A 57,671-nucleotide genomic window follows, 5' to 3' on the forward strand; every position below is an offset into this window, starting at 1 on the left:
TATAACAGTACCGACTTTCAATTAATTGTAGGCTATTCACGGTATGGGATTTATATAATAATATGAATTTATAAGTATTTGAAGTCTACATGTGTTTCAATTCTTCCTGACTTATTAAGGTGAGTTAATATCAAGAATAAGCTTTCTTACTTAATATTTACGTTTATTCTTAATTCACCCTTTATTCTTGTTGATTTATCTTTTATTTAAGGCTAGGTTAAACGCTCATATGTTTTTTGCAGATTTTTACTCTGCTCTAAATACCAAAAAATAATTAAAAAGACATAATGGAAGAGGGAAATATGAAAAATATACTTAGTGTAGTAGCATCTTGTGTTGTTTTAGTAGGTTGTAATGCAACGGATGATGACGCCGATAAACAGGCCAGAAATACTAATGGATATAAGTGTGAGCAAATTAGAGTTTTAGGATCAAGTATCCCTAAAAAGGTGTGTTCTACTCGGGAGCAACGTAAGCAAGCTGAGATCCGCTCAAAAGAAGCGACAAGAGACGCGCAGCGCCCTGTTACATTAAATGGTATTGAATAACCGTTATGCGGTTCTAGGGCCTCAAGCAGTGCCCTAGGGCTTTTTCAAATTGATGAGTTCTTTCCTCAGTAATTTTCAATTTACGTAAGACTTAACTCGATACCGAATCGAGCACGAATGAGTCAATACGTTTTCTATACCTGTGATGTAACTGTTAAAGCGCTTCTTTAATAGCATATTTTAGATTGTTTTTTATCTCATGATTTTAACTTTTATTTTACACTTAATATTTTATATAAAACTGAATGTTATTATCGGTATGTTGTTTATAAGTAAGTAAAGGTAGTGCTGGTTTCTAATGTGAAAATTAGCATGTGGTGTTAAATAATAGTTAATATTATTTTTTAACGATTTGTTAATTTATATTTCTCTTTGTTTGTTATACTTGTAACATTAAATTCTCTCTTATTAACTTTATGTTTTTTCTGATCATCATGAATTGTGAGTTATTTATAGTCTCCTAGTTGTAACCTAATAGTCGCGGCGTAATCCCCCCCGAAAGTATAAACATCGTGGTTAAAAGGTTTTTTTAAGCATTGCCATGATATCAGTTACCGATAGTTTACTTACAGAGTCACTACCAGAGAGTAATGTTTGCGCGAGATCTCGTTTATGTTGATGCAGTGCTACGATTTTTTCTTCTATGGTGTTTATCGCAATCAATCGATAAACGGTCACCGGGCGCAGTTGGCCCATGCGATGTGCACGGTCACTGGCTTGTTCTTCTACAGCAGGATTCCACCATGGGTCCATATGAATAACGTAGTCGGCGGCAGTGAGGTTTAACCCTGAACCTCCCGCTTTGAGGCTAATTAGAAATACTTGACCTTCACCTTGTTGAAAGGCATTGACGCGATGTTGTCTGTCTCTTTGTGGTGTACTGCCATCTAGGTATTGATAGTCCACGCCCTTGCTATCTAAGTGCTGTTTGATTAGTTGTAAATGTCCTACAAATTGGCTAAAAATGAGGGCTTTGTGATTATTTTCTTGGAGTTCATTTAATAGTTTATCAAGAGCGATAAGCTTCGCACTGGGGAGCGCATTGTCTGAAAGTACCAGCGATGGATGACAGCATGCTTGGCGAAGTTTAGTTAATTCTGCGAGCATTTTGATTCTTTGTGCGCCAGCTTGGTCTTGTTGAGATGTCGCGGTGAGGTTTTCTATCGCAGTTAGCCGTAGAGCTTCGTAAAGTGCCATTTCTTCTTCACTAAGTTGCACTTTAACATTAATATCCGTTCTGGCTGGTAGTTCGGTGAGTACCTGATCTTTCATGCGACGCAGTATAAATGGTTGGATCAGGTTTTTTAATTGAGAACGGGCTTTTTTAGCGGCAATTGGATCATCTTTAACATTGTCAATAGGCGTTGAGAAACGTGCACTGAAGCGTTTTAAGTTACCAAGCAGGCCGGGGTTAACAAAACGAAACAAGCTCCACAATTCGGTCAAATTATTTTCAATAGGTGTACCAGTGGTTATAAGCTTAAAATCGCCTTTTAATGCACATGCTGCAATCGAACGCTGTGCTAAAGGGTTTTTTAATGCCTGAGCCTCGTCAGCGACAATCGTTGACCATGTGCACGCTTGCAGTAATGCGCTCTCTCGTTGCAGTAACCCGTAGCTTATAATTAAGCAATCAAGACTGTTGAGCTGTTTTAAGGCATCAGCTCGTTTGGCTGAAGTTTTAATATCAGACAACAGTTTTATATTTAATGTAGGGGCAAATTTAGTTGCCTCTTGTTGCCAGTTGAAACAGACTGAAGTAGGCGCTATCACTAAGCTGGGACCTAAGTGTGCTCGAGAGACGAGCAGCGCAAGTGCTTGTAGTGTTTTGCCAAGCCCCATATCATCAGCTAAACACGCCCCAGCCCCCCAATGGGCAAGTCTCGATGCCCAATCAAATCCTTCAATTTGATAATCACGGAGTGTGGCACGTAATGTTGTGGGAACTTTGCATTCAAGGAGGTTAGCTTGCGTCATTTTAACATGTTGTTCATCCCAAGCATGTAATGTTTTCATTCTCATTCCTGTTGTTGCCTGTGATACATGTAAGCTGGCAAGTGGATGAAATTGTCCATTATCTGTTGCGATATTAAGTTGGTCTAAGCGTTGCTTTAATTCATCAGATAGGGCGAGTATTTGATGGTTATCCAGTTCTATAAATCGGCCATGAGCTTGAGAGGTTAACGAGAGTAACCTCTTAAGCTCAATTACATGAGAATCGTCAACGACCAAATGGCCCGATAAATCAAACCATTGATGTTTTTTGCTCAGAGCCAATTGCAAATGATGACTGTGCAGTGGTTTTGTCAAAGTCATTGTTTTACCTTTCGGCCAACGAAGGGTCAAAGGAATAGGGCAGGGATCTAACGCCGTGGTATGGTCTAGCTGCTGAAGTGTCTCCAAAGCAGTTTGTAAATCGTTAAGTTGGAGACGATTGTCTTGCATCGATAGAAATGCAGGGCAATGCGTATCTAATATATCAAGGTACTGCTCTTCTTGGATGAGGTTGCGACTAGTCGCAACGCGTTTGCCATTAAGTTCTGTGGTTATTTTGGCATTGCCAATACCAGGTTTGAACGTTGGCCCTTGCTCACCAAATGGCATCACAAAACAGGTAAACTCAAGTCCATCATGAAATGGTTGAATATTGATGACTAATCGAGCATCAGCAGGGTGGGTTTCAAGCCCTGTATCTAGTTCAGCAATGCTTGATTGAATGTTGAGTAAAGGCGCAATCGCACTGACGCTTTCTAGCACCTTTTCTTTAGCTGATATAGGAATTGTTAACCCTTCTTCACCAATGATCTGCGCGACTTTTAAGTGTTCTGGTGCAAAGACTGTAAGTCGATATTGCTCTGGGGCATATTCAGTTAACGAGTAATTCAATGGTATGCCATTCAAAGTTGCGGGAATCTCAGCGATACTCAGTACTAAATGATCATTTTGTTGCGTGATAAGTAACTCGGGCTGCGCCTTGTTCAATTCAATGGGTGTAAATACATCATCGACTAAAAATAAGTTCGGTGCACCGCATGCGGCGGTGAGTGCCCTTGCGCCTTCCAAAGTATAATGGGTTTTATCTTGCCATTGATTTGCTCTATTAATATGTGAACAAATATTAATGTCTTGCTCAGACATAAAAGTAAACTCGTGCGATTGTTCGTATAGACGTTGTAATGATACAGGGCGACCTTTACTCCATCCCGATGTCGTTTTTTTTTGCGCGCGTGCAGACAGTGAAATGCAAAACGGTGCTATGGTTATCTCCCATATTAGCCTTGAGGCTGTGTCCGAAAGGTGAGTGTCAGCTGATGTGTCTTCAGGAGCGAGCGAAATGAGTTTATCAAGTGCGAGATCCCAGCTTACTTTATGTGAAATAGCCTGTGTTAAATCAAAAAGGTTATGAGTGCTAGGGAGCTCTACGTCAACGCTGTTATTAACATTAAAGTGTGGCGCCAATTGTTCAATTAATAGGGAAAATAAGCGGTAATCAGTTGCTTCAAAAAAAAGATATGCACGGTGAAGGGCTTGCGAACTGAGCTGCTGTTCATTCGATAATGGTTGACACCACTTTACGGCCAGAGCATCAAAATAATGTATTAGATGAGCATAAAATACGTGATGACTATGTAGAAACGTGAAGTCAGGTAGCAAAGATATATACGGTGTTGCTGTTGATAAGCTCTCAATAAGAGGGAGCATAAATTGACCTACGTAATGGCTGTGATCCTGACTATTTTTGTCGTGGCTTTGGGCATGTACATGTTTTTCTGCAAGTGAAAAGTAAGTCGCGTCTAGTTTGTTTGCCGCAATTAATAAAGTTAACTGATAAAACAGGCTATACAGTCCATCCAAGTGTTGAAATTTCTTTTTTCCATATTTATTTTTAGCCGTAAGTGCTTTACTGAACAAATTAAGCGCACTGTCTACGTCACCTGCCAACAATGCAAGGGTTGCCTTGAGTTGCAAGCTATAACAGCTATTGTCGCTCGGTACCATTAATAGGCGCACTTTGTTTATTTTACCTTGTAATAAATACTGTTCGGCTAAAAGAAGACTGAGGGAGCGTTCACTATTATTAGTGTCGTGTACCTGCTCTAGCAATGTTAATGCATAGGCATTTGAAGCGCCTCGCTGGCGAAGTACATAAAACCAGCATGCAAAAGATTGATATTGAAGCGTGTCTGGTAAGGTCACAAAATGTGTTAGCTGAAATGGGACAAAATTCAGCTCAATTAATATTTGACTACGCTGATAGTCGATTTGCTGTGGATTTTTATGTATTTTTAGATGTTGGACCATCTTGTTGTGATCATTTAAGAAATAAAAATCCCGAATTAATCGTTGTTCATCATCAAGCGTTTGCTCCCAATCATACAATTGTATAACAGGAACAACCGTTTCACCGGCCTTTAAAATGGTAAAAAACACGTCACGAGTGATGGCTTTATGCGTAAGCTGATGAGTGAGTAAATGGGTGAGTTTTAGCTCATCATTATGTATGCGAATAAATCCCAATTGTTGCCAAGCTTTAATCGCGTTTGATGTAATACGCTCATAGGCGTAGTGTTTGGAATCAAATGCTTGTTTATCTAATTGTTTAAGGAGTTTGTTTAAATTCCCTAAAGAAATGGGTTTATAAATCACGGCCATGACCGTGAATATCCATTGCTCAGCATGTGATAGAGATAAAAACTGGTGATAACAGGCATCAATTTCTTGCGGCAATAGAGCTGTGATTTTCATAGCGTTAAGTGTGTACTTAATAGCAAATTAAAGAGCGCTAATTTAACACATAATTTAGTTGCTTAAATAGTCGGTTATGTTGGTTGTGCATTTGCTTGTTATTTGAGTGATAGGAGAAGAGGTATTCGCCCTTTAAAGGTATCTAATGCGTCAATGGTGATAACCCTCGATTCGTTTGTGGGCAGAAAGCCGAACTTCGAAGAGGATACGTCGATTGCTGGGGATGGTGAATATCGAGAAGATTTTATACCTCAGGTATTACTAAAATCTGCGGATATAGAGGCATCTGGCAATGATGTTGCAATGCAAAAGGCATTTGCATTTTTTAAATAAGCTCAGGTTTGGATAAGGGTTTTGGAATAGAAAATGTTTTATAAACAAACTCACATACAATCCAATGATGATATTTTGTTCAATATCAAGGCGCTTTTATGCAGTCATAGCGGGCTATTACAAATGAAAGCAACGCCGAGAGTGAGAAAAATAGCTTTATTGGGCAAATTCGCTTATCCAGAGCCGAGGTTAAATAAAGATATAGCTGGGTAATTTAAGTTTTGTACATGCGCATTGTTATCAAGGAAAGTAACTGAATCAACACGTACTGTGAAGCAGTGTATACCGTGATTGTGAGATTAACTGCCTGTTGTAGCTAGTGCTATAAAAATCGCGTAAAGCAGAGCGATTTTTGATATACTGCGTGCTTTATTTTTAGGGCTATGTTATGGAATGTCGTTTACATTGTGGTGCGTGTTGTATAGCGCCGAGTATAAGTTCAAGTTTTCCATTGCACCCAAATGGAAAAGCGGCGGGTGAGCGCTGTAAAAACTTGTCAGATGATAATTTATGCAAATTATTTGGTCAGCCTGAGCGTCCTAATGTGTGTCACGATTTTAAAGCGGTTGAGTGGGCATGCGGTAAATCTTCAACGGAAGCGTTATTAATATTAACAAACATGGAAATTATGACGTGTTAAATTGCGCTATGTTCAAACATAGCGCTCTACTCTTTATTGGCCTAGTAGTTCATTTGCAAGAGGACCGCCTTGGCCCCAGTAATTTGCATGGGCAGTGGCATACCAATTTACGTCAGCCCATGTGAAATCTTTATAATAGATTTTATCAACACACGCATTCACTTCATGCTCACCTAGGCCAACTCTGACAATACACGTTGTACCAGAGCAGTTAGCATTATATCTGCTAATATCCCATTCGACACTTTGGACTGGTTTTGACGTATTGACTTTAAATACAGCAGCACCTTGACGTGTGTGTGTGAGTGACTCACCACCAAAACAGGTGCCTTGCCTGTACTCATCATATGCTCTTGTATCTACATAACAAGATACTGAACTTGCTAATGCTGCACCGCTAAATAATGTTGCACCAATTAGTGCGAGAACTGCTTTTTTCATGATTAACTTCCTTTTATTAACTTATTGGTTGCTTGGTTAATGAGTGGTTGGTGAGCATTTATATCATTTTTACAACATGATATTATCAAGTTGATGGATGTTTTATACGCAATGTGTGGGTCAGTCAATTCTAAAAATGTTCGGGCTGTATTGGTGTGGTGACTGGTGAATAAGTAATTATTGTGATGTGTGTTGAAACATGTAAACAACACACTTATGTTTAGGCTTATAGCCTAAACATAAGTGTTACTGGGCAACTTGATACATGTATCATCGCCAATTTATTATCAGTGGACTTCCACAGGAGGAAAGTTTTCAAGAATTGCAAACACCGTTTTATTCACAGATGTGGTACGTTGTTCTGGAGTTTGTTTGTTACGAAGGCGGCCTTCTTTTGCACCACGCCATACTAATTGATTAGATGCTTTATCTATGACATCTATTACCAGCGTCCCTACATCATATTCTCGAGCATGGGTTTGTGTTTGGTAACCGAAGCCCCAGTAATTCCAACGAGCGGAATAACTTGTATTAAATGAATCTGCTTCTATTTTACTATCAACAGATGCGTGATAGTTTACAAGAACGTCTGCGTTTTCACTTTCGACTAGTTTAATATTATGCTTTAACATTGCTTCAATAATGGCGTTGCGAACACGCTTTTCCATGAGATCATTTATTTGATAAGCATTTCCGCCATTATTTTTTAAATCAGCATCTGCAGACCAAGAAAATGTCTTGTAATTGGTAAACTTAACGGACTTATCGTAATCCCAATCAGGTGTATTACTGCACGCGCTGATCAATATGACCGAGGCAGCTAAAATAATATTTCTTAACATGTTTTATCTCCTAAAGGGCTGAATTACTTCAGCCAATACAGCATATTGTCCACTCAGACAGCTTGATTCGTAGAATGTTCCACTTCAATCCAATCTTTTTCAGACACCCAGTTCTGGCTACCGTTTTTAACACTTCGGATCGGCACGATATAGTCGCAACTTATTTGCGGCTTTACAGATGCAAATATTGGCACAAATCCAAAGCTTAACGCAGTTTCGATAATCGCTTTTTGGTTTTGTGGATCAATATCGGCGGCCTCATCAATATAAATCGGTATACGGTACAGAGCTTGTTCTTGGTCAGACAACAAATAACGTATAAATAACATACCACATAACAACTTAATTGTAATACGGGTGCCATTAGAGCCAGCTGAATCAATTTTATCGAAATGTTCAGTTTCGCCTGCGCGATTGACTATTTCAAAACGAATATCGAATAGATCAGTGAGTGTTAAACCCGCTTTCTCACTGGCCAATTTAATCAAGTGATCTTTGGCCTCATTGACGGCCTTTTCGTCTGAGGGCTGTTCTGAAAGTAAGTCTAGGTTATCTCCCTTTTCATAATTGTCAGAGGTGGCGATGATGGTATCAATACTCTCCACGAGCATTTTTCTAGGTATAATATTGATCTTAAATGACTTAAGATTTGAAATACGATGTTGGCTGATCCCACGGTTAAAGCTATTCATCTCTCGGCGGAGACGATCTAAGTCTTCACGCAAGCCCTTAATTGTTGCCGCAACCTCAGTCAATGCGACGCGCGCTTGACGCTCTACTGCGTCTCTTTCGTTGTCGATATTATGGTATGCACTAATAAGCTTGGTGTATTTATTTGCCTCATCCGTTTCATTATCAAATTTGGTGATCCCTGCATTGTAAATATGCAAGTAAGTATTTTTAACGTTAACCGCTAAGTTTCTTAACTCATTACAATCTTTATTAAATTGATGAATGACTTCAGATAGGTTATCAAACTCGATGGTGATTTCTATAGGATAGGGAGCAAGCGAGCCACTGTACAAATTCAATGTATGATCTAGTCGTTCGGACTTTACTTGGCGTAATCGATCAGCTTGGCGAGTTAATAAATCTTGTTTACTTTTAATGATGGAGCGTCTGTCAGAGATGGAGCCAGCATTGCGTTGAACATCTTGTAAATATTCGTCAACTTGCTCTCGCTCGACGTGCAATTGCTCTTTTAATAACTCTTGTGCTTCTACTGATTGTAGCATTGTTTGATATTGCTCGAATCGTTTGAGTGATCCTTCCAATGCCATGAGTTCATCATACAATGCATCACGCTCTTGTTGTTTTTGGGCAACGTTTGCCGCAACGTCTCGTTGTTGTTGAAACTCTTTCAATGATTGCTGAAGAGCGGTTAACTGTGCAGCTAATTGCTCCTTATTTTCACCACTTTGCATTTGTACTGGAGCCAGTTTTTTAAGTTTAATACTGGCACCAGGGACCGTCAATTCACCTCCTTTTACTGAGGCGGATAGTTGACTTAAGAACTCACCAAAAGCATCTTCATCGGTGATACTAACTTCACCTTGGTTGGTCGTAGCAAATGACAATAAATCAGGGTTAAGTATACGAGAGATTTCTTCAACCTCTTTGAGTGATAGGTCTTCACGCATACGTGTAAACAAGTTAAATTCTAAGTTCTTGAGTTGTAACTTTAAGCTCTTAATTTGTTTTTGTGTTTCATTGATCCTAAAATCGAGCGTATGTAAGCTTTGTCCATGCGCGCTATTGATAGAAAAAGACAGCTGTTCATATTCTTTTTTCAATAGCTGTAGATTGGTTTTTAGAGTGGCGTGATTGGTGAGCTCAAACTCAGTTTTTAGGCCGTGGTAGTTAATAAACCATTGTTCAATTTGTGTTTGACGACGCTCAATGTCTCTAGACTGTTGTAAATATAACTGCTGTTTTTGTTCAAAATCGTGTTTCTCTTGTTCAATGTTAGTCAGTTGCTCTGAAAGCTCAGTATGTTGCGATTGTTGGTATTCTTCATACTCGCCTAAGGCAATATCTATTTTAGGTGCGTAAGCTGCTAGCTTTCCTTTGAGTGTTGCATCAGTGTTAAGCATTTCCTCTAATGCACCGATGGGCTCTTGCATTGATTCTAAAGCGGTAAGTTCTCGACGGGAGCGATTAACTTTATCGAATGCACGACGCCATACTTCGTAAAAATCAACTCGAGAGTTTGACATATGTCGCTCAAATACACGCAACATAAAACGTTTTACATCTTGTGCACCTAGCTTATGTAGATTAAGTATACGTCTAAATATTTCTTTATAAATAGCAGCATCTTGCACATTGTTAAGTGGGATCATTTTTAAATTAATGTCGCCATCAAATTGTGTGGCGCCGCCGGTTAAAAGTGCGTTGAGTTCTGCGGCTTTTAGTTCGACGGGACTCATGCCCTTGCTTTGTAGGTGTTTGAATAATTTAGTGTATTTTATGATGCTTTTACCTTCAGTAAAGTCATCTAGGTTTAGTTTACCTGGGTAGCAAAAAAATTGGTGTGCAAACCCAGCTATTTTGCCAAGGCCAGCAACGCCAATTACCACATCTCCATGGGGGAGGTTTGCTTCGAGCAAAATATAGGATTGGTCAGACGAAAAGTAAAACTTTCGTGTTTCTTCTAAATCATGGCCATCCCACTCGGTCAATCGTAAATCGTTGATAAGAGGAAATTGTAAGGCATTAATAACCGAACTTTTACCGGTGTTATTTGGTGCGCAGATAGAAGCACTTTTATTGAGTGGGATCACGCACTTCGCATAGCCCGCGGTATTTAATAGCGCTAATTTACTTAGGCCGTATAGTTCACTCATACTTCTTCCTCTAGTCCATCAAAATTTGTGTCGTTTACTTCCATTAGTGCATCAATATAACGATATACGGGCGCTAAATGGATAAAACCTCGCTCAGTTTCTTTCGCTAGTCCAAGTCTAACCATCCTGAGGTATACATCTTTACGGAGGTCGGAGCCTGAGAAAATCTCAAGTTGATCAAATAAGTGTTTATTTAACTGCACTAAAGTTTGCATCAGCTCTAGATCTGCCGGCTCGTCAAAAATTGCACGCAAAGGATCTTTTCCCTGATTGGCAAAGTGTTCGATAAGAATAAAGAGTGTGAGTGCAATGGCACGAGAAATTTTTCCCATGTTAGGGGTACTTTCATCACTTGCGAGATAGTAGAACCCACGAGCATCGTGTTGTAGATCATGGCCTAAGGCATTAAATAGTGCTTGATAGGCGCCAATGTTCTGGTCGAGTTGTTGCCATAACGTCGTGTCTTGCTCACTGATATGATAGCCACTGGCCAATTTCTTGTTAATGGCTTGTAATTCTGTTAGTTCTGTTAAATTAATTGTTGTCATTAGTGTGTTCTATTTTTGTACTGGCATTAAATGGGTAGAGAGAGAAGTCATGCTCTGCTATGTTCACTGTGACTCGCTGTTCATCTTGCGCCAGCTCCAGTGCTTCATCACTGATGAGCTTTTGATATAAAAATAATAACTCATCAGCGTCTAAGTCAGGGTAGTGCCCAGTGAGAAACCCGAGTAATGCAATTTTAGTTTTACCTGTATTTGAAAAGCTGTTCTTAACATCTGCATAGTCTGGAATATGCGGGCTTTGATATGCAGGGACATCACTTTGATCTGGAAGTTGATATTCATCATGTTCAAATTCGGCCAAGCCAGCCATATAAGCAACCATGTGTCGTTGCTGGCCAAGTGAAAAGCGCTGAATGTCTGATACGAACTCTGGTTGAACAGGGCTTAACATTGGATCAACCCCATTCTTACGGATCATTGCGAGTACTTTGGATGCTTGACGCGTAATTAAAGAGTTTCTGCGCAATTCTTCACGCAATGGCATTAACATATCTGCACTTTTTCTTAAGCTTTCCCTACCGATCAAGTGCATATCCAAGATTCGTGTGCGCAGTTGTTCAAGCATACGTTTGTCTTGGGCACCACGGCCATATAATTCAATATCATCAATTTGTTGGCTCAACTGATTTTCAATGACGTTAAAACAGGCATGAAACTCACCGCGTATATCAACCATTTCTAACATCGGTTCTATATATTCGTCAAATGCCTCAATAACTGCGCGATACCGTTTTTGTAGTGATATTGAGCTGCTATCAGATTTTGCTTGTTCGACAATGTTGAAAATGGCATTTTCATTATGTAAAAATAATTTAATGATCTTTCTGACGCGCTCATCCATGATTCGGCTAAAACGCCGTAGTTCACTTTGATCACCTTCATCAGCAGCTTGTTCTAGGCGGTTACCGAGTCGTTCAAGGTCTTTTACCAGAACGGTGATCTCTTGTGCCAAACCTAGGTGCTCTTCTTGTAACAGAAAACTTGCGAAATCTGCGACAGCCCGATTTATTTCCAGCTGCGAAGATTTAGCCAGTGGAATGATGATTTCTTGATTGAGTAAGCGATTAGTTTCTCTGAATATTCGTTCACTGGTCCATTGAGGATTTTTGTGTTTTATGATGTTTTGAACATCTTTGACGCTAAAATCGGTCATTTTAAAGCGTTTAAAAAGTAGCTCCAATACGCTCCAATGTTCATTTAGCGTATTTAAAACTTTCTTAGCTGGGATCATAACTTTCCAGAGTGTATCTTTTATGTGACGTTTATAGGAAATTAATTGGGCTTAGTCGTAGCGTATCCTATATGTAAGTGCTAGACTCCGCGCCGAATTACGTTACCTTTCTAAATTTTTAACTTTTAATTACAGGTTGTTTACGCATTATGGTTACGCCCATTATCCTTACCCTAATAGCGATTGCGTTTGTGCTTATCGTTATAGAGGATATCATCCATGTAAACAAGGCCAAAACCACCCTTTTTTTTGGTACTTTATGTTGGATTATCGCTTTTATCTCACCTATTCATGGTCAAAGCCCAGAAAATGTACAACATGCGCTAGATCATAACATTCTTGAAATCGCCACATTGTGGTTGTTTTTGATGGCTGCAATGACGTTTGTAGCTTATCTAAACTCTAAGGGGTTTATACAAAATATCGTGCATCGTGTTATGCCATCTCAGATCAGTGAGCGTAAGCTTATGTTCTTGGTAGGCATTGCCGCTTTTGTATTTTCCTCGGTTTCAGACAATATTACCGCAACCTTGATTTCTTTGGCAGTAGTTATGTCGTTGAAGCTAGATCCAAAGAAGTTAATTAAGTATGCAACACTCATTATTTTTAGTGTTAACTCTGGTGGTGTGTCACTCATTACAGGAGATGTAACAACATTAATGATCTTCTTAGCGGACAAAGTCACTATTCCTAATTTATTGTTACTTGTCGGTCCTGCGCTGGTGAGTGTGGTAGCGCTGGCAGCTATGTTGTCTATAGGTATGAATGAGCAACTACGCTTTGAAAAGCAGATACAAAGACGGATAGAGAAAACGGATATAACGATTGCAGTGATATTTACTTCGACAATTTTTGCGACGTTATTTTTGAGTGTGCAGTATCAAGTGCCGCCTTTACTTACATTCTTATTTGGTTTGTCGTTGATGTTTTTGGTTGCTCAATTCTTAATGCGCAAGAAAGATGTGAACAAGAAAATTATTGATTATATTCGAGAGATTGAGTACGACACTCTATTATTCTTTGTTGGTGTACTATTACTTGTTGGCGCGCTCAAAGAAGTGGGTGTCCTGGCCATGTTTACAGACCTGTATGTTTACATTGCACCAGAATATGCCAATTATTTAATGGGATTACTCTCAGCGGCAGTTGATAACGTACCGTTAACGGCCGCTTTATTAAAGGCCGATATTGTGATGACGCCACAGCAATGGTTGATGTTTACCTATGCGACAGGGGTAGGAGGTTCAATGTTAGTGATAGGATCTGCGGCGGGAATTATTGCGATGAGCAAAGTGAAAGCACTGACGTTTATGAGCTACTTGCGTATGTTTTTATATTTGTTGATTGCATATACCATTGGCTATGCTGGAGCGTATGTCGCAGGGCAATTTATGTAGTTCACTACAAAAGGTACAATTTAGCACTTGACACCTAGACGTCTAAACGTTACTTTGTTTTTAGCCCGCGTAATATGCGGGCTTTTATTTTGCCTGTGTTCAGTAATGACGAGGCAAAATAAACAGAAGAGGTGCGATACTTAGGTATTTAGTGAAAGGTGACGAACGCCAAAGACCACTAAAGAGGGAAGTACTCGCCGAGGAAGCTCATAGCACGTCACTGTGAACTTTCGGTTTACGAGGTTGAATCCTTGGAACTGTCACCGTTTTGGTGGAGAGCTTCTGGCAATGGTTCCTTCTTTATTTACAAAGCACCTTAATTGCCAAGTTCTCCTTATTTATTATGATTGCCCCCAATGCAGTCAAAAGGAGATATTATGAGTTCACAGTACACGGTCGCAAAGTTTGGTGGCACCAGTGTAGCCGATTTTGATGCCATGCACCGTTGTGCGCAAATTATTCACGATGACAATAATGTACGTGTTGTTGCCGTGAGTGCCAGTGCGGGAGTGACAAATCATCTAGTAACGCTAACGCAACAAAAAGCCGACGAAAGTGCACGTATGGCGTTAGTCGATAACATCATTAAAATTCAGGACTCGATTTTAGCCCATTTAACACTGGATGCGGATTTAGCACAGTCATTTAATTTAACCCTTGATGAGCTAAAGTGGTTGGCGTCTTTACCCGCGTTAAGTGCACAACAGTGTGATGAAATGTTGAGTTTTGGGGAGCGTTTATCGTCATTTTTATTTACCCAAGTACTCAGAGATATTGGCGTAAACGCCGAGCGATTTGATGTACGTAAAGTGTTAAAGACTGATAACCAATTTGGTAAAGCCACACCGGATATTGCAGCGACACAGGTGGCAGCTCACAAGCACTTAATACCATTGTTGGATGAGAAGGTGATTGTGACTCAAGGTTTTATCGGCAGCGATCCGTATAATCAAACAACGACGCTGGGACGTGGTGGCTCTGACTACAGTGCGGCTTTATTAGCGGAAGCTATAGAAGCAAAAAGTGTTCATATTTGGACTGATGTTGTTGGTATTTTTAGTACAGATCCGAGACTGTGTGTAAAAGCTACACCCATTGCCAAATTGAGTTTTGATGAAGCAGCAGAGATGGCTACTTTTGGTGCGAAGGTATTACATCCAGCAACAATATTACCAGCTAGCCGCAGTAATATTTCAGTGTTTGTCGGATCGAGCCGCGACCCACAAGCAGGCGGCACTTGGATTGAAAAAGACACATCATCACAAGCAGGGATCAGAGCTGTTACACAGCGGAAAAATCAAATATTGCTCACGCTAAAGAGTCCTGAGATGTTACTTGCTAGTGGTTTTTTGGCGCGTATCTTCACGATATTGAGTGCTTATAATATCTCAGTGGACTTGGTAACAACATCAGAAATAAGTGTCGCGATCACGCTAGATAACGCACTGAACGCGTCACGACCTGAACTTGATCAAGATTGTTTAGAAGAGCTAAGCCAATTTTGTCATGTTACTGTTGAGAACAATTTAACACTGGTGGCTCTTATTGGTTCTCAGATCCAGTTACGTCAGCATGAAGTCAACTTAATGCAAGTGCTCAGTGATTTCAATATTCGACTGATTTGCCATGGCGCAAGTAAGCACAATTTGTGCTTTTTGGTTGAACAAACAGACTCGGATAATGTGGTTCAAGCCATTCACGCGAAGTTACTGGAGGCTGCGTAGCGGCTAGTATCTTTTTAGTAACAATAACTAGTAATTAAGTTTTAGATTGCATGGCGGTTGAATCCCGAGTAAAGTGACTATTACATAAACTGGGAGGCCGTCATGCAGTATCAAGATATCTATAATTTTTGGTTTGTCACTTGTTCAGAGTCTGATTGGTGGCAAAAGTCTGCGCATTTTGACATCAAAATAAAATCCCAATTTATGGTTCATTATAGAATGGCTGTACAAGGAGAACTCGCACATTGGCGAGCTGATCCTGTGGGCACTTTGTGTGAAATAATCGTGCTCGACCAGTTTTCTAGGAATATGTTTCGAGATACACCAGAGGCTTTTTCTGCGGATCCATTGGCGTTGTGTCTCGCGCAAAATGCTATTGATAAAGGCTTCGATAAACGCTTAAATGATACTGAGCTAAGCTTTTTGTATATGCCATTTATGCACAGTGAAAGTAAAATTATTCACCAACAGGCTGAACAGCTTTTCAGAGCTTTGCCTAATTATGAATTCGAGTTATCCCATAAGCGAATTATTGATCGATTTGGCCGCTACCCACATAGGAATCAAATATTAAGCCGCGTATCTAATGATGAAGAGCTACAGTTTTTAATGGAAGCTGGCTCAAGTTTTTAGACATTAATCATATTTGTTGCGCCTATTCTAAATTTTCGACTCGCTGTCGCATTTTTCAAACAGTTAAGTATAATCAGCGGTCCAAAACAATAATCATATAGACTCGTTATGGCTCAATTGCGTGATGGCTTTCAAAGTCGACTTGGCTTTGTTCTTGCGGCGGCTGGTGCTGCGGTAGGACTTGGCAACATTTGGGGATTCCCCACACAAGCAGCGAACCACGGTGGTGGCGCATTTTTGCTTGTTTATTTCATTGTGATATTTCTTTTAGCGCTGCCTGCATTGTATACCGAGCTATATTTAGGGCATCAAGCGCAGGCTAACCCTGTTAAAGCATTAAAACAAGCGTGGCAAGAAAAGGGGCCGAATATTGGGGCCACGGCAGGCTATGTTGGATTATTTGGTGCCATTGTAATGCTGAGTTTTTATTCTATCGTTGCTGGATGGATGTTGGCATACTCTATAGAACCGATTGCTCGCTTTTTGGGCTTTGACCAATTGAGTGCTTTTTTGGTGGGAGAATCGACACTTCGTAACTTTATATTTACACCTGTGATGTTGATCCTAACAGCAAGTATCATATTGAAAGGAGTGAAGTCAGGCATAGAAATCTGGTCTCGGCGTTTAATGCCAATGTTATTGCTGCTTTTAGTTGCACTCATTGTTTATATCGGCACGTTAGACGGTGCAGCGCAAGGGTTTCAAGCTTATTTGGTTCCTGACTTTTCACATATCACAGATCCAGATTTAATTATTGCGGCAATGGGTCAAGCATTTTTTTCATTGTCTTTGGGTGTTGGCTGTATGATGATTTATGGATCTTACCTGAAGCCAAACGCGAACTTACCAAAGCTTACTGCAAGTGTTGCGTTGTTAGATACAGGCGTTGCATTCTTAGCTGGTTTACTGATCATTCCTGCGATATTTGTTGCCCAACATAACGGGGTTGAAGTGTTCCAAGATGGTAAGCTAATAGGTGAAGGGCGCTTAATTTTTGCGGTTCTTCCTGAATTATTTGCCAGTATGGGAGAGGTGGGTTTAGTTGTAGGTTTAACATTTTTTGTTTTAATGTCGATAGCGTCACTGACATCAACTATCTCATCAACTGAAATACCAGTATCATTCTTAGTAGAAAACCACGGCTTAAAACGACATGTTGCAACATGGTGGGTCACAGCGACTATTTTAGTTGCTTCATGCCTTATTATCTTGAACTTTGACTGGATGTTTGGGCTCGTAATAAGCTTGTTTACGCAGTATCAGCTACCATTAATGGGCTTATTTTACTTTATTACAGTAGGGTGGATGTGGAAGCGTGGCAACCAGTTACATCTCGAATGTAAAGGCCCACACTATTGGTTTGCCCAATATGTTCGTTTTGTTTGCCCTATTTTGATGACGGCGGTATTTGTAAACGTTGCACTTAAGTAGAGCGTATTATGCTACGGTCGACAATGGGTTGGGGGTAAACCCAACCCATTTCGTTTAATGTAACTTCATTTTTGGTCGGACAATTTTGAGCATTTTTTCACTCAGCCAAAGAATAAACGTACGGAGTGAGCCATGAATTGCGCGTTGATGCATTCTATACAACGAGACATACATTAAGCGTGCAACTTTCCCTTCAATGAAGAAACTGTTTTTAGTTAAATTCCCCATTAAATTACCCACCGCGGTGAATTGAGATAGATTTACCAAAGACCCATGATCTTGATAGGTAAATTGCTTGAGGGGCCTATCAAACACTGCTGCGATTAAATTATGTTGGACACATTGGGCCATTTGATGAGCCGATTGCGCCCTTGGGGGAACAATAGAGCCGTCAGCTTGGGTGAAGGCACAGCAATCACCAATGACATAAATTTGATTATCAACGGTACTTTGTAAGTATGAGTTCACTTGGATCTGATTATTTCGAGTCAGTTCAAAAATGTTTAAATCTTTAATGAAATCAGGTGCTTTTACACCTGCGGCCCATACTTTTATATCTGCTGGTATCGTGGTTTGTTGCACAGTGGTAAAGGCGCTTTTAGATGCAGATGCTACTTGGGTATTTTCGAGTACGGTGACACCCAGTTTAAGCAGTTCACGTTTAGCCGCGCTTGCTATTCGCTCGGAAAGAGCAGGCAATATACGTGGACCTGCTTCAACTAAGCTTATTTGCAACTGATTTGCAGTCATATTGTTCATGCCGTACATTTTTAATAACTGTGTAACATGATATAGCTCGGCTGATAACTCAACCCCTGTCGCGCCGCCGCCAACTATGGCAATGTTTAAGGGTTGGCTCGTATGGTTACTTTGGTGAATTCGGGTAAAATTATCTAATAGTGCGTGCTGGAAATTTTCCGCTTGAGCATGGGAGTCTAAAAAGAAACAATGTTCTTTTACACCAGGGGTATTAAAGTCATTGCTGACACTGCCAACAGCTAAGACCAGCTTATCATATTGTACATGCCGTTCTGGGAGGATTTGTTGTTGGTTATCACCTAACAGTGGTTTTAATGTTAGGGTGTGTTGATGAGCGTCTAGGGCAATGAATTCGCCTAAAATAAAGCGAAAATGATGCTTTGCAGCGTGGGCAGAGTAAACGACGCCATCTAAATCAGCATCAAGTGAGCCCGTTGCGACTTCATGCAATAATGGCTTCCAAATATGATTCCGGTTTTTATCAATGAGAATAATATCAGCGTATTGTTTTTTTCCTAATTTATGGCCCAGTTGCGTAGCCAGTGCTAAGCCACCCGCACCGCCACCAACAATCACAATCGTCGGGCGTTTTATAGACATAGTAATTCCTCATAAAGTAATAAAGGGCTACTATCAATATGCCTTTGAGTATTGATCATCAAGTAGTCCTTTATAACCTTGGGTAATGAGGCTACAACATCAATAACTTACCATACTTATTTGGTTGATTTAAAGGGAATAGTTAAATTAATGACGCTTGTTTCAATCGAGATCTAAATGCACTGGGTGTACAGGCTTTAATACTGAGAAAGCGGCGATTAAAATTGGAAATATTATTAAAACCACACTGGTCACTGATCACTGAAATAGGCGCCGAGCTACTTATTAATAATTTACATGCTTTGGCGATTCGTAGCTGATTAATGAATTCAGTAATGGTGCGCTCTGTGCGCTTTTTAAAAAACCTATGGAAGTGATTGGTACTCATATGTGCATACTGTGCGAGAGACTCAGCACTAAGCTGCTCACAGTAGTTGTCGTAAATGTAACTCATCACCTTTTCAAATTTGTCTTGTGCAGGGTCTAAGCTGTTAACAAATGAGAATTCTTGGCTCGATAATGTTTGAGCCTCACTTAAGCATAATGTATTAAGCAAGCTCATCAGTAGCGTAAAGCGTGTCAATGGGTCTGCTGCTTCCATCGCTTTGAACTGCGGAAAAATAGACTTAGCTGTAGCGGTACTAAAGCGAACACCGCACCTTGCTTTTTGTAATAATGTACTCAATGAATATAAGTCTGTGTTGTTTTGTATTAACCCTTCGAGCCACTTAACGGGAATTTGTGCAACATGTACTAATTGCTGCGAGCCATCTGGATTGGGAAGTGATTGCCAAGTATGTGGTAAATCGGGCCCTAACAGCACTAAGTCAAAATCACCATAGGGTGCAATATGATCCCCCACATGACAAACGCCTTGACTGTTTAGGGTTAAGCAAATTTCATATTCTGGGTGATAGTGCCAATTAAAGGGGATTTCATTTAGTTTATATAAACAATACCGCCATGAACAGTTGACGGAGGGAATAACCTTTTCACACATTGCTCTCATTAATAGCTCCTTTATTAAAGCGTCAGCACGTCGTTATCTATGTTGAATGGGTTGATTATTTATAGTGATACTAATCAATCAACAATTGCACCATATCACTCATAGAAGAAGGAAATGGTGAGTTTATAATGTTATCAGTTATTAATTATATATTAATTTATTGATTGACAGCGATGTCAAAACGATAGGTTAGTATGCAAAAAGGTTTGAAATTGCCCACTGTTTGCGCGAATAGCTGCTGAAATAAGTCAGTACCAATTATTTGGTAGTAAACATTAACACTCCTAACTACATAAAAATTATCAGAGGAATGACATGAACAACAAGGCATCATTCAAACTCTCACACCTTACTTATGCTATTTTGGCTGGGCTGTTGTCGAGTAATGTATCTGCAGCGAGCGAATTACAAGCACAAGAGTCCGTTGAAGTAATAGAAGTACGCGGTATACGCGCTTCGACAGAAAAAAGCTTAAATACAAAACGTTTTGCTGACGGGGTTGTAGATTCAATTACAGCGCAAGACATTGGTAAGTTGCCAGATGTTACCATCGCAGATTCATTACAACGAGTACCGGGCATACAAATTCGTCGAAATGCTGGAGAAGGGGCGACAATTAATGTGCGAGGGATGCCACAGGTTACCACGCTACTCAATGGAGAGCAGTTTTTAAGTGCGGGTTCGCTCACTAAAGTACAACCAGATTTCACTGATATTCCTTCGAGTTTAGTGGGGGCCATGAATGTTATGAAGTCACCTACAGCCGATACGTTAGCTGGGGGGATATCCGGTACTGTTGATTTGCAAACACGCAAGCCATTTGATTTAGCTGAAGGGTTCACTGGGGCTGCATCAATTGAAGCCGCACGGGGGTCGTACTCAAAGGAAACAGATCCAAAAGCAATGATTTTTGCTGGGTATAATGCTGATAGTTTTGCCGTACTTGCCACCGTATCTAAAGATGAAGTGACACTGGCAAATTATCGTTTTGGGGCAACCAATCATGGTTGGGTTGGTGCGCCTCAAGAGTCGGGGAATTGTTGGTACTGCCCACAAGCTGATATGAATGGGGATGGTGATACCAATGATGCGGAATATACCTACGTCAGTTATGGTATGGTCAATCGATTTACTGAGCGAGAAAGAACGGGCGCTAACATCAGTTTTCAGGCCGATGTTTCAGAAAATTTAGAGTTGAGTGCGGATGTATTTTATACAAAAATGGATGACGCTGACCGTCAACGCGGGTTAATGGCAGATAACGCGTGGGGCGGGCATTGGCAGTGGCAAGACCAACATGATCCCATAGATCGCGGTGATATACTCGCATCAGGCCATCGTTTATATACTGCACAAGATATTACCTTAAATGCGCCAAGAGTGGTTGCGCATTCAGAAAGTCATACCAATGAAAGGCAATCGACTAACTATAACGTTGAACTTGTTTATAAAGGAACTGGGGCTTTTTCAGGTAAAGCGCGGTTTATTACAGCGGATGCATCTCGCAGTCATACAGAGAATGTTGCGCAGGGGTATTTAACAAATGGCTTAGCCCATGGTCTCAGACGCAACGAAGGGAATGGTCCAATCGCTGTAAACCCAAACGGATATGGCCCAGACACCATTGCGATGCGATTCAATTTTAAGGGAGAGCATGCCATGTTGTTACCACCAGCTACATTGCAAGGTGAAACATTTGGCTCAAACATATCACGTTACTCGGTCACTTCAACTTACTCTGAAAATAACTATGATGAGGATGCATCACTCGATATTGTGCGTCTTGATGGCGAATATGAATTTGATCATGCACATTTAAATAAAATGACATTTGGGGTTCGTTTTGGCGAGCGTGATATTTCACGGGACCAATATGTTTTGCTTGCCCCATTAAACAACCCTGTTGGCGATAGGAGCGTTAATGTCATGTGGAAAGATCAAGGGCTGGCCGCATTTGATACTGATGGTAGTGGGGGTACGCCAAGTGCATCTGCGGGAGATTTGACGATGGGCTATGATAACTTGATTACGTTTTCAAGTTTGCCAGAGGGCTGGGTACAACCAGTATCAGATTTTGGACCAATCAGTATTGATAGCATTTATTTTATCGATCCTAAACAGTTAGATGACCCATTTGCATTTCAAAATAAGTTTTATCCGGGCAATATGCGTGGCACTGTACCGGGCAGTTCGTACAAGGTGACAGAGCAAACCCAATCAGTCTATTGGCGCAGTGACTTCTCAGGTGAAAATTATCGCGCAAATATCGGATTTCAATACATCAAAACAGACTTAGAGATTGTTCAGAATATCATTGGGGATTCTATCTGTACTAGTTGTCCAGGATCTGTTGCCGAGGATGCTGGAGATATCATCACGGATAAATCATTCTCTGACTTTTTACCGTCATTAAACTTAAGTGTCAATCTAAGTGAAGATGTTGTCTATCGTGCGGCATGGGGTAAGACCATGACAAAGCTGGACCTTGAACAGATTGCTGGAGGGTTGAGGATCAGTCGTACACGTGCCGGTGAAGACTTAGCAGCACGAGAAGGCATTTCACCTGATTTACTTATTGCAACGAATGCCACAATGCAAGGAAACCCTGATTTAAACCCATGGCGAGCTCAAAACACCGATATGGCAATCGAGTGGTACTTTTCTCCAAGTGCGATGGTGAGTCTTGGTATTTTTAACATAAAACTAGATTCTTTTATTGAGTCTAGTATATGGACCCAGCCTATGGCCGATGCTGACGGTGTTGTTCGTCGTGAAGTGTCTGTAAATGGTTTAATCAACGGGCAGGGAGGCACCATGAGTGGGGCTGAATTCTCGTATCAACAGGCATTTGACTTTTTACCTGGTGTCTGGAGTGGTCTAGGTGCAGCGTTTAATTACACCTATAGCGACAGTGAGAGTGGTCGGATAGATTTAAATGGGGATGCTTTACCATTAGAAGATAACTCAAAAGAGTCTGCTAATGCGGTTTTATGGTATGAAAAATCAGGGTTCCAATTTAGATTGGCTGCGAATTACCGTGCTAAACGGTTGGCTGAGATATCAGTGCCGTACGGTATGAGTGATACTGCGATTTGGACCGAACCGACGACTTATATTGATATATCTGCAAGTTATGACGTTCAAGATAATTTCACAGTATTTATGTCTGGGAGTAATCTGACTGAAGAGTATGAGACCAACTACGCGCAATGGAAAGACAATCGTATCTCTCAAAATATTTATGAACGACGCTTAACCTTTGGTGTTAGAGGGCGCTGGTAAGGTTTCTATTGATTGGCAAATTGAGGGTAACCCACCCACTTGATTTGTAGAGTCATGTTATTGATGTCTGAGCGCCTAAAGTCACTGGTTTTATGCGTTCAGTCCCTACAAAGTAACGCATTCATAATTTAAGGCAATGTCCTACTCCTTGAGTCATATGGTTTGTTTGCCCGCAGACCACGCGCTAGTGCCATTGCCTTATTCAATATTAAGGTTATTACAATGAATCCTAAATATGCCGTTGTCTTGCTGGTACTTATGACATTTTTTATGGTGTCGTTTATGACCAATATTTTAGGCCCTATTTTTCCAGAGTTGATAGCTGATTTTGGTATTGGCATTGCACTAGCGGGCTTTTTTCCATTTGCTTTTTTTGCAGCCTACGGGGTGATGTCTATTCCGGCCGGTCTATTGGTGCAAACTGTAGGCGAGAAAAAAACGATGCTGATTGCTTTTGTATTGGCTGGTACTGGCTCTTTGATTTTTGCACTTTTCCCTAGTTTTACTATTGCAATGGTGGCGCTGTTTGCGATTGGCTGTGCAATGGCCTTATTACAAGTCGCGATTAACCCGCTGTTGCGCGTTAGCGGGGGGAGTCAGTATTTTGCTATGTACTCTGTCCTTGCACAGCTTATATTTGGTGTAGCTGCCACCTTGTCTCCATTAGTTTACAGCTTTTTTGTTGAGCGTATTCAAAAGGGCTCAGGGTTAGGCTTAATATTTAAAGGATTAGTACCGAATGGAATGGAGTGGCTGAGTATGTATTGGCTATTCTCGGTACTGTGTTTTGGTATGACACTTTATGTTGCAGTTACGCCACTGGTTAAAGTAACACGATGTGAAAATGAACTACTCACAGTAAAACAGAGCCTTGCATTACTGAAAAAGCCGACAGTTTTGCGGTTTTTCTTTGCAATTGTCGCTTATGTCGCCTTAGAGCAAGGCATTGCCAATTCCATTTCGTTATTTTTGCACTCGTATCATCAGGTAGACGTTCAGACCCAAGGCGCGTTTGCGGTGAGTCAGTTTTGGATGTTACTCACCTTGGGATGTTTTATTGGATTACTGTTGTTACGGTTCATCGACGCTCAAAAACTGCTCATGGGATTTAGTGCTGGAGCCGGAATCTCTTTAGTGGCAGCTCTTTTTAGTGATCAAGTGGGTGCAATATTTGGTTTTGCCACGATGGGGTTTTTCTTGTCAATTATGTGGTCGGTACTCGTGTCGTTGGGATTAAACTCAGTACGGGTTGGCCATGGTGCGGTTACTGGCATTTTATGTACAGGTATCGTAGGTGGAGCAATGATATCACCCATACTGGGGGTCGCGAGCGAAGTGCTTAACTCGCAACGTAGTGCAATGCTGTTATTGCTGATACCGCTGGCTTATATATTTAGTGTTGGAGTATGGGCTAGACCGTTAGTTAAAAACCATACCGCCAAATTGTTGAAGAAAAAAACGCAGGGGCAGCAATTATTATGAGTCATATTATATGTATAGATTTAGGAGGCACAAAAGCCCATGTTGCTCAGGTATCAAAGTCAGGTCTTGGCCAAGTATATCGCCATGATGTGCCACGTCGTGGTACTAAACAAGAAGTCAATGACTTTATCGAGTATCTCGTTGAGTCAAATATGACCCGTCAGAGCACGGGAATTGCGATCGGCGTTCCCAGTGCAGTACGCATCAGCGATGGTCATATTATCGATACAGTGAACATCCCAAACTGGCATGATGTTTCGTTAAAGCACAATTTAATGCATCGCTTTTGTGTAGAAACCTATGTGCAAAATGATGCAAATTGCTTCACCTTAGGTGAATATTACTACGGCCCTCATTTACCGACTGATAACTTAGTTGGCGTGACACTCGGAACAGGATTGGGTTCTGGAATCGTACTCAATGGTGCGTTATATACGGGGAAAAATGGTTTTGCTGGTGAATTTGGTAGTTTTCCTTATTTAGATGGCATAATCGAAGATTATACCAGTGGACAGTTTTTTAAGAGGTTCGCGACTGATGGCGCAAAAGAAGCAGAGAAGGCCAATCTTGGAGATTTAAAGGCACTAAATATGTTCGTTCAATTAGGCGAACACTTGGGTAATGCATTGGCACACGTCTTATTAGCATTTGACCCAGATAAAATTGTGTTAGGTGGCTCAGTGGCACACTCTTTTCCTTTGTTCAGCCAAAGCATGTTTAGCACATTAAAACAACATAGTCATAGCGCATTGGCTGAGCATGTGCAGGTCCAGCCGAGTCGTTTGCAGTATGCCCCGCTACTAGGTGCTTATGCAGGATTCACCAATCAGCTTATTTATAGCAAGGAGCTATCGGATGTATAAATATGTGTTAGGGTTATTGGCGTGTGCTATCAGCGTGAATGTATTTGCCATGAATCAACCGCAATTAGATTCAATGGCAAAAGATTTAAAAGTCATTTACACATTACTTGATGCGAATTCTGCTTGTCCGGCGAAGGTGCAACAATGTTATTTATCGGAACTGTCATTGACATTACCCTATGACCTTAAGAGTCATAACTGGGCTATTTATTTTAGTCAATTAATGCCTATTATTCATAGCTCTAATAGCGAGTTTGAGATCACGCATATAAATGGGGATCTACATCGCTTATCACCGTCAAAAATGTTTAGTGGTTTTGCTGGTGGAGATGCACATCGGATCCGCTTTTATACTCAAGACTCACAAATAACGCGCTCTGAGTTTATGCCAAATTATATCTTAGCAGATAGTGAGGGGGTATTAAGTGCTAAAGTCATCGCGAGTACAATCCCTACCGTTGACCCTGAAACAGGTTTGGAGGCTCAGCCATATTTGGCGCCTTTCAATACAATGTCTCAATTACGAATTCACGAGCGTGATAAAACTCCGTGGATGGGGACTAAATATCTATTTGAAAATGCGTTACGGCCTGTACTGACTGAAGCGCCAATTGACATTATTCCAAAACCAGAGACTCTGATACTCAGTTCAGAGCCGATGGTCAGCATTCAAAATGGCATTAAATTATCACTGGTTAATATTAAGCGTGAAGGCATTTCACAGGCTTTATTCAGGTTGTCAACATTGGGTATTCATGAGCAAGAGCAGGGGTTTAATGTAAACGTCAAACGCACGACCACAGCAACGTTGGCAGAGCAAGCTTATACCTTGAAGATATCAGCGCAGGCTGTAAATATAGAGGCTGCAACTGAGCAAGGGGCGTTTTATGCATTACAAAGTTTAATCGGCTTATTGAATATAGAAACGCACACACTGCCTCAGGTTGATATAACTGATGCACCGCATTATATGTTTAGAGGTTTGCACATTGACAGCGCACGAAATTTTAGGTCAAAGCAGTTTATTTTAGAGACGATAACGCATATGGCCAGCTATAAGCTTAACCGGTTACATTTACATCTAGCAGATGATGAGGGCTGGCGACTAGAAATTGCAGGGTTACCTGAGTTGACGGAGGTGGGGGCGACTCGGTGCTTTGACCTATCAGAGCAACGTTGTTTATTACCTCAACTGGGGGCTGGTAATGCACCTGATGCAAGTATTAATGGCTTTTATAGTCGTCAGGATTATATTGATATTTTACAGCATGCGAAACGACACCATGTCGAGGTGATCCCTTCGTTAGACATGCCAGGTCACTCACGAGCGGCAATCGTATCAATGGAAGCACGCTTTGAGCGTTTGATGGCACAAAATCTTGAAAGAGATGCACTCAAATACCGTTTGGTTGAACCACAAGACTTGACTCGCTATCGCTCGATTCAACACTATAGCGACAATACTTTGAATGTATGCTTAGAGCAAACTTATCAATTTATAGATAAGGTGCTCACCGAAGTGCAAGCATTGCACGAAGCCGCTGAAGTGCCTTTAAAAACCTACCATATTGGTGCAGATGAAACCGCTGGTGCATGGCTGAATTCTCCTGCATGTAGCTTACTTAAGTATTCAGAACCATCATTAAATGGTTACTTTATTGAGCGTATTAGTAAAATAGTGACCGATAAAGGGGTTGCAGTTGCGGGGTGGAGCGATGGTTTAGATGATGTGCGGGTAAAAAATATGCCTCATGTTGTGCAGAGTAATGTATGGGGAACACTGGCTCATGGAGGCCATCAAGTTGCACACCGCCATATAAATAGAAATTGGAAAGTCATTGTGTCAAATCCTGATGTGACATATTTCGATTTTCCTTATGAGTCACATCCAATGGAACGAGGTAACCACTGGGCTACGCGGGCGGTGAATACACGTAAATTTTTTGAGTTTATGCCTGATAACTTACCGGCACATGCAGAGCTTTGGCATAATAATTATGCACGTTCATATATCGCAGATGATACTTCGAGTAGATTAGAAAAAGGCGTAAATGCAAAAGGAATACAAGGACACCTCTGGTCTGAAATGATCCGTACAGATGAACAAGCAGAATATATGCTGTATCCGCGCTTATTGGCGTTAGCAGAACGAGCTTGGCACAAACCAGACTGGGCGTTACGATACAAAGAAAGTCGCTCTTTCGATAAAAATACGACTTTTATGACGAAAGGTGCTCTGCAAGCAAGAGAAAAAGATTGGCAAAGATTTATTGCCTTAGTAGGTTTTAAAGAAATTCCTAAATTGGCTTCCCAAGGAGTGTTTTACCGCCTGCCAAGTGTTGCAGCTGGCAAAAGTGAGTCAGGTCAGTTAATGGTTTTTACTGAGATCCCAGGGTTTGATATTGAAGTAAAAACATTGAATGGCTGGCAAGCTGTCAGTCCAAAGATGTTGCACTCTACCGCGTTGGCTGTACGTGCTAAATTAGGAAGAAGAGTCGGTAGAGCCTTGCCGGTATCGGACCACGTTCTTGAATGAGTATGGTGTTATGAGAGCGTAAAGAGGCTTTTAGTGGGAGCCTCTTTTTTATGTGCTATATGACTTGATTCGTTAACGGTAGATCTGACGTGCACTCAGAGAGATTTTCAATGGTAACGTTGGCTATTTGTGTCAACGCTTCTTGGGTGAAGAAACCTTGATGACCAGTAACGAGTACATTTGGAAAGCTGATAAGTCTACTAAATATATCGTCTTGAATGATTTCTTGGCTACGATCTTTAAAAAACAACTCAGATTCTTGCTCGTACACATCAAGGCCTAAATATCCAACAGTTTGGTTTTTTAACGCGCAAATGCATGCTTTGCTGTCAATGAGTGCACCGCGACTGGTATTGATTAACATCACGCCGGGTTTCATTTTTCCAAACGCTTGCTCATCAAGCAAATGATAGGTCGCATCATTTAACGGGCAGTGCAAACTAATAATATCACTTTGTGTCAATAGCATGTCGAATGTTACTTTTGTATAACTGCCTTCCCCTATATTCGGATCATACACTAAAACATTTGCACCAAAGCCATTTAATATAGCAATCAACGCTTGGCCAATTTTCCCTGCTCCGACAATACCTACCGTTTTATTGTGTAAATTGAAACCAAGCAACCCATTGAGGTCGAAATTATCCTCTCTTACTCTGTTGTAAGCTTTATGTGTTTTTCTACTTAATGTTAGCATCAGGGCAATACAATGCTCAGCAACGGCTTCTGGGCTGTATGCAGGCACGCGAACAACTTTGATGTTTAATTTATTAGCAGTGGTCATATCAACATTGTTAAAGCCAGCACACCTTAGCGCAATAAAGCGAATACCCAGTGAGGCTAATATATTGAGTACCTGCTGATCAGCGGTATCATTGACAAATATGCACACGGCGTCAAATCCTTTACACAACGATGCTGTGTGTTCGGATAATGACTCATTAAAACACTTAATATTTAATTCTGGATGAGTACTAAGTGCTTTATCAAAAAATGGTTGTTCATAACTTTGCGAACTGAATAGGGCTATCTTCATTGTATAAATGGCTCTCTATAACCGGTCTTAGTGTATCTGGTTTGGTGCGAGGTGCGTATCTTGATACTAGCTCACCTTCTGAGTTTACTAAAAACTTAGTAAAGTTCCACTTAATTGCTCGGTTTTGTGAGATTCCACGAGTGTGTGATTTTAAGTAGTTAAACAATGGGTGTGCATCAGGGCCATTGACTTGTACTTTGTTACAAATCATAAAGCTAAGATCAAAATGACTGTTATAAAACTCTTTTAACATTGCATCTTCAAGTGGCTCATTACGGCCAAATTGATTACAGGGAAACGCTAGGATTTCAAGCCCAAACGAATGATATTTTTTATACATTTTTTCGAGCGCACTAAGCTGTGCTGCGAAGCTACATTTACTGGCAATATTGATAATGAGTACAGGTTTACCCTGCAATTGCTTCAATGCGATTGTTTCACCGTTGAGTAGCTGTACACTATAACGATAAATTGTTTCCATTTGACTCATACTCCTTCACGGGCATGTTGTAAGTAGTGTTTTAACTACCTTATTAGTGATTTAAATTTGCTATACGCCAATTACTTGGGGTATAAAAACTCCATTGTTAATACCATAGCAGCGAAATAGGACAGAATTATGTCAATGAAAGTGGCGTTTATCGGATTGGGGGTAATGGGATATCCAATGGCTGGACATTTGGTCAGCGCAGGATACGAAGTCACGGTGTATAACAGAACAACAGCAAAAGCACAGCAATGGACGGAGCAACATGCAGGTAACTATGCTCAAACACCGAAACTAGCGGCTAGCGGTGCAGACATCGTGTTTATGTGTGTCGGTAATGATGATGATTTACGGTCTGTCGTTTATGGCGCAAATGGGGTACTCGCCGGTATGCACTCTGGGGCTATTTTAGTCGATCATACGACGACCTCGGCAACGGTTGCATGTGAGGTTGCAGCGGTGGCAGCAAAACAAAATATCTCATTCATTGATGCGCCAGTATCCGGCGGGCAAGCTGGTGCGGAAAATGGGGTGCTTACGGTGATGGCTGGTGGCGACCAAATAAGTTTCGAGGTAGCTCAACCAGTGATGGCTGCATTTAGTCGTTTTAGTCAGTTATTGGGTGATGTCGGCAGTGGGCAAACTTGCAAAATGGTTAATCAAATATGTATTGCAGGTGTGGTACAGGGATTGGCTGAAGGCTTGCACTTTGCTAAACAAGCTGGGTTAAATACTGAACAGGTTATTGAAACGATTTCTAAAGGAGCTGCGGGCTCTTGGCAAATGGAAAATCGTTACAAAACAATGATTGCTGGAGAGTATGATTTTGGTTTTGCAGTAGATTGGATGCGTAAAGATTTAGGGATTGCACTAGATGAGGCACGTAATAATGGCGCTTCTTTACCATTGACGGCGACGGTTGATCAATATTATGCCGATGTACAAGCATTAGGTGGCGGTCGTTTTGATACATCGAGCCTACTGGCGCGATTAGATGCATTGCATCAGGTCAAGAAAAAGCAATAGGTGTGCTCTAAATTGGAAGGAATGACGGGTTAACCGCCATTCCTGATTGAACTACGGAGCGTTATAGCGTTCTAGCATAACCGCAATGGCTTGCTCTACAGCTTCTCTTGCTTGTGTTGTACTTCCGTTTGTAACCGCCAGTAATGCAATATTCTCTTCTGGAATGATGAGGTTATCGAGGTAAAATGATCCAGTAAATCCGTTATGGTGAAACTGATTGTTTTCTTTTAATATCCACCCTAATCCATAGCTTTCACTGACAGGTGAATGCATGTGTGCGTAACTGTCAGTACTTACAATATTACCTTTGCCCATTGCACCAGATAAGTGGGCTTGTAAGTACAGTGATAAATCGTGAAGGTTGGTATTTATTGTGCCAGCAGGACCGATGACTTTTGGAAGGCTAACTCTATCAGCTGCGGTGATTGCATGCCACTGTCCGTCACGTATCTGATGACCACTTGGTTGATTGTCAGGATCCATAAAGCTAGCAGTACCAAAATCAATAAGGTTCATCTCTAAAGGAACGGCAATTTCCTGAGCAACAAGCGCTTCCCAGGATTGACCCGTAACACGTTCTAACATGTGACCTGCGAGTACATATCCGGCATTACTATATAAGAATGTACCTTTGGTGGTTTCAGGTTCTGTATTAAGTAGCTCAATGGTCCATGAATACCTTTGTTCTGTCATTGACCTTTGATCCATATGCCATTGACCAGTAAACATACTGTCTAAATCTCGCTTTAACCCAGACGTCATTGATAATAAATCTCGAAGTGTAAGGTGTTCATATTCGGGTTTAATTTTTCCAGATAATTCAGGGAAGATTTCTAATACATCACTTTCTAGCGAGATCAACCCTTGTTCAACAAGCCGGGATGCAAGTGTTGCTGTGATTGATTTAGTGAATGACCCAATTGACCAACGGTCTTCAGTCGTGACGAGTGTTGGTTGACCACTGATACGATATCCACTCACATCCATTTCTAAAAGTGCATCACTACTGACGATAAAAGCAGCCAAAGCAGGCATGTTGTATTGCGTACGTATTGCTTCGAGTTCTTCATGGAGTTTTTCGTCTCCAGTTTTACCATAAAGCAGTTCAGGCTCAGTTGCTTTTAATTTTGGTTGCTCAGTATAGCTGGAAGAATCGCTGCCACATGCAATTAATAGGGTTAGGGTAATGAACACAATAATAGAGTGCACAAGACCGTTTTTAATATTTAAATACACAAAAATTCCTTGTTGATTTTAAAACCAACAATTGTAAACTATTTATATTTCTTTGTGGTTAAAATGAATACAAAAAGTTTTTTGTATTTAAAGGTTATATTCTTGGTGGTTGAAGAAAGGGGAGCGCCTTCATCTTTATCTCCCCCAGTATTAAAGTCCGTTAACTTATATTGCCAATCAATAAGTCAAGGAGCAGAGGGATCCGTTAGGTGACTTTAGCCTCCATTTTAGTTTATCAGCATGATGATGTAATAGACTCAGCAAGCTCATACTTCAAACCCAGACATAAAACGATTAAGCTCGTTGGCTTGGTGCGATAAACTATTGCTTGATGAATTGGCCGTTTCAACGAGCATTGTGTTCTTCTGTATAATGCCATCCATCTGTTTTATAGCAACATTGACTTGTCCAACACCATTAGATTGTTCAGTGCTGGCAAGTGCTATATTTTCCATTAGTTGGGATAGTTGTTTAATACTACTCACAATGTGACCGAGCGTTTGACCTGACTCAGTGACTAGCTGCACTCCATGGTCAACCTTCATCGCGCTGTCATTGAGTAAAGTTGATATTTCTTTAGACGCATTTGCACTGCGCTGGGCAAGTTCACGTACTTCAGCAGCAACAACAGCAAATCCTCTACCAGATTCGCCTGCTCGAGCAGCTTCTACCGCCGCGTTGAGTGCAAGTAAGTTGGTTTGAAAAGCAATCTCGTTAATGACCTCTATAATACTCGATATTTCATTGGAGCTATTACTAATTTCTTTCATTGCGTTGACGGTTGAATGAACGAGTTCACCACCTTGTTGGGCTTGTTTATCAGCTTCAGTCGCCAAAGATGCTGCTGAGTGCGCATCTTTGGAGTTGATGGAAACCGTGTGGGTGATATCACTCATCGACGCGGTGGTTTGTTCAATGGATGCCGCTTGTGATTCTGTGCGTGCACTTAAATCATTCATACCCAGCTTTATCCCATTTGCCGAGCCATTAATTGTATTGGCTGTGGTTCGTATTTGACTGACCATCTTTGCAAGGTTTGATACAGATGTATTAACAGAGTGCTTTAAAGTATTAAAATCACCTTGATATTCACCTTCCACAAGTTGCGTTAAGTTACCCTCAGATAGTGCATGCATGACCGATTTGCATTCATGCAAAGGCTTAGAGATCGCATCAATTGTTGAATTTATCCCACCAACGATAACGGAAAATTCCCCTTGATGTTTAGAAGCATCGACTCGCTGTTCAAGTTGCCCTTTGCTGGCAGCTTGCGCCAGCTCAGTGGTGTCTTTCACCATACTTTTAATCGCATCAATTGATGTTGTTAAGCTATTCTTAATTTGTAGAAAGTCGCCTTGATAGCTATTACTAATATCTGTAGGTAATTGTCCTTTGGCTATGAGATCTAAATAATCAGCGGTTAGGCGTACAGGCTCTACAATCACATCTAATGTGGTGTTGAACCCTTTTACGATGCTCTGGAAATCACCTTGATGCAGGTCAATATCAGCACGTTTTGAGAGTTCGCCTTGACTGGCCGCTTCCATGAGCATATTGGTATCCGCGATGAGCGCGTTGATTGCACCAGTTGCTGTTTTGAGGCTATGATTTATTTCTAGAAACTCACCGCTGTAATCTCCGTGAATAGCATCAGGCACTTGGCCAATTGCAATTAAGTTAAGGGTATCTTTGGTTTGTTTGATAGGAAGCGCAATGGCATCAAGTAGTGAGTTTATGCTTTTTGCGAGTGTATGCATAAAGCCGGTAAATTCTGTGTTATCCAAGCGTGTGGCAAGCTGTCCTTGAGATGCTGATTGAATGATTTTTCCTACTTGCTCTTCTGCGTAGCGCTGCTCAGTTAGATCGGAGAGCTCGTAAACAATACCCAATAGGTGTTTTTCTGCATCGAAAACTGGGCCCGCGACAACATTAAATATCACCGATTGGTAATTCACTTCGCATTCAACTTGGTGCGTGTGTGCTTCACGGAGTGTGCCATAGCAGCTTTGTTGATCAAACAAGTGTTCTACATTGGCTTCATTTAATGATGTAACATTGGGTTGAGTGGCTTTTATTTGATCTTTATAGCGAAGAAACAGACGCTCACACTGGTGATTTGAATAAATGATTTTACCATTGTCATCACTTAACATAACAGGCGCAGCGGCATTATCAAGTGCTTGTTTAATTCTTCCATTTTCTTGAGCTTGGACTTGTTGTTGCACCATTTGCAGTTTGAGGTCATCAGTCATAGTCAGTAAATTTTGCTGCATAGTATTGAGATTATTTAACAGTAAACCAATTTCATCATTGTTGTGACCATGAATATCGTTTGCCAAATTCCCGTTAGCAATTTGTTCAGCTATGCTGGAAGCTCGGCGAATAGGGTGTGTGATCAACCTTTGAATGAATAACGTCATAAGTAGGAGTATTACTGAAGACAAAACCAACATGATGACCATACTTTGAAATAGCACTTGCTCTTTTTTTGCAGTGAGGGCAACAGAACGATCAGAAACTAAATGGGTGATCGCAACGCTGATATCACCAAGGAGCTTAGCCGACAAACGGTCTATACCTTTCACTGCTTTATCGCCTATTTGGGTGTTAAATAAGGATGCACTATATTCATTTAATCCTACTCGATATAGTACCCCCAGCTTTTTGTGTTCTTTTTGAAAACTAGTCAATTGGTGAATAATAGCATCGGGGAGTGTATGGGTATCTAGCAGCACTTTAATATTATCTTGTATCAGTTGTTCATTCTTTTCGAACCGTAACCAATATTTTTCGTATTGCTCTGGTTCACTGCCTCTGATCAAGACATTTTTCCATTCTTGAACTTGAGTTTTAAACTGGCTAGATATCAGACCGACTTGCTGGCGGGTAGATAATTCATTGTTTATTAATGAATCTAATTCTGCTGCGACATTTTTTACTAAAAATAAAGTCACTAACGCGCCAATGAGTATTATTGACATACCACTGATGACACACAGCATTAATTTGGCTTTTACACTATTCATACGTATCTTCCTTGCAAGGTTTTATTTTGCATCATTACCAAAATATAGTAAAAATTCTCATAAACTCAAATACTTGTTGTAAATAAATGACATATATATGACAGGCATGCGTAGGTATTTAGTGAAGGTAAAAAGGCGAAGTAGGGCATAAGCTGATGGCCTATGCCCCGTTGATATTAAAGTGTTTTCATGAATTCAACTAGTTGCCATTTTTGCGTATCGTTTAGGTGGGTGCCATAGCTATGGCCTAAGTTAGAGTTACCAGCTCTAATTTTGCCATTGCTATCAGTGACTTTAAACAAATTCAACCCTTGATGCGTTTCATAACCTACGTTGACAGGATCAAACTCTCTACTACCGACCCAAAAAGTGTTAGATCGAGCTTTGGGAGTTTGTAAAAGCTCCCATAAACTTGCGACAGAGCCGTTGTGTAAGTATGGCGCGGTTGCCCAAATACCATTTAAAGGTCGTCCTTTATATACACCATTGTCTAATGTGCCATCTATACAGTCAGTAGCGGCAGATTTTGCTTTGTTATTACGGGCTTTTAGATGCTCAGATACCAGTGCCTCAAATTCAGCAAGCCCACTGAGCTTTTTGCCATTGGCTTGTGTACGTTCAGCAATATTACCTGCTTTTAATGCAAGTGGAATATCTTTAAGCACCAGACCTACAACACCATTTACAGGAATATCAATCGCATTACCAGTTGGCCCGAACTTATCACCAATTAAAATACGCTCTTTAGTTCCTTCTAGAATAAGCGTGTTCGCCATATGGCATGATGCGTTGTAAGCCGTTATAGGATCAGTGCCTAATTCACTTATCAGGGTTTGGTTTGCAATGTAGCGTTTAAGCTCATCTTCGCGCGGAACAATTTGATGACAGCTCGCACATTCCGCTTTATATAACAGTGCGCCAGCGGCGGCTTTATTGTTGTCTATCGCAGGGAAGTACTGGACAGGCCATTGTGGTGACTTGAGTGTTTTAACCCATGATTCAAGGTAGCCTAGACCCATAATATCAACGGTTGAAGAATAGCGAACCTTTTTACCCCATAAACGTTGCCATATAGGCGCCTCCTTAATATCTAAGCTACCAAATACACCGACGACCTCGCCAATATTTCTCACCAGAGGTCCTACAATAGGGGTATTAGGTGCTGAAGCATTCCATTGTACAACATCGGATTGATGGGTTCCCCACAAGAACGGATATGATACAGGGCCTGTCGGCGTGTTTTTATTTGTAAGGTCATGTAGAGCAAAAGCCGTTCCGGCGTTTTGTATATTGCCAAAAGCATCAAGCCGTGCATAACTTGTAAAATCTTCAGGGTAGTCTGTAGGTAGTGCATTAACAGTTTGGCGTTTTGCTGAAGCCAATGCAATGTCTTGGAGGCGAGTTTTTAATTGTGCTACATCATTGTCCGTTCTATTTGGGCCGAGTACATTTGCTGCAAAACGCTCAAATTTGGCTGTGTCAGCTAGGGTTTTATCCATAGCTTCAATCAGTTTTTTGAAAAAAAGTACAAAATTACCGAGTGTCGGCGCACCTTCGATGAGTATTTTTGTCCCTTTATAATCTAATTGGTTAGTATGACAAGCTGCGCACGTCATACCAACCCAGCTTTCACCTGTTGTTTGATTATTATGCAATGCAAAGCCTATGGGAAGACCACCAGGATTTGACTGTGATGCTTGCATCGGCAAGTAACGTAACATCTCCATATGATCCGTGTGGCGAAACAGTTGCTCACTTTCTGCTTGTTCAAGCCATACAAACCATGTGTAGGGAATGATTTGTGCACCTTGATTAGTAAACCAAAAATCGTTTCTTATTTGCTCGCTCCAGCCTTGATCTAACCACACCCGTTTAATTTCACCACCTTCTGCAGGTGTTATTTTTGGTGGGTTAAGGGGTGGTGCGGATTGTTGTGTACTGCAGCCAATGACCGTGACGAGGCCTATTATGCTAGAGAGTGTAGCAATACGTAACTTGCTCATTGCATCTGTCCTTACTAATTGAAGTGGGCAGAGCATAGGTCTAAATGTTAATTTTATCCATTACAGAGCATTACATTAATTTAACGTTGAAAGTGTAAGAAGGGGGAAGGGAAAATATTGAAGAAAAAATGGAACCAAAACTATGTTTGGTTCCATTTTCCGAAGCGCGAATTAAAAGTAGGCGCGTAAGCCTAATTTTAAGTTTCTACCCGGTAAAGGGGCTTGTTCTTTTATGAAGGAGCTATGTACAAAGCCAAGTTCATTGGTCAAGTTGTCAATATTAGCGTAGCCAACAAAGTCGATACCCTGTGCCGAGAAATCATACTGAAAGCTTGTATCTACCAATGTATAACCATTAGTTTTACTCTCATAAGCAGCAATATCTGATTGGCTATTATAACGTGTTATTGTCATATTTGCTTTCCAACCTGCATGCTCATATTCATATTTCACGCCAAGCTTATTACTTGGGATCCGAGGTAGATATTGGTCATTGTCTAATTTAGCTGTTAGCGTGTCAGCGAATACTTTCACACGGTTTTTATCATTGATCCGATAATGTGCATCTAGCTCAACACCATAAAGTTCAGCATCATCACTGGCAAACTTAAATACTGGTAATGCGCCTTCATGGAAATGATCTGCGTTTTCAATACCATGTTCAGAGGTAAACATTAACCCTGTATTTTGTTGATAGTAATAATTAGCAACGTCATTATAGAAAACGTTAATGGTATAGCCAAAATCACCAATAAAACGACGTACGCTGAAATCAATATTAGTGGCCGTTTCTTGCGCAATTTCTTGCGGTTCGAAGTGCACTTCACCATCTTCAATTACATAGCCAAGGCCTAGCTCGTAAGTACGAGTAGCAATATGGGTACCATTTGACAATAGTTCGGCCGTTAGGGGAGCTCGCTCAGAACGAGAAACATTAAATGCGACGTTATGCCCTTCTGTAAAATTGTAAACACCACCAATTGAAGCACTGATATTTGTCATGTCTAATTGATAAGCCACTGATTCATATTCTTTGTGGTCGTCGTGATCATCATGTCCGTGGTCGTCGTGATCATCATCACCGTGGTCGTCATGATCATCGTGATGCGCTTCAGTTGTTACTAAGCTAGATAGCTGAAAATCTTCAATACGCGCACCAAGCTCTAGCGTAAAATCACCAAACGTGCGTTCTTCAAGTAAAAACAGCGCATGAGATTTTGTTTCTGTTGCTGGAGTAAATGCTTCGGCACCATCAGCTTTATAGTCGCTATCTGCGTAATGGTATCCTACAATACCGTGCCATTCACCGATACGATGTTCTATGCCGGTGCGTAACTCTGTGGTTTTGTTTTTGAATGTTGTGCCAATACTGCCATGCTCAATCTCGCTATGCTCATAGTCCGTATAACCCGCTCTTACATTAATTGATTCAATCCATTCGTTATGAAGAGAGTAGTTAAAGAGAGCTTGCCAACGGTCTTGTTTTACACGAGCAAATACACCTTGTTCAGCGCTTTCATCTGCATGATCATCTTCACCTTCATGCTCGTCATGTTCATGGCCTTCATGGTCATGTTCATCATGGTCATGGCCTTCATGACTATGGGCAGGAATACCGTAATCTGTATCAATTCGACCGAAGCTTAAACCCAGTGTTAAATGTTCATTTACGTAACTAGTACCAAAATTAACTTGCTGAGAATCTATAAAAGTATTATCTACCTTTTTAGCCGTTTCAGGTGACTCATTGTGATCATCATGCTCACCCTCGTGCCCGTGATCATCATGTGCGTCATGATCATCTTCGCCATGCTCGTCGTGTTCTTCATGCGGTAAGTTAAACTCAGGCGTGTCATAATCACCACCTTTGCGGCTTACGCCGTCAAAATGGAAATTAAAACCGTCAGATCCAGTTTCAAGCATTGCAGCATAGGTATTGGTATTAGATACCGTATCGTGGCTATACTCAGCGGCGCCAGACAATGACTCTATAATGTCAGTAGGAATACGATTATCGACCACATTTACAACGCCACCAATCGCGCCTGAGCCATATAACAATGTTGCTGGCCCACGAAGCACTTCAATTTGTTGTGCGGATAGACTGTCGTTTGTATTTGCGTGGTCAGGGCCAACGCGAGATGCATCACTGCTGTCTAATCCGTTTTGAGTAATTTTGACACGAGGACCGTCTAAGCCTCGAATAATAGGGCTCGAAGAAACAGGACCAAAGTAGCTTGCATTGATGCCAGGTTGACCTTTCAGCGTTTCCCCAAGAGTTGGCTTGGCTGCGTTTTTCAATTCGTCACCAGCTAATACTGTCACTGGAGACGCCATTTCAACATTATTTTTGTGTAACGCAGATGCATAAACAACCATACTTTCAACAGCACTAGGCTTTAGTACGACGGTGACATAAGCGTTATCGGTTGTTACGGGTAAGCGTTCATCTAAATAATTGTTTTTGGTGATATGAAGTTGTGAGTCGGCATCGACATTAATTGTAAATTGGCCGTTTTTATCAGTAGTTACTGACTGGCTTTTACCATGTAAGTGTACTTTTGCTCCACTTACTGGCTGATTGTTATTGTCGAGTATTTTACCTTTTACATCTGCGGCAAATACGTTGCTTGAGAAAAGTGCAGTAACAATTGCACTGCTGATAAGAGACTGCTTCATCATAATTTATTAGACACTAACGTTGAGGTTGAATTAATTCGTGACAATATAACACCACATAATTGGCAGTTCAATGATGTTATACTATAACCTCAAATATTTTTGCTAAAATCGACACAAAGTCTATAGTTAGAGCGTGACAGAGTAGGGAGATTAACATGATCAAACCTTTTGTTTTTAAAGCGCGCGTTAATGTAGCTGACTTATTTCATCATGCCAATCACCAAGAAGTGTTTACGACTGCGTTACAAAAGTCTGAATCTCTTGAGCATTTTGTACTTAAAATAGTAGGATTGTGCGCGATATCTTATGATCAAAAAGCAAATTTAAACGCCAACTCAGACAAACAAAAGCCGGATGTATGGCTGGAAGATGATACTGGCTATATTACCGTGGCTTTGTATGCAAATACCTTGGAGTTCGATGAGATCATACGACTCGCTAAATTGTTTGGTAAATTGGTGATTTTAATAAAAGAAAATGATGTGTGGTTTGATGAGGTGTCGCAAAGATTACATTTGATAGATAATTTAAGTGTTTTTTCTCTTGAAGCACAGTTTGTAGATGCATTAAGTGATGCATTAAGTCGCAGCTTGCATTGGGATGTGGTGATTGAACAAAATCAACTGAGCATTAGTGATAAGCATGAATACTATGAAACCAGTGTTGCTCAACTGCTCTAAAACCCGCTAGGGGCAACTTGTTTCTATAGCAGCGTAATTTTAATGTTAGAGAGGGGGCGAGAGCAGCATAGTAATATCTCTCCTTCTCGTACAAAAGCGAGAGGCTCTTGATTATAGGTGATTTTCCCCTCATTGAGCTGTGCTCTGCACGCCCCACAAAACCCTTCACGACATTGATATGGTACATCTATATTTGCAGCTTCCAATGTATGTAATAGAGTTGGGGAATGAGCCACAAATTCAAGTGGCTCATCGTGATCTGTTATCGATATCACAGGGTAGGGTTTTTCAACCATTACAAGTCAAAATCACCGAAGTCAGAGGCATCAACCTTTGAGTCTATTTGTCCAACAAGATAGGAGCTAATTTCAGCTTCTTGTGGTGCAACTTGGACATTATCTGAAATTAACCACGCATTGATCCAAGGGATTGGGTTAGATTTTTTTTCAAATTGTGTTGGTAAGCCGACGGCAGTCATACGTGTATTAGTGATGTACTCGACATACTGGCATAAAATATCTTTATTTAGGCCAATCATTGAGCCATCTTTAAATAAGTACTCAGCCCATTCTTTTTCTTGCTCAGCAGCTTCTACAAACATCGCGATTGCTTCGTCTTTACATTGTGCAGCGACGATTGCCATTTCAGGGTCGTCCTTGCCTTCTTGCATAATGTTGAGCATATGTTGTGTACCAGATAAATGGAGTGCTTCATCACGCGCAATTAACTTAATGATTTTTGCATTGCCTTCCATTAACTCACGTTCTGCAAAAGCAAACGAACACGCAAAGCTGACGTAAAAACGAATAGCTTCTAAGATATTTACCGACATGACGCAAAGGTAAAGTAGTTTTTTCAACTCGAATAAACTAATTACAACAGTTTTGCCATTGACCTCATGTTTACCCTCACCATACAAGTTAAATAGAGAGACTTGCTCAATCAAAGCATCATAATAACGCGTGACGGCATCAGCACGCTCATTAATTTTGTCGTTGCTGACAATGTCATCAAAAATAAGTTCAGGTGACTGCGTTACATTACGAATAATGTGCGTATATGAGCGACTATGAATTGTTTCGCTGAACGCCCATGTCTCAATCCAAGTTTCTAATTCAGGGATAGATACAATCGGCAATAGTGCAACGTTAGGAGAACGACCTTGGACACTATCTAATAGTGTTTGGTATTTCAAGTTACTTAAAAATATATGTTTTTCGTGTTCAGGCAGTGCCTGAAAATCTATTTTATCTTTACTCACATCGACTTCTTCTGGTCGCCAGAAAAAAGACAGTTGTTTTTCAATCAGCTTTTCAAAAATAGGGTACTTTTGTTGGTCATAACGAGAAACGTTTACAGTTTGGCCAAAAAACATTGGCTCCTGTAGTTGATCGTTGTGTTTTCTGCTAAACGTAGAATAGGACATAGTTAATACTCGATACTAAAGAGGGCGGGCCGAAAAGGCCCGCTAAAGCTTAAATTTTACACGCGCCGCCTTCACAGCCATCATCTTCAACTTCTGGTTTCATTTCATCATGAGCATCAGAAGCGCCATCACGGGTATTATGATAATAAAGCGTTTTTACCCCTAATTTGTATGCAGTAAGCAAATCTTTCAGCAGTAGTTTCATTGGAACTTTACCACCTTCAAATTTATTCGGGTCGTAGTTGGTGTTAGCAGAAATAGTTTGGTCAACAAATTTTTGCATAATACCAACGAGTGCAAGGTAGCCATCGTTAGACGGAATATCCCAAAGCAACTCATAGTTGTCTTTCAAGCGTTCATACTCTGGAACGACCTGCTTTAAAATGCCATCTTTACTTGCTTTGACACTGATATGACCCCGAGGTGGTTCAATACCATTGGTCGCATTTGATATTTGCGACGATGTTTCAGATGGCATTAAGGCTGATAGCGTTGAGTTACGCATACCATGTTCTTTAATGCTGGCACGTAGCGCGTCCCAATCAAGCTTTAATGCTTCATCACATACTTTGTCTAGATCACGCTTATAGGTGTCTATGGGCATAATGCCTTGAGAGTACGTGGTTTCATTAAATAATGGACATGCGCCGCGTTCTTTCGCCAAAGTATTTGATGCTTTCATTAAATAATATTGAATAGCTTCAAATGTTTGGTGTGTCAGGCCATTAGCACTGCCATCTGAATATTTTACACCGTTTTTAGCAAGGTAGTAAGCGTAGTTGATAACACCTATACCGAGTGTTCTTCTACCCATTGTCGCTGTATGCGCAGCCGGCACAGGGTAATCTTGGAAATCCAGTAAGTTGTCGAGTGCACGTACGGCCAAATCAGCAAGCTCATCAAGCTCGTCTAATGATTCGAGGGCGCCTAAGTTAAATGCCGACAGTGTACACAATGCAATTTCGCCTTCCGCATCATTTACATTGTTTAGTGGCTTTGTCGGTAATGCTATTTCTAGGCACAAATTAGACTGGCGAATAGGAGCAACTTTCGAATCGAACGGGCTATGCGTATTACAATGATCAACATTTTGCAGATAAATTCTGCCCGTGCTTGCGCGCTCTTGTGCAAACATAGAGAATAATTCGATGGCCTTTATACGTTTCTTACGAATAGATTCATCTTGCTCGTACTGCACATATAGTGATTCGAACTTGTCTTGATCTTCAAAAAATGCGTCGTATAAGCCCGGTACGTCTGAAGGACTAAATAGCGTGATGTAATCATCTTTAATCAAGCGGGCATACATAGTTTTGTTAAACTGTACGCCGTAGTCTAAATGGCGAACTCGGTTTTCTTCAACACCGCGGTTATTCTTTAGAACCAGTAAATTTTCTACTTCTAAATGCCAAAGTGGGTAGAACAATGTGGCAGCACCACCGCGTACACCACCTTGTGAGCAGCTTTTAACAGCAGTTTGGAAGTGCTTATAAAATGGAATACATCCAGTATGGTATGCCTCACCGTTGCGAATAGGGCTACCTAAAGCACGAATTCTACCTGCATTTATACCAATACCTGCACGTTGGCTCACGTACTTAACAATCGCGGACGAAGTCGCATTGATAGAATCTAAGCTATCACCACACTCAATGAGTACGCATGAACTAAACTGACGTGTTGGTGTACGTACACCCGCCATAATGGGGGTTGGTAATGATATCTTGAACAATGAAATTGCATCGTAAAAGCGTTTGATATAATCAATACGCGTTTCTTTTGGGTAATCAGAGAATAAGCTTGCGGCAACTAAGATATATAAGAACTGAGCGCTTTCATAGATTTCTCCGGTTACTCGGTTTTGTACTAAATATTTACCTTCGAGCTGCTTAACCGCGGCATAGCTAAAATTAAGATCTCGAGAATGATCTAAGTAAGCATCAAGCTCGTGTAATTCTGCTTCTGTATAATCAACCAATAAATGTTGATCATAGCGCTTGTCTTCGACCAATTTAGTAATGTGGTCATATAAGCGAGGTGGCTCAAATTGACCATACGCTTTTTTCCGAAGGTGGAATATGGCTAGTCTGGCAGCAAGGTATTGATAGTCAGGAGAGTCTTTATCAATTAAATCGGCAGCGGCTTTTATGATTGTTTCATGGATGTCTTCAGTGCGAATGCCATCATAAAACTGAATATGTGACTTAAGTTCAACTTGTGACACAGAAACATTATTTAGACCTTCCGCAGCCCACGTGATAACGCGGTGGATTTTATCTAAATCGAGCGGCTCTTTTCGGCCGTTTCTTTTACTGACAGATAGCTGTTGGTTCATAGTTGTGCCTGTATTCCTTCGGAATGTGTATTTTTATATTGATCGCTGAGACAACAATTGCTTAGCTTTTAACCACTATATATGGTGGGAGTGCCCCTGCGGATCACAAGATAGTGGGGTTATGGCAATTTTGCAATAGAACAACTTGCTCTCAATTGTGGATAACTTAGGGATAATTGCATTGTGTTAGTGTTCATTAACCTTTGAGGTTTTATACACTAAGCCGCCATGAAAAAATCAACTCAATGAAGACTATTTTTTTGTAAATTGAAAAAAAAAACTGACTGATTTTTTTATATGCAGCTAGGTATCAAAATACAGACAAAACACTACATATGGTGCTTTGTCTGATTTTATAATACTAAATGTGCTGAAGTAGTCCCACAGGGTTAGTAAGATTCAGATCCGCGGCCCACGACCGTGCAATTGTCTCACTAGGAACATATCCCCACAGTGCAGCAACAGGACGCATTTTAGCTGCCTTAGCTGCTTGTATGTCTCTTTCTGCGTCCCCAACGTAGTAACATCTTTCTGGGTTAACGTTTAATTGATGCGCTGCATGCAATAATGGTTTGGGGGATGGCTTTGCTTCTGAGAGCGTGTCTCCACACACAACAACACGGATGTTTTTGAGTTCATCTATTTTTTTCAGTAGCGGCAGCGTTAGGAAAGTTGGCTTGTTTGTCATAATTGCGATTTGTATATTTGCATCGTTGAGTGACTGTAGCAAAGTACTAATACCTTCAAAGCAATGACTATATACCGCTAAATTATTTGCGTAATAATCTAAAACATGTTGGCGCAGCTGTTCAACATCATAGTCCGTCAGCTTGTCACCGAACCCAACTTCTAGTAGCGCTTTAACGCCGTTAGAGATAGCTGGGCTATATGCTGCTTTACTGACTTCAGGTAAGCCATGCAACTTTAAAGTATGATTGAGTGCAGCACCTAAATCGTCACAAGTATTGAGTAATGTTCCATCTAAATCAAAAATGACAGCTTCTATCATGCTAATTTCTCAAAGTGGAGGATGTAATTAACACTTACATCGTCAGTTAACGTAAATGTTTTTGAGAGTGGGTTATAGTTAATTCCTGCACTGGCTCTTACTTTTAAGTCACACTGTTCAGCCCATTTAATCAGTGTGGAAGGGCGAATGAACTTATCATGGTCATGGGTGCCTTCTGGCACCATTTTCAATACTTTCTCTGCTCCAACAATGGCTAGCAGGTACGCTTTGGTGGTTTTATTGAGGGTTGAGAAAAAAACATGCGCGCCGGGTTTAGCCAGTGCTGCAACCGCTTTAATGATAGAAGCAGGATCGGGGACATGTTCTAACATTTCCATACAGGTAACGACATCGAACTGCTCGGGGTTTTGCTGTGCGAATGTTTCAGCAGGTATTTTTTGATAATTAACTTTAACACCCGCTTCTAAGCTATGCAGCTTTGCTACGTTTAATGGCTCTTGCCCCATATCAATGCCTGTGGCATTTGCACCAAGTTTGGCCATACTTTCAGTGAGTATGCCGCCACCACAGCCTACATCGAGTACAGTTTTCTCAAATAAACCTTGGCTTCGGTGACTGATAAAGTCTAGCCGTAATGGGTTTATGTCATGTAATGGTTTGAATTCGCCTTCTGTATCCCACCATTGCTGAGCAATGTCTTCAAATTTTGCTATTTCTTGTGGATCTACATTTTGATGTTCGGTCATAAAAAACTTCCTCGTTAATCTGAGCGCATTATAAGCAGGGTCAGATTAAAATCACTAAAATCTTGCGCCTGTAAATTATAAAAAAGTGTGTTAGCATAGCTATTCAGAAATTAATAATAACTCAATCTCTTTGTCATAAGTCTGACTAGTTTGACATAAAAGAGATAGACACTGAAGGAAAGTGGAATCGAATGACTGATCTCGCCAATGAAATCCTGCCAGTCAATATTGAAGATGAACTCAAAAATTCATACCTAGATTACGCAATGAGTGTAATTGTAGGGCGTGCATTACCTGACGTACGGGATGGGTTAAAGCCCGTTCACCGTCGTGTATTGTTCGCGATGAATGAGTTAAAAAATGACTGGAATAAGCCTTACAAAAAATCGGCTCGTGTAGTCGGTGATGTGATCGGTAAATATCACCCTCATGGTGACAGCGCAGTGTACGACACTATCGTACGTATGGCGCAACCATTTTCTCTGCGTTATATGTTGGTTGACGGCCAAGGTAACTTCGGTTCAGTCGACGGCGATTCAGCTGCTGCGATGCGTTATACCGAAGTACGTATGGCAAAAATATCTCATGAGTTGCTGGCTGATTTAGAAAAAGAAACCGTTGATTATGTTCCTAACTACGACGGAACAGAGCAAATTCCAGATGTACTACCAACTAAGGTCCCTAGCTTATTAGTGAATGGGTCTTCTGGTATTGCTGTTGGGATGGCGACCAATATTCCGCCACATAATTTGACTGAAGTTATTAACGGCTGTTTGGCGCTCATCCAAAACCCTGATTTGACTATTGAAGAACTGATTGATTATATCCCAGGGCCTGACTTTCCGACCGCTGCAATTATCAACGGTAAAAAAGGAATTGAACAAGCCTACAAGACGGGTCGCGGTAAAATTTATGTGCGAGCTCGTGCGGAAGTCGAAGTTGATGAGAAAACAGGCAAAGAAACAATTATTGTGCATGAGTTACCTTATCAGGTTAACAAAGCACGATTAATCGAAAAAATAGCTGAGCTGGTCAAAGACAAAAAAGTCGAAGGGATCAGCGCACTGCGTGACGAGTCTGATAAAGACGGGATGCGTGTTGTAATTGAAGTGAAACGAGGCGAAGTAGGAGAAGTTATTTTAAATAACTTATATTCGCAAACTCAGTTACAAACAGTATTTGGTATGAACATGGTTGCGTTGGATAATAACCAACCTAAGTGTTTTAACCTAAAAGAAATGCTAGATGCGTTTATCGTTCACAGACGAGAAGTTGTTACGCGTCGCACCGTATTTGATTTACGTAAGGCCAGAGATAGAGCGCATACGCTTGAAGGTCTTGCTATTGCGTTGGCTAATATTGACCCGATCATTGAATTGATCAGAAAGTCTCCAAGCCCTTCTGAAGCGAAGCAAGCTCTAATCGCACGTCCGTGGGAGTTAGGTTCAGTTAAATCAATGCTTGAAAAAGCAGGCGAAGATAATGTTGCACGCCCAGATTGGTTGGCTGCTGAGTTGGGTATTCGAGATGGCCAATATTATTTGTCAGAGCAACAGGCTCAAGCTATCTTAGATTTACGTTTACATAAACTGACAGGCTTAGAACACGAAAAAATCCTAGCTGAATATCAAGAACTGTTAGATGTCATTGCTGAACTACTATTTATTTTGTCTTCTCCTGAGCGTTTAATGGAAGTTATTCGTGATGAGTTAGTTCAAATTAAAGAAACCTACGGGGATGAGCGTCGTACAGAGATCAGTGCAGCAGCACACGATATTAGTCTAGAAGATCTTATCAATGAAGAAGATGTTGTGGTTACGCTGTCTCATGAAGGTTATGTGAAATATCAGCCGTTGTCAGATTATGAGGCCCAGCGTCGTGGTGGTAAAGGTAAAGCCGCGACTAAGATGAAAGATGAAGATTTCATAGAGCGTTTATTGGTTGCCAATACGCACGATACAATTCTATGTTTCTCGACATCAGGTCGTATGTACTGGCTTAAAGTGTATCAACTGCCACTGGCATCACGTACAGCACGCGGCAAACCAATTGTTAACCTATTGCCATTAGAAGCAGATGAGCGTATTACCACCATTCTCCCAGTACGCGAGTATGAGGAAGATAAATACGTATTGATGGCGACAGCAAATGGTACGGTTAAGAAAACACCATTAACAGCTTATAGTCGACAACGCGCAAGTGGCATCATTGCAATTAACTTAAATGAAGGCGATAACCTAATCGGAGCAGATATCACTGATGGCAGTAATGACATCATGTTATTTACTGATCATGGTAAAGTTGTTCGATTTAACGAAAAATTACGTGATTCTGAAACTGGTGAAGTGAAAGTCGACCCAGAAACCGGTGAAGAAATGCTGGCATTGCGCCCGATGGGTCGCACAGCGACGGGTGTTCGTGGTATAAAAATGCCGGACGGTGTTAAAGTTGTATCACTGATAGTACCTAAAAATGATGGCGCTGTATTAACAGTTACTGAAAATGGTTACGGTAAACGTACACCATTGGATGAGTATCCAGCGAAGAGTCGTGCAACACAAGGTGTTGTATCGATTAAAGTCAGTGATAGAAATGGCAGTGTTGTTGGTGCAGTACAAGTAGAAGACAACAATGAAATAATGTTAATCTCTAATCGAGGCACGTTGGTTCGTACTCGTGTTAGTGAGGTGTCTACTGTTGGTCGAAATACGCAAGGGGTTATTTTGATCCGAACAATTGAAGATGAGCAAGTAGTTGGTCTACAGCGCATTGAAGAAATTGAAGTTGATGACTTACCAGAAGGTGAGGCTGACGATGTGAATACAGAGAACACCGAAACGATTGAAAACACGCAAGTGAACGATGATTCACCGAGTGAATAAAGCAAACTAAAAAGCGGCCGTGGCCGCTTTTTTTATCTGTAATTATTGTTGTTTAGGAATGAGGAAAAATGACGGTATATAACTTTTGTGCAGGGCCAGCAATGTTGCCCCCTGAAGTAATGAAAAAAGCACAAGCAGAATTTTTAAATTGGCAAGGCTTAGGTGTATCGGTGATGGAAGTCAGTCACCGTGCAAAACCATTTCTAGCCATGGTTGAAGAGTGTGAAGCTTCTTTACGACGCTTAATGAATATTTCAGATGACTTTGAAGTATTGTTTATGCACGGCGGTGGTCGGGGGCAATTTGCCGCGGTCCCTCTGAATTTGCACCAAAGTGACGCGCCTGGTGTGTATATTGAAAATGGTATTTGGTCTAACGGTGCAACAAAAGAAGGTGCAAAGTTCACGCAAGTTGAATCGTTAAATATTCGCACCGATAATAATGGACAGTTTGATATACAACCTGTTACCCAATGGAACTTACCAGAACAGGCCTCTTTTATTCATTACTGTCCGAATGAAACAATCGATGGAATTGAAATATTTGACGTCCCGAAGCATAACAATGCGCCAATAGTCGCAGACATGTCGTCGATGATTTTGTCTCGTGAAATTAATGTTGATGACTTTGATTTGATTTATGCCGGTGCGCAAAAGAATATCGGTCCATCAGGTTTATGTATCGTTATTGTGCGCAAAACGCTTTTAGAAAGAGATGGGCTGCCTCGCCCAGCGATATTGGATTATGCAATTGAAGCCAAGCAAGGCAGTATGTATAACACCCCGCCGACGTTTGCATGGTACTTAGCTGCTGAAGTATTTAAGTATTTAGAGGCCAATGGTGGAGTGCCAAAAATGCAGGCACATAATCAAGAAAAAGCCGCGTTATTATACGATTATATTGATACGTCAGAATTTTATAGTAACAAGGTAGCTAAACACTGCCGCTCGTTAATGAATGTACCATTTTGGTTAAGAGATGATAGCTTAAATGCCTTGTTCTTGTCAGAAGCCGAGAAAGTAGGGTTAGTGGCACTTGAAGGGCATAGGCTTGTTGGTGGTATGAGGGCAAGTATTTATAACGCAATGCCAGTGGATGGGATCAAAGCGTTGATTGCTTTTATGGAGAAGTTTGCAAAGGAGCATAATTAATGGAACAGTTAACATTAAAACCGATATCTAAAGTATCTGGCTCAATCACTTTGCCTGGTTCTAAAAGCCTATCAAACCGGATATTGTTATTGGCTGCACTTGCCGAAGGGACAACTGAGGTACATAACTTACTAGATAGCGATGATATTCGCCATATGCTAGGTGCATTGGCGCAAATGGGGGTCTCGGTCACTTTAAACGCAGACAAAACAGTAGCGACTGTACATGGCTGTGCTGGGCAATTAAAAACGCCTGAGGAAGTATTATTTCTCGGTAATGCGGGAACAGCGTATCGTCCATTAACAGCAGTGTTAGCGGCAACACCTGGGCGATTTGAACTTATTGGTGAGCCTCGAATGGAAGAGCGACCAATTGGCCATTTGGTTGACGCGATGACAACCTTAGGTGCAAATATTCAATATTTGAAAAGCACTGATTACCCACCATTATTAATTGAAGGTAAAAAAATAACGGGTGGACAAGTCGACATCGATGGCAGTATTTCAAGCCAGTTTTTGACAGCATTATTAATGGCTGCACCATTATTTACCGGCGATACCCACATTCGTATTAAAGGTGAGTTAGTATCTAAACCTTATATTGATATAACAATTGGTGTAATGGCTCAATTTGGTGTCGAGGTTGTTAATGACAACTACCAATCATTTACAGTTAAGGGCTTGCAGCAATATAAATCACCCGATCGCATTATGGTTGAAGGAGATGCTTCTTCAGCATCCTATTTTATTGCTGCTGCAGCGATATCTGGCGGTGAAATAGAGATCAATGGTGTTGGTAAACAAAGCGTACAAGGAGATATCGGTTTTGCGAACGTTATGGAGCAGGTTGGCGCTAACGTTGAATGGTTTGATGAAAAGCTTATCGTGCGCAAAGGGAAGTTAACAGGCGTTGATATTGATGCTAACGCAATTCCTGATGCGGCAATGACCTTAGCGACCGTAGCATTGTTTGCCAAAGGGCCAACGGCTATTCGTAACATATATAATTGGCGAGTAAAAGAAACAGATCGCTTAGCGGCGATGGCAACGGAATTACGTAAGGTGGGTGCACAGGTGACTGAGGGGCATGATTTCATTGAAATAACCCCTCCAACAACGATAAAGTTGACTGATATAGACACATACAATGATCATAGAATTGCTATGTGTTTTGCGATGGTTGCTGTTGGTGGTCATGAAATCATTATTAACGATCCTGGCTGTACGGCAAAAACATTTCCGACATTTTTTAATGTGTTAGAGTCAATTTCAACATATTAATTCAACCTGTATAAATAATAGAGCCGGCATATTATGGCTCTATTATTTATTGATTTAGTACCTATTTAACAAAAAGTTACAGGTAAGTAAGGATATATTCATTAAACTTGCGTATAATGCACGCGGTAAATTTCAGGTGAGCATTTCAGGAGGTTTAAATGCAGGCATCTATGCCAGTTATCACCGTAGACGGCCCAAGTGGATCAGGCAAAGGAACAGTTTGTCGCTTGTTAGCTGAAAAACTAAATTGGGAAGTACTAGATAGTGGAGCAATTTATCGAGTTCTTTCTTTGGCGGCGTTGCACCATCAAATAGCGCTAGACAACGAAGAAGCACTAGTACCATTAGCTGCCAATTTAGATGTACAATTTTTGATTGACCCTGTTTCTAAAAATGGCAGGGTCATTTTGGAAGGAGAAGATGTTACCACTACGATTCGTAATGAAGATGTAGGGGCTGCGGCTTCGAAAGTAGCAGCGCTTCCTCGAGTACGAGAGGCATTGTTACGCAGGCAACGTGCATTTAGAACTGAAGCAGGGTTGATTGCAGATGGTCGAGATATGGGAACGGTTATTTTTCCAGATGCTCAAATTAAACTATATTTAACTGCCAGTGCAGAAGAACGAGCTCACCGCCGATTCTTAGAGTTGAATGGGCGGGGACTAGATGTTACACTAAGTGGTCTGCTAGAGGACATAAAGGCTCGCGATGAACGCGATATGAATCGTAAAGTTGCGCCTTTGGTTCCAGCATCAGACGCGATTACAATTGATACCAGTGAGCTTAATGCAGAACAGGTGTTTGCAGTTGTAATGAAAGTTCTAGAGGAGTCGGTACTTGCCGGTAAACTAGAAAAGTCGCGTTTAACCTAATTTATCAATGCATTGGCAGGAAGCTGATGTTTATTTAACTACCCCATGCAGCATGGTTGCTAATTGGAATATTACTTTATGAGACGTATTTAGTATGTCAGAAAATTTTGCGCAGTTATTTGAAGAAAGCCTAAAGGGTTTTGAAGCAGAGCAAGGCTCTATTGTTAAAGGTACTGTTATTTCAATCGAGAACAACATTGTTCTTGTTGATGCTGGTTTAAAATCAGAAAGTGCTATCCCTGCGGAGCAATTCAAAAATGCTGCTGGTGAACTTGAAGTTGCTGTTGGCGACGAAGTAGATGTAGCGCTAGACGCAATCGAAGACGGTTTCGGTGAGACTATCCTTTCTCGTGAGAAAGCGAAGCGTCACGAAGCTTGGATCCGTCTTGAAAAAGCATGTGAAGAGCAAGAAACAGTTATCGGTATGATCAACGGTAAAGTTAAAGGCGGTTTCACTGTTGAAGTTGACACGATTCGTGCGTTCCTACCTGGTTCACTTGTTGATGTTCGTCCTGTACGTGACACAGCACACCTTGAAGGTAAAGAGCTTGAGTTTAAAGTAATCAAGCTTGATCAAAAGCGCAACAACGTAGTTGTTTCACGTCGTGCAGTTATCGAATCAGAGAACTCACAAGAGCGTGAAGAGCTTCTTGCAAACCTTGTAGAAGGTCAAGAAGTTAAAGGTATCGTTAAGAACCTTACTGACTACGGTGCGTTCGTTGACCTTGGTGGTGTAGATGGTCTACTACACATCACTGATATGGCGTGGAAGCGTGTTAAGCACCCTTCAGAAATCGTTAATGTTGGCGACGAAATCGCAGTTAAAGTACTTAAGTTCGACAAAGAGAAAACTCGTGTTTCTCTAGGTCTTAAGCAGCTTGGCGAAGATCCATGGGCAGCTATCGCTGGCCGTTACCCAGAGGGTGCTAAGCTTTCTGGTCGTGTAACTAACCTTACTGACTACGGTTGTTTCGTTGAAATCGAAGAAGGTGTTGAAGGTCTAGTACACGTATCTGAAATGGATTGGACTAATAAGAACATCCACCCTTCAAAAGTTGTTAGCCTTGGCGACAGCGTTGAAGTAATGGTTCTTGAAATCGACGAAGAACGTCGTCGTATCTCTCTAGGTCTTAAGCAATGTATTGCTAACCCTTGGCAAGAATTTGCTCGTCTTCAAAACAAAGGCGATCAAGTTACTGGTAAGATCAAGTCAATCACTGACTTTGGTATCTTCATTGGTCTTGACGGTGGTATTGACGGTCTTGTTCACCTTTCTGACATCTCTTGGAACACTCCAGGCGAAGAAGCGGTACGTGAGTACAAGAAAGGCGACGAAATCACTGCAATCGTATTGCAAGTTGACCCAGAGCGCGAACGTATCTCTCTTGGCGTTAAGCAAATCGAAGCTGACCCATTCAATAACTACCTAGACGTAAACAAAAAAGGTGCTATTGTTAAAGGTAAAGTGACTGAAGTTGACGCTAAAGGCGCAACTGTTGAGCTTATCGAAGGTGTTGAAGGTTACATCCGTGTAGCTGACATCGCTCAAGAGCGTATCGAAGATGCAACGACTGTTGTTTCTGCTGGTGACGAGATTGAAGCTAAATTTGTTGGTGTTGATCGTAAGAACCGTACTATCAGCCTTTCAGTTAAAGCTATGTTCGAAGCTGAAGAGAAAGAAGTTCTTGAGAAGTTGAAGAAAGAAGAGCCTGCGTTCGAAAACGCAATGGCAGCAGCTTTCAAAAACGCTCAAAAAGACTAATAATTAAGTCTTATCAGGAAGGGCGCTTTAGCCCTTCCTTTTTATATTAAAGGAAACACTATGACAAAGTCAGAATTGATAGAACAACTTGCCGAGCAACACGCACATGTTCCTGTGAAAGATGTGGAAAATGCTGTGAAAGAAATTCTTGAACAAATGGCAGGTTCATTATCATGCTCCGATCGTATTGAAATTCGTGGTTTTGGTAGTTTCTCGTTACACTTCCGTTCTCCACGCACAGGCCGTAACCCTAAAACAGGTGATACAGTTGAGCTAGACGGCAAATACGTACCACATTTTAAACCTGGTAAAGAGTTACGTGATCGCGTAAATGCCAGTATAATTGACTAAAATAGCGATACATTGATGGAGTAGCACTTGGTTAAGGTAGTACAAAAAGGATTCGTTTTAGCATTCATAATATTAGCGTTTGTAATAGGTACACAAAACCCCGAAGTGGTTAACGTTAATTATTTAATTGCGACTAGCCAATTACCTTTAGCGACTTTAATGAGTGTTTGTTTTTTCATTGGTGTGCTTATTGGATGTATGGTGAGCGTAAAGGTTTTTTCCCAGTTGAAATGGCAAAATTATCGGCTGAAAAAAAGTAACCGCCAATTGTCACCTGACACTGAACGCTGACCATGATTGAGCTGTTGTTCTTACTGCTCCCAGTCGCAGCCGCATATGGTTATGTTATGGGAAAGAATAGTGCTAAAAATCAAGCCCATGAACAAAACCGTCAAATTACATCACAATATAGTAAAGGCCTTAAATTCCTTCTTGATAGAGAGGAAGATCAAGGTTTAGAACATTTGATACAACTCCTCGAAGTTTCCGCTGATTCTGTAGAACACTACCTTACGCTTGCTACGCTTTTCAGAAAAAGAGGGGAACTTGATCGCGCAATTAAAATACATGAGTTACTGCTGAATCAACCAAATTTGAGTCATGTTGACATTGACTCTTGTCGATTAGAATTAGCAAAAGACTATATTTTGGCCGGGCTTCTAGATAGCGCCGAAGAACACCTTATTGTTCTGGTTAAAAACTCAAATAAAGATGCTCTAGAACCAATTATCAATTTATATTCCCAAATGCGAGAATGGCATAAGGGCGTTAGTATGTATGAGGCATATAGTGAACTATTTACTAAGCCACAACATTGTGCAGCAGTCGCAAACTTTTATTGTGAAGCCGCGTTAGCGGACAAAACCCCCAAACTCATGGAAAAAACAACGGCTTTAGCGCATAAAACAATTCGGCCATTATATGAGCTAGGCAAAGATGCATTTGAACAGCAAGATTACGTTAAAGCCATATATTATTGGCGAAAGCTGATATGCAATTTTACTCACACAGCCCCTATTTATATCGCGCAGCTTGAGCAGAGTTATGCTGAGCTGAATTTAATGAATCAATTTAATGAATTGATTATTGAGTTACTGCCAAAAGGCGGTGTGTTGATACGGATTAAGCATTGCCAAGCTTTATTAACAGATGGGCAGCAGCAGCAAGCTATTGAGTTTTTAACCGATAGTTTAAAACGTGAACCATCTATTCGAGGGTTTAGCTTTTTGTTGCAGTTACTTGGTAATAGTAATACACGAATTCAAACAGTTCTGGCAGAAATAGATAAATTGGTACAATCGTATATTGCGACTAAGGCAGAGTATCAATGTCGGCACTGTGGTTTTACAAGTCATACGCTTTATTGGATTTGTCCGTCGTGCAAACATTGGGAATCAATTGCACCGAGCAAAGGATTAGACGGTTACTAATATGTGTTTACACTAACATAAACACACCTTTTAATAATAATGCTATTTCTGAAATTTAGGTCACACTTAGGAATATTATGTCCCAAATAGATTCAAAAAAAGTGCTTATAGCACTAGATTACGATAACGAGCAAGCGGCATTAAATTTTGTTAAACAGCTTTCCCCTAGTGAGTGTCGGCTTAAGGTAGGAAAAGAAATGTTCACCTACTTTGGCCCCCAATTTGTTAAACAACTCGTTGATTTAGGGTTTGACGTATTTCTAGATCTGAAATTTCATGATATTCCCAATACTGTTGCAAAAGCCGTTGCTGCAGCCGCTGAATTAGGTGTGTGGATGGTTAACGTTCATGCCAGTGGTGGACTTGAAATGATGCAAAAAGCCAAGCAGGCACTGGAAAAGTATGGTGAAAAAGCTCCACTGCTGATTGCTGTGACGGTTTTAACAAGCATGGACCAAGCGCAGTTACTGCGTTTAGGCATTGAAAAAACACCACAAGATCAGGTTGTTTACTTAGCTAAACTTGCTCAAGAAGCAGGGTTAGATGGGGTTGTGTGCTCGGCGCAAGAAGCAAAAACGCTTAAGATGTCACTGGGCGGTGAGTTTAAACTGATCACACCAGGTATTAGGCCTTTAGGCAGCGATGCTGGGGATCAAAAACGCATTATGACCCCGCAAAAGGCCATTGCCGCAGGCAGTGATTATTTGGTTATTGGTCGTCCAATAACACAGGCAGATGATCCGGTTAAAACATTAGCAGAGATCAATGCGTCAATAGCTTAACGATTTAGATAAATCGTTAAGTATTAAAAGCAGCCATAGGCTGCTTTTTTTATGTAATTTTTTCGCTAAGTCATGTAGTTAAGTTACTATGACAGATAGAAACAAAGCGCTATAAACTCATGCGCTCAAATTCAGAGGGGTTACTCAACCAAAAGCTCAACATCGCCATTATATTTTCCGCGAAAGAGCGCGTTATTTTTGAATAATAACAGTTCACCTTGTTTGCCATGTTTTATGCTGCTATCGATGGCAATGACTTTATTATCGGCAATTGCTTTAACTTTTGATTGTGAGGTGTGGCCAACAACAATGTGCTCTACTTGATAATAGTCAAGTAATGTCGTCAGTTCTTTGTCAGTTATGTTGTTGAAATACCCTCTGTACCAAATTGGTCCATTTCGACCAAATAACCGTTTGGCAAATTGAGGCCGCTCTTTATTAACCAGGTATTGAGAAAATACAGCGTTAATTTTAGCGATAGAAACCTTGTCATGTGCAAAACTAGCAGGCAAACCACCATGCATGAATAATGCGTTATTTAGCTTCAAGATAACATTTTTGCTGCGGAGCCATTGCCCTAACACCGTGTTACTTGCATACAGTAAGTCGATGTCTCGGCCTAATAGCTGCTCAGTTTTTACATATTTCTCATGTAAGTACCTATCATCATTGTTTAACACCATCACTTCATGGTTACCCAACAACAAATGCAGTTGCCCATTTGCCTTTTTCGCTTGAGTTTCTAAATCGTACAAAAACCAAAGGATATCTGTCACATCCGGTCCTCGATCAAATATATCACCGGTAATAATTAAGTGGCCTGCGCCAAACGCCCATTGGTTTTTACTATCAACGATGTTGTGATTGACAAGTAGGGTTTTCAACACTGAAAATTGCCCGTGTACATCACTGAGTGCCGCATACTTTTTGATGTTACTAAAAATCGCAGGCTGTTTTGAAGAGGGGGTTTGTAGCTGCGTGTCTAATGTCATTCCACATTGGTTGAACGTTAACTCTTTTGTTAATTTACGTGTTTGTAAACTCATTTGATTGTTACAAACCCATTCAACTTGCATGGTTTTATTATTGAGCGTGACATAAGGTCCGTCAGAAAAAGCGGCAAGGCTTTGGCAACTTACGCAGATGAGCAACAGTAACATGATATGTTTTATTATTGAGATTGGAGCTGAGGGAAAATGGCGCATGATGTCCTTATTTAGTTTATTAATATTATGAGTAAAAAGCTTATTTAGGCAAAGCGTGAAAGCTGTTGAGGTGTCAGCTTTCACATGAGTACAAGTTTACACCGTAAATTTATAGGCTCTGCGCATAGTGATAAAGGGCTTTAAGTATGTTTAAGTTTCTTTCATTGCCTTCATTTTCGTGAACCAAATTTTCAAGGGTTAACATAAAATCTTCAGCCGAAATAGAAGGGTTGTCTTCACCATGCATGAGCTTGTTTTGGCAATACTTACGCCAAGCATCAAGATCGTTAGGGGTTAATGACTCAGGCCAGTTTCTGGCGCGATATCTAAATAACATGGTGGTAAACTTAGGATCTTCAAATTCAATATTAAGTTCACTCAGCGTGTCAGGGCG

General features: G+C 40.9%; 43 protein-coding genes and 1 riboswitch (1 of these 44 running past the window's edge). Of the genes, 22 read left to right on the forward strand and 21 right to left on the reverse strand.

The window, feature by feature from the left end; all coding sequences use genetic code 11:
* The first annotated feature begins 302 nt into the window (after positions 1-302).
* A complete protein-coding gene (locus J8L98_RS20170) occupies positions 303-548 on the forward strand; it encodes a hypothetical protein (RefSeq protein ID WP_210997917.1) in 246 nt (81 codons plus the stop codon).
* Between the two features lie 516 nt (positions 549-1,064).
* Here the strand turns inward: J8L98_RS20170 and J8L98_RS20175 are convergent.
* A complete protein-coding gene (locus J8L98_RS20175; RefSeq protein WP_210997918.1) occupies positions 1,065-5,294 on the reverse strand; it encodes a DEAD/DEAH box helicase in 4,230 nt (1,409 codons plus the stop codon).
* 153 nt (positions 5,295-5,447) lie between these two features.
* Between J8L98_RS20175 and J8L98_RS20180 the strand changes: the two genes are divergently transcribed.
* Positions 5,448-5,627 carry a hypothetical protein gene (locus J8L98_RS20180; RefSeq protein ID WP_210997919.1) on the forward strand — a complete coding sequence of 60 codons (180 nt, stop codon included), beginning with the start codon at positions 5,448-5,450 and terminating at the stop codon, positions 5,625-5,627.
* A gap of 388 nt (positions 5,628-6,015) precedes the next feature.
* Positions 6,016-6,267: a YkgJ family cysteine cluster protein gene (locus tag J8L98_RS20185; protein WP_210997920.1), complete on the forward strand. Its 252-nt coding sequence runs from the start codon at positions 6,016-6,018 to the stop codon at positions 6,265-6,267.
* Between the two features lie 33 nt (positions 6,268-6,300).
* On the opposite strand, the gene J8L98_RS20190 is transcribed toward J8L98_RS20185, so the two are convergent.
* The 5 genes from J8L98_RS20190 to J8L98_RS20210 all read right to left on the reverse strand — a co-directional run bounded on the left by J8L98_RS20190 (position 6,301) and on the right by J8L98_RS20210 (position 12,193).
* A complete protein-coding gene (locus tag J8L98_RS20190) occupies positions 6,301-6,708 on the reverse strand; it encodes a hypothetical protein (protein WP_210997921.1) in 408 nt (135 codons plus the stop codon).
* 287 nt (positions 6,709-6,995) lie between these two features.
* On the reverse strand, positions 6,996-7,550 hold the full coding sequence (locus J8L98_RS20195) for a DUF4136 domain-containing protein (protein WP_192507282.1): 555 nt from the start codon (positions 7,548-7,550) through the stop codon (positions 6,996-6,998).
* A gap of 53 nt (positions 7,551-7,603) precedes the next feature.
* A complete protein-coding gene (locus J8L98_RS20200) occupies positions 7,604-10,396 on the reverse strand; it encodes an ATPase (protein WP_210997922.1) in 2,793 nt (930 codons plus the stop codon).
* Entirely contained in the window at positions 10,393-10,944 is a 552-nt protein-coding gene (locus tag J8L98_RS20205; RefSeq protein ID WP_210997923.1) for a hypothetical protein, read from the reverse strand. Before J8L98_RS20205 ends, J8L98_RS20200 begins: the two co-directional genes overlap by 4 nt.
* Positions 10,931-12,193, reverse strand: coding sequence for a hypothetical protein (locus tag J8L98_RS20210; protein ID WP_210997924.1), 1,263 nt, complete (start codon positions 12,191-12,193; stop codon positions 10,931-10,933). The genes J8L98_RS20205 and J8L98_RS20210 overlap by 14 nt, the downstream gene beginning before the upstream one ends.
* Positions 12,194-12,342: 149 nt before the next feature.
* Here J8L98_RS20210 and nhaD point away from each other — a divergent pair, with 149 nt between their 5' ends.
* The 4 genes from nhaD to J8L98_RS20230 all read left to right on the forward strand — a co-directional run bounded on the left by nhaD (position 12,343) and on the right by J8L98_RS20230 (position 17,378).
* Complete coding sequence (gene nhaD, locus J8L98_RS20215) at positions 12,343-13,590, forward strand: sodium:proton antiporter NhaD (protein WP_210997925.1); 1,248 nt, start codon at positions 12,343-12,345, stop codon at positions 13,588-13,590.
* Between the two features lie 118 nt (positions 13,591-13,708).
* Positions 13,709-13,880: riboswitch (Lysine riboswitch) on the forward strand.
* 87 nt (positions 13,881-13,967) lie between these two features.
* Complete coding sequence (lysC, locus tag J8L98_RS20220) at positions 13,968-15,314, forward strand: lysine-sensitive aspartokinase 3 (RefSeq protein WP_210997926.1); 1,347 nt, start codon at positions 13,968-13,970, stop codon at positions 15,312-15,314.
* A gap of 102 nt (positions 15,315-15,416) precedes the next feature.
* Positions 15,417-15,947: a DUF924 family protein gene (locus J8L98_RS20225; RefSeq protein WP_192507288.1), complete on the forward strand. Its 531-nt coding sequence runs from the start codon at positions 15,417-15,419 to the stop codon at positions 15,945-15,947.
* A 108-nt stretch (positions 15,948-16,055) separates the two neighbouring features.
* Positions 16,056-17,378 (forward strand): sodium-dependent transporter, encoded by a 1,323-nt coding sequence (locus J8L98_RS20230; protein ID WP_210997927.1) that lies wholly within the window; start codon positions 16,056-16,058, stop codon positions 17,376-17,378.
* Positions 17,379-17,432: 54 nt separating this feature from the next.
* Here the strand turns inward: J8L98_RS20230 and J8L98_RS20235 are convergent, their stop codons facing one another.
* Together J8L98_RS20235 and J8L98_RS20240 are read right to left on the reverse strand one after the other, a co-directional pair.
* Complete coding sequence (locus J8L98_RS20235) at positions 17,433-18,737, reverse strand: NAD(P)/FAD-dependent oxidoreductase (RefSeq protein WP_210997928.1); 1,305 nt, start codon at positions 18,735-18,737, stop codon at positions 17,433-17,435.
* Between the two features lie 142 nt (positions 18,738-18,879).
* On the reverse strand, positions 18,880-19,746 hold the full coding sequence (locus tag J8L98_RS20240; RefSeq protein WP_210997929.1) for an AraC family transcriptional regulator: 867 nt from the start codon (positions 19,744-19,746) through the stop codon (positions 18,880-18,882).
* Between the two features lie 315 nt (positions 19,747-20,061).
* Here J8L98_RS20240 and J8L98_RS20245 point away from each other — a divergent pair, with 315 nt between their 5' ends.
* The 4 genes from J8L98_RS20245 to J8L98_RS20260 all read left to right on the forward strand — a co-directional run bounded on the left by J8L98_RS20245 (position 20,062) and on the right by J8L98_RS20260 (position 27,909).
* Positions 20,062-23,028 (forward strand): TonB-dependent receptor, encoded by a 2,967-nt coding sequence (locus tag J8L98_RS20245; protein WP_210997930.1) that lies wholly within the window; start codon positions 20,062-20,064, stop codon positions 23,026-23,028.
* Positions 23,029-23,250: 222 nt separating this feature from the next.
* Positions 23,251-24,510 (forward strand): MFS transporter, encoded by a 1,260-nt coding sequence (locus J8L98_RS20250; protein ID WP_210997931.1) that lies wholly within the window; start codon positions 23,251-23,253, stop codon positions 24,508-24,510.
* Positions 24,507-25,373 (forward strand): ROK family protein, encoded by an 867-nt coding sequence (locus J8L98_RS20255; RefSeq protein ID WP_210997932.1) that lies wholly within the window; start codon positions 24,507-24,509, stop codon positions 25,371-25,373. Before J8L98_RS20250 ends, J8L98_RS20255 begins: the two co-directional genes overlap by 4 nt.
* Complete coding sequence (locus J8L98_RS20260; protein ID WP_210997933.1) at positions 25,366-27,909, forward strand: family 20 glycosylhydrolase; 2,544 nt, start codon at positions 25,366-25,368, stop codon at positions 27,907-27,909. Before J8L98_RS20255 ends, J8L98_RS20260 begins: the two co-directional genes overlap by 8 nt.
* A 55-nt stretch (positions 27,910-27,964) precedes the next feature.
* Here the strand turns inward: J8L98_RS20260 and J8L98_RS20265 are convergent, their stop codons facing one another.
* Positions 27,965-28,945, reverse strand: a complete 981-nt coding sequence (locus tag J8L98_RS20265) for a 2-hydroxyacid dehydrogenase (protein ID WP_210997934.1) — start codon at positions 28,943-28,945, stop codon at positions 27,965-27,967.
* Positions 28,911-29,426, reverse strand: a complete 516-nt coding sequence (locus J8L98_RS20270; RefSeq protein WP_192507297.1) for a glutathione peroxidase — start codon at positions 29,424-29,426, stop codon at positions 28,911-28,913. Before J8L98_RS20270 ends, J8L98_RS20265 begins: the two co-directional genes overlap by 35 nt.
* Before the next feature lie 138 nt (positions 29,427-29,564).
* Between J8L98_RS20270 and J8L98_RS20275 the strand changes: the two genes are divergently transcribed.
* Positions 29,565-30,458 carry an NAD(P)-dependent oxidoreductase gene (locus J8L98_RS20275; RefSeq protein ID WP_210997935.1) on the forward strand — a complete coding sequence of 298 codons (894 nt, stop codon included), beginning with the start codon at positions 29,565-29,567 and terminating at the stop codon, positions 30,456-30,458.
* Positions 30,459-30,509: 51 nt separating this feature from the next.
* Here the strand turns inward: J8L98_RS20275 and J8L98_RS20280 are convergent, their stop codons facing one another.
* The 4 genes from J8L98_RS20280 to J8L98_RS20295 all read right to left on the reverse strand — a co-directional run bounded on the left by J8L98_RS20280 (position 30,510) and on the right by J8L98_RS20295 (position 39,405).
* Complete coding sequence (locus J8L98_RS20280) at positions 30,510-31,694, reverse strand: serine hydrolase domain-containing protein (RefSeq protein WP_348771920.1); 1,185 nt, start codon at positions 31,692-31,694, stop codon at positions 30,510-30,512.
* A gap of 266 nt (positions 31,695-31,960) precedes the next feature.
* Entirely contained in the window at positions 31,961-34,720 is a 2,760-nt protein-coding gene (locus J8L98_RS20285; protein ID WP_210997936.1) for a methyl-accepting chemotaxis protein, read from the reverse strand.
* Positions 34,721-34,896: 176 nt separating this feature from the next.
* Positions 34,897-36,723: a di-heme-cytochrome C peroxidase gene (locus J8L98_RS20290; protein ID WP_210997937.1), complete on the reverse strand. Its 1,827-nt coding sequence runs from the start codon at positions 36,721-36,723 to the stop codon at positions 34,897-34,899.
* A 171-nt stretch (positions 36,724-36,894) separates the two neighbouring features.
* Positions 36,895-39,405, reverse strand: coding sequence for a TonB-dependent receptor (locus J8L98_RS20295; RefSeq protein WP_210997938.1), 2,511 nt, complete (start codon positions 39,403-39,405; stop codon positions 36,895-36,897).
* A 155-nt stretch (positions 39,406-39,560) separates the two neighbouring features.
* Between J8L98_RS20295 and J8L98_RS20300 the strand changes: the two genes are divergently transcribed.
* Positions 39,561-40,085, forward strand: coding sequence for a YaeQ family protein (locus J8L98_RS20300; protein WP_210997939.1), 525 nt, complete (start codon positions 39,561-39,563; stop codon positions 40,083-40,085).
* A gap of 23 nt (positions 40,086-40,108) precedes the next feature.
* Here the strand turns inward: J8L98_RS20300 and yfaE are convergent, their stop codons facing one another.
* The 5 genes from yfaE to ubiG all read right to left on the reverse strand — a co-directional run bounded on the left by yfaE (position 40,109) and on the right by ubiG (position 45,562).
* Positions 40,109-40,381: a class I ribonucleotide reductase maintenance protein YfaE gene (yfaE, locus tag J8L98_RS20305; RefSeq protein ID WP_210997940.1), complete on the reverse strand. Its 273-nt coding sequence runs from the start codon at positions 40,379-40,381 to the stop codon at positions 40,109-40,111.
* A complete protein-coding gene (nrdB, locus tag J8L98_RS20310; RefSeq protein WP_210997941.1) occupies positions 40,381-41,511 on the reverse strand; it encodes a class Ia ribonucleoside-diphosphate reductase subunit beta in 1,131 nt (376 codons plus the stop codon). The genes yfaE and nrdB overlap by 1 nt, the downstream gene beginning before the upstream one ends.
* A 49-nt stretch (positions 41,512-41,560) precedes the next feature.
* Positions 41,561-43,846 carry a class 1a ribonucleoside-diphosphate reductase subunit alpha gene (gene nrdA, locus J8L98_RS20315; RefSeq protein WP_210997942.1) on the reverse strand — a complete coding sequence of 762 codons (2,286 nt, stop codon included), beginning with the start codon at positions 43,844-43,846 and terminating at the stop codon, positions 41,561-41,563.
* A gap of 361 nt (positions 43,847-44,207) precedes the next feature.
* The gene (locus J8L98_RS20320) at positions 44,208-44,855 is read right to left on the reverse strand and encodes an HAD-IA family hydrolase (protein ID WP_210997943.1); all 648 of its coding nucleotides are present in this window, start codon (positions 44,853-44,855) and stop codon (positions 44,208-44,210) included.
* A complete protein-coding gene (gene ubiG / locus J8L98_RS20325) occupies positions 44,852-45,562 on the reverse strand; it encodes a bifunctional 2-polyprenyl-6-hydroxyphenol methylase/3-demethylubiquinol 3-O-methyltransferase UbiG (protein WP_210997944.1) in 711 nt (236 codons plus the stop codon). Before ubiG ends, J8L98_RS20320 begins: the two co-directional genes overlap by 4 nt.
* Positions 45,563-45,753: 191 nt before the next feature.
* On the opposite strand from ubiG, the gene gyrA reads away from it, so the two are divergent.
* The 9 genes from gyrA (at position 45,754) to pyrF (ending at position 56,072) form a co-directional block, all read left to right on the forward strand.
* Positions 45,754-48,444 (forward strand): DNA gyrase subunit A, encoded by a 2,691-nt coding sequence (gyrA, locus tag J8L98_RS20330; RefSeq protein WP_210997945.1) that lies wholly within the window; start codon positions 45,754-45,756, stop codon positions 48,442-48,444.
* Between the two features lie 68 nt (positions 48,445-48,512).
* Positions 48,513-49,595: a 3-phosphoserine/phosphohydroxythreonine transaminase gene (gene serC, locus J8L98_RS20335; protein WP_210997946.1), complete on the forward strand. Its 1,083-nt coding sequence runs from the start codon at positions 48,513-48,515 to the stop codon at positions 49,593-49,595.
* Positions 49,595-50,875, forward strand: coding sequence for a 3-phosphoshikimate 1-carboxyvinyltransferase (aroA, locus tag J8L98_RS20340; protein WP_210997947.1), 1,281 nt, complete (start codon positions 49,595-49,597; stop codon positions 50,873-50,875). The genes serC and aroA overlap by 1 nt, the downstream gene beginning before the upstream one ends.
* 158 nt (positions 50,876-51,033) lie before the next feature.
* Positions 51,034-51,747, forward strand: coding sequence for a (d)CMP kinase (cmk, locus tag J8L98_RS20345; protein ID WP_210997948.1), 714 nt, complete (start codon positions 51,034-51,036; stop codon positions 51,745-51,747).
* A 94-nt stretch (positions 51,748-51,841) separates the two neighbouring features.
* Positions 51,842-53,509 carry a 30S ribosomal protein S1 gene (gene rpsA, locus J8L98_RS20350; protein ID WP_192507312.1) on the forward strand — a complete coding sequence of 556 codons (1,668 nt, stop codon included), beginning with the start codon at positions 51,842-51,844 and terminating at the stop codon, positions 53,507-53,509.
* Positions 53,510-53,569: 60 nt separating this feature from the next.
* Positions 53,570-53,860, forward strand: coding sequence for an integration host factor subunit beta (ihfB, locus tag J8L98_RS20355; RefSeq protein WP_192507313.1), 291 nt, complete (start codon positions 53,570-53,572; stop codon positions 53,858-53,860).
* A 27-nt stretch (positions 53,861-53,887) separates the two neighbouring features.
* Positions 53,888-54,151 (forward strand): LapA family protein, encoded by a 264-nt coding sequence (locus J8L98_RS20360; protein ID WP_210997949.1) that lies wholly within the window; start codon positions 53,888-53,890, stop codon positions 54,149-54,151.
* Positions 54,152-54,153: 2 nt separating this feature from the next.
* A complete protein-coding gene (locus tag J8L98_RS20365; RefSeq protein WP_210997950.1) occupies positions 54,154-55,290 on the forward strand; it encodes a lipopolysaccharide assembly protein LapB in 1,137 nt (378 codons plus the stop codon).
* 77 nt (positions 55,291-55,367) lie between these two features.
* Complete coding sequence (pyrF, locus tag J8L98_RS20370) at positions 55,368-56,072, forward strand: orotidine-5'-phosphate decarboxylase (RefSeq protein WP_210997951.1); 705 nt, start codon at positions 55,368-55,370, stop codon at positions 56,070-56,072.
* Between the two features lie 140 nt (positions 56,073-56,212).
* Here pyrF and J8L98_RS20375 read toward each other — a convergent pair whose 3' ends face one another.
* On the reverse strand, positions 56,213-57,277 hold the full coding sequence (locus J8L98_RS20375) for a metallophosphoesterase (RefSeq protein WP_247682642.1): 1,065 nt from the start codon (positions 57,275-57,277) through the stop codon (positions 56,213-56,215).
* A 109-nt stretch (positions 57,278-57,386) separates the two neighbouring features.
* Positions 57,387-57,671 carry the 3' portion of an exodeoxyribonuclease I gene (gene sbcB / locus J8L98_RS20380; RefSeq protein ID WP_210997952.1) on the reverse strand. The gene runs 1,167 nt beyond the window's last position, so the window shows 285 of its 1,452 coding nt (coding positions 1,168-1,452); the start codon falls outside the window, past its right edge; the stop codon is at positions 57,387-57,389.

Origin of the sequence: Pseudoalteromonas sp. MMG013, assembly GCF_018100885.1 — a bacterium.
Lineage (GTDB): Bacteria > Pseudomonadota > Gammaproteobacteria > Enterobacterales > Alteromonadaceae > Pseudoalteromonas > Pseudoalteromonas aurantia.

What these genes read in the sequence shown, in the direction of transcription:
- J8L98_RS20170 (WP_210997917.1), top strand. Translation starts at nt 303, where the DNA reads ATGAAAAATATACTTAGTGTAGTAGCATCTTGTGTTGTTTTAGTAGGT.
- J8L98_RS20175 (WP_210997918.1), bottom strand. Translation starts at nt 5,294, where the DNA reads ATGAAAATCACAGCTCTATTGCCGCAAGAAATTGATGCCTGTTATCAC.
- J8L98_RS20180 (WP_210997919.1), top strand. Translation starts at nt 5,448, where the DNA reads ATGGTGATAACCCTCGATTCGTTTGTGGGCAGAAAGCCGAACTTCGAA.
- J8L98_RS20185 (WP_210997920.1), top strand. Translation starts at nt 6,016, where the DNA reads ATGGAATGTCGTTTACATTGTGGTGCGTGTTGTATAGCGCCGAGTATA.
- J8L98_RS20190 (WP_210997921.1), bottom strand. Translation starts at nt 6,708, where the DNA reads ATGAAAAAAGCAGTTCTCGCACTAATTGGTGCAACATTATTTAGCGGT.
- J8L98_RS20195 (WP_192507282.1), bottom strand. Translation starts at nt 7,550, where the DNA reads ATGTTAAGAAATATTATTTTAGCTGCCTCGGTCATATTGATCAGCGCG.
- J8L98_RS20200 (WP_210997922.1), bottom strand. Translation starts at nt 10,396, where the DNA reads ATGAGTGAACTATACGGCCTAAGTAAATTAGCGCTATTAAATACCGCG.
- J8L98_RS20205 (WP_210997923.1), bottom strand. Translation starts at nt 10,944, where the DNA reads ATGACAACAATTAATTTAACAGAACTAACAGAATTACAAGCCATTAAC.
- J8L98_RS20210 (WP_210997924.1), bottom strand. Translation starts at nt 12,193, where the DNA reads ATGATCCCAGCTAAGAAAGTTTTAAATACGCTAAATGAACATTGGAGC.
- nhaD (WP_210997925.1), top strand. Translation starts at nt 12,343, where the DNA reads ATGGTTACGCCCATTATCCTTACCCTAATAGCGATTGCGTTTGTGCTT.
- lysC (WP_210997926.1), top strand. Translation starts at nt 13,968, where the DNA reads ATGAGTTCACAGTACACGGTCGCAAAGTTTGGTGGCACCAGTGTAGCC.
- J8L98_RS20225 (WP_192507288.1), top strand. Translation starts at nt 15,417, where the DNA reads ATGCAGTATCAAGATATCTATAATTTTTGGTTTGTCACTTGTTCAGAG.
- J8L98_RS20230 (WP_210997927.1), top strand. Translation starts at nt 16,056, where the DNA reads ATGGCTCAATTGCGTGATGGCTTTCAAAGTCGACTTGGCTTTGTTCTT.
- J8L98_RS20235 (WP_210997928.1), bottom strand. Translation starts at nt 18,737, where the DNA reads ATGTCTATAAAACGCCCGACGATTGTGATTGTTGGTGGCGGTGCGGGT.
- J8L98_RS20240 (WP_210997929.1), bottom strand. Translation starts at nt 19,746, where the DNA reads ATGAGAGCAATGTGTGAAAAGGTTATTCCCTCCGTCAACTGTTCATGG.
- J8L98_RS20245 (WP_210997930.1), top strand. Translation starts at nt 20,062, where the DNA reads ATGAACAACAAGGCATCATTCAAACTCTCACACCTTACTTATGCTATT.
- J8L98_RS20250 (WP_210997931.1), top strand. Translation starts at nt 23,251, where the DNA reads ATGAATCCTAAATATGCCGTTGTCTTGCTGGTACTTATGACATTTTTT.
- J8L98_RS20255 (WP_210997932.1), top strand. Translation starts at nt 24,507, where the DNA reads ATGAGTCATATTATATGTATAGATTTAGGAGGCACAAAAGCCCATGTT.
- J8L98_RS20260 (WP_210997933.1), top strand. Translation starts at nt 25,366, where the DNA reads ATGTATAAATATGTGTTAGGGTTATTGGCGTGTGCTATCAGCGTGAAT.
- J8L98_RS20265 (WP_210997934.1), bottom strand. Translation starts at nt 28,945, where the DNA reads ATGAAGATAGCCCTATTCAGTTCGCAAAGTTATGAACAACCATTTTTT.
- J8L98_RS20270 (WP_192507297.1), bottom strand. Translation starts at nt 29,426, where the DNA reads ATGGAAACAATTTATCGTTATAGTGTACAGCTACTCAACGGTGAAACA.
- J8L98_RS20275 (WP_210997935.1), top strand. Translation starts at nt 29,565, where the DNA reads ATGTCAATGAAAGTGGCGTTTATCGGATTGGGGGTAATGGGATATCCA.
- J8L98_RS20285 (WP_210997936.1), bottom strand. Translation starts at nt 34,720, where the DNA reads ATGAATAGTGTAAAAGCCAAATTAATGCTGTGTGTCATCAGTGGTATG.
- J8L98_RS20290 (WP_210997937.1), bottom strand. Translation starts at nt 36,723, where the DNA reads ATGAGCAAGTTACGTATTGCTACACTCTCTAGCATAATAGGCCTCGTC.
- J8L98_RS20295 (WP_210997938.1), bottom strand. Translation starts at nt 39,405, where the DNA reads ATGATGAAGCAGTCTCTTATCAGCAGTGCAATTGTTACTGCACTTTTC.
- J8L98_RS20300 (WP_210997939.1), top strand. Translation starts at nt 39,561, where the DNA reads ATGATCAAACCTTTTGTTTTTAAAGCGCGCGTTAATGTAGCTGACTTA.
- yfaE (WP_210997940.1), bottom strand. Translation starts at nt 40,381, where the DNA reads ATGGTTGAAAAACCCTACCCTGTGATATCGATAACAGATCACGATGAG.
- nrdB (WP_210997941.1), bottom strand. Translation starts at nt 41,511, where the DNA reads ATGTCCTATTCTACGTTTAGCAGAAAACACAACGATCAACTACAGGAG.
- nrdA (WP_210997942.1), bottom strand. Translation starts at nt 43,846, where the DNA reads ATGAACCAACAGCTATCTGTCAGTAAAAGAAACGGCCGAAAAGAGCCG.
- J8L98_RS20320 (WP_210997943.1), bottom strand. Translation starts at nt 44,855, where the DNA reads ATGATAGAAGCTGTCATTTTTGATTTAGATGGAACATTACTCAATACT.
- ubiG (WP_210997944.1), bottom strand. Translation starts at nt 45,562, where the DNA reads ATGACCGAACATCAAAATGTAGATCCACAAGAAATAGCAAAATTTGAA.
- gyrA (WP_210997945.1), top strand. Translation starts at nt 45,754, where the DNA reads ATGACTGATCTCGCCAATGAAATCCTGCCAGTCAATATTGAAGATGAA.
- serC (WP_210997946.1), top strand. Translation starts at nt 48,513, where the DNA reads ATGACGGTATATAACTTTTGTGCAGGGCCAGCAATGTTGCCCCCTGAA.
- aroA (WP_210997947.1), top strand. Translation starts at nt 49,595, where the DNA reads ATGGAACAGTTAACATTAAAACCGATATCTAAAGTATCTGGCTCAATC.
- cmk (WP_210997948.1), top strand. Translation starts at nt 51,034, where the DNA reads ATGCAGGCATCTATGCCAGTTATCACCGTAGACGGCCCAAGTGGATCA.
- rpsA (WP_192507312.1), top strand. Translation starts at nt 51,842, where the DNA reads ATGTCAGAAAATTTTGCGCAGTTATTTGAAGAAAGCCTAAAGGGTTTT.
- ihfB (WP_192507313.1), top strand. Translation starts at nt 53,570, where the DNA reads ATGACAAAGTCAGAATTGATAGAACAACTTGCCGAGCAACACGCACAT.
- J8L98_RS20365 (WP_210997950.1), top strand. Translation starts at nt 54,154, where the DNA reads ATGATTGAGCTGTTGTTCTTACTGCTCCCAGTCGCAGCCGCATATGGT.
- pyrF (WP_210997951.1), top strand. Translation starts at nt 55,368, where the DNA reads ATGTCCCAAATAGATTCAAAAAAAGTGCTTATAGCACTAGATTACGAT.
- J8L98_RS20375 (WP_247682642.1), bottom strand. Translation starts at nt 57,277, where the DNA reads ATGCGCCATTTTCCCTCAGCTCCAATCTCAATAATAAAACATATCATG.